A 54,517-nucleotide genomic window follows, 5' to 3' on the forward strand; every position below is an offset into this window, starting at 1 on the left:
CTTGCGATGGAATCGCCAGCCCGCGCCCGAATCTCCAGCCCCCGGTCTGGTCGCGGAACCACACTTGGTCGTCGCCAGTGCGGTCAGTGATGCGTGGCGTGTGATCGACCTCGCGCGCGTCCCGGTCGCTCAGCTTGACGGTGTCTGTTGAGCCGAACAGCCGGCCATCCGGGAACAGTCGAGCCGCGGCTCCCGGCGGGATTGCGCCATCGGTCGAGATGCGTGCGGAGATACCGGTCGATGCCGATCGAACGGTCCAGCAGGCGAGGTCCACCGCTTCGCTGGTGCCGTTGAAGAGCATCACGTACTGGCCGCCGGGGGACCGGTCCTCAGAAGCGACCTCGACCGCGATGATCCGGACCAGACCGTCGGGGCGAGGTGTGGCCTGACTGGCCGAGGGCTGCGGCGTTGTCGTCGAGGTGCTTGCCGTCGGCAAACTTGGTGCTGACGTGGCAGGCGTCGGCGTCGGGCCGCCTCGGTCGGCACCGTCGTCGCTGCACGCCGGCACCGCGAGCAACGCGCTCGCGGCGAGCAGGCATGCAGCCGTACGTCCCCGTGCAGTCATAGCCGTCCCCCGCCCGGGTGCTGTCGCACGGTTCGCGCGGCCCCCGCACCACGGGCATGAAACCGAAGGTAAGCCCGGGCGCGGGAACACAGCAAGAGCGAACGGCTGCCCTTCTGGGCACATTCGTCCCGCCCAACGCGCGGGCAGGACTTTGGTGCTTCGGGCAATTAAAGATGAAACGATCGCGGATGTGTACGGATGGCGGCGCGCACTCGGAGTGCTAGACGAGAAATCGATTGCCGGGAGAGATTGGTCTCTGAGGTCTTGTCATTGGTGCTGTGCGGGCGTTGTGTCGGAGCTGATCTCATTGCTCGGGGGCATTGATCTCAGGAGGGTCCATGCGCCGTACTCGCGGCATGGTCCTGGCTGCGGTCGCGTGCCTGGCCCTGACCGGGACCGGGCTCGCCGCGGCACAGCCGGGTGCAGACACGGAGGTCACCGTCGGCAGTCCGTCGACGCCCTTCTCGCAGAACAAGCAGAACGAGCCTGGTCTCGCGGTCGACGCCCACCAGCCGTCGCTGCTTGCCTCCGGCGCCAACGACAACATCGACCTGGAGGCCTGTGCTGCCGGTGACCCGGCGACCTGCCCGTTCACCCCGGGCGTAGGCGTTTCGGGTATCACGTTCTCGACGAACGGTGGCCAGAGCTGGGTCCAACCGACGTACACGGGCTGGAGTGCGCGTCATTGTCTTGGCCCGGCGGCGTGTGTGCCGAGGGTCGGGCCGATCGGGACGTTGCCGAACTACTTCGAGAACGGCATGGTGTCGAACGGTGACCCGGAGCTCGCGTTCGGTCCACGGCGTGGTGCGAACGGTGTCTTCTCTTGGGCGAACGGATCCCGGTTGTACTACGGCAACATCGCGACGCCGTTCCCCGGTAACCCGGGCTTCCCGGGTGCAGGTGCCATCGCAGTCTCCCATCTGGACGCCACTGGACCGGGCAACCGGCTCGCCGGAGCGCTTGCCGGTGACAACAGTGCCTGGTCGGCACCGGTGATCGTGTCGAAGCAGAACTCGGCGCTGTTCTCCGACAAGGAACAGCTGTGGGCGGACAACGCGGAGTCCAGCGACTTCTTCGGCAACGTGTACGCCTGCAACGTCGGCTTCCGCGGTGTGGGTTCGGGAGCACCCGAGCCGGTCCTATTCGCGGCGTCCAGTGACGGCGGACTGACGTGGCGGACCAAGCAGTTGTCGCCGGCAACGAACAACGCCCAGACGGGTGGCCGGCAAGGCTGTACGATCCGGACCGACAGCACCGGGACCGTGTATGTCGTCTGGGTCGGCACCGACATCAGGACCCGGCAGGGCGTGTTCTTCCAGGCCCGTTCCTTCAACGGTGGCGCGAACTTCGAGCGGCCGCGCGCGATCGCGATCGTGACGAACATCGGGCAGCTCGACCCGGTACAGGGCCGGTTCACCATCGACGGCGTGGCAGGAGCGCGGACGAGCACGTTCCCGAGCATGGACATCGCCAACGGCGCGCCGACCGGAACCGACGCGACCGACGAGATCGTGGTCACCTGGTCCGACGACTCGGCCGGCACGAACGACGAACGCGCGTACGTCATCCACTCGACGAACGGGGGCGACAGCTACACCGGCCGGACGGTGGCGAGTGAGGGTGGGGACCGGGCGAACCAGCCCGCGATCGCGATCTCGCCCGATGGAGCCGACGTGTACCTGACCTACAACGCGTTCCTGGATCTCTGGCGGACGACGACCGCGGATCCGCGGCGGATGCTCGGCGTGGTCCGGCACGCGAACTCCTCGACCGGCCCCTTCACGACGCTGCACCGCGGAGCCATCGGCGACGCCCGCGCGTCCAGTGCGAACGGCCTGACCAGTGAGTTCCTGGGCGACTACAACTACGCGGTGGCGACCGATGCCGCCGGTGTGGCCGTCTGGAACGACACCCGGGACGCCGCGGTCTGCCCGGCGATCAACGCCTACCGGCAGTCGCTCGTCGACGGTACGCCGATCGCCGCACCCGCGCCGGGCACGGCCTGTCCGCCAACCTTCGGCAACACCGACATCTGGGGAATCGCAGCAGCCGACCCAACGGCTGACTGACCAGCACTCGTCTCCGGAACGCCCGCACGGGCGTTCCGGAGACCGCGTCGCGCAGTGATTCCGGCGGAATTACGCAGCGTGATCCGTCAGCTTCCTTCGACCACTGGATAGATCTCGTCCGCGACGAGACCGTGCGCCTCCCGGTGAACTGTGATCGCCGACTCGGCGTCGGGTGCCTCAACGAGGCAGAACACCTTGCCGTCCTTCTCGTCCGCCCAGTAGCGCAGGTACTTTACGCCGTACTCGTCCTGCGTCTTCAGGTCGGCAAGGTGGGCGTCGGCGACGTCCTTGACCGTCGCGCCCTCGGGCAGACTCCGGTGCACGTCCATGAACAGTGCCATGGCACTTCTCCTCCCCAATCTCTGAGCCGGACTGGTCCAGCTCACGCTGTGTCATGATCAGTGTCATGGCCGACCAGGGTCCGTACCATGACCGTTCCGCCGCTCTCGCTGACCGAGAAGCCACGCTCTCGCACGCTCTGTCGAGGCTTCACCTCGAGGGCGCGGTCTTTCTTCGCGGCGAGTACACCGAGCCCTGGGCCTACGAGTCGCTTCCGCCCCAGGATGCGGTGGCGGTGCTGGCCCCGGATGCCCGCCGGGTGATCCTGTTCCATGTCGTGGCGACGGGCCGGGCGTGGATCGAGACTGTCGAGGGCGAACGGCACTGGGCCTCGGCGGGCGATGTCATCGTCCTGCCGTACGGCGACAGCCACCGCATGGGCGGCACCGAGCCGGCCGTATGCGTCGCCGTGTCCGCCCTGATCGACCCGCCACCGTGGGAGCGGATGCCGGTCATCCATCACGGCGCGGGCGGTGCGGAAACGCACCTGGTCTGCGGTTACCTCGCCTGCGACGATCCGCTGTTCGACCCACGGATGCGTGCACTGCCAAGCGTGTTCGTAGTCCGCCCGGATGGTGCGGCGCGGCTCTGGGTGCGCGCGAGCATCGACTACGCGGTGCAGCAGACCGCGCTGACTCGCCCGGATCACTTCGAGGCTCCGACGCGCATCCCGGAACTGCTGCTGGCAGAGGTACTGCGACTCCACCTCGCGGACTCGCCGGCCGGGGAAACCGGCTGGCTGCGGGCGTTGCGCGACCCGGTGCTGTCGCCGGCGCTCGCCGCCATGCACGCCTCACCAGAACGGAAGTGGACCCTCCTGGACCTCGCCCGGGCCGCGGGTGTCTCCATCTCGCTCCTCGACGAGCGGTTCCGCTCGGTCCTGGGCCTGGCGCCCATCCGCTACCTCACCGGCTGGCGCATGCACCTCGCGACCGATCTGCTGCGGTCGAGCGATCTTGGCGTCGCGGCAGTGGCACGGCGGGTCGGCTACGAGTCCGAGGAGGCGTTCAGCCGCGCGTTCAAGCGCGAGACAGGCGAGGCGCCGAGCATCTGGCGCACCGCGCGCTTCAGCCGCGCCCCCAGTTGATCGCAAGGAAGTCGGTGAGGGCTCGGGCCAGGTTTGCGGGGGCCTGCTCGGCGATGTGGTGGGTGGACTTGATGCCGTGCCCTTCGACCTTGCGGCACCAGGGGCGCCAGACTTCCACCGGATCTCCGTAGATCTGTTCCAGATCGTCGTCGGTCGACCACAGGACCAGGGTCGGGCACTCGATCCGGCGGCCGGCTGCGCGGTCTGCGGCGTCGTTGCCACGATCGATCCCGAGGCCGGCCCGATAGTCCTCGAGCATCCCGTGCACCGTGGCAGGATCGCGGATCGCCGCCAGGAAGTCGGCGTGGTTCTCCGGGCCGAGGACCTGCGGCGCGTTCGTGGTCCAGGCGCCGTACCAGGTCTCCGGATCGGCGCAGATCACCCGCTCGGCCGGCTTTTCCGCTTGTGCGAAGAACCACCAATGCCACCACGCGGCGGCGAACTCGGCTCCGCATCGCTCCAACGCCTCGATCACCGGTACGCCGTCCATCACCACCAGCGCGGACACATTCTCCGGATGATCCAGAGCAGTCCGATAGGCGACGTGGGATCCGCGATCGTGCCCGGCGACGGCGAACCGCCGATGCCCTAAGAGGTCCATCAGGCCGACGATGTCGCCGGCCAGCGCACGTTTCGAGTACGGCGTATGGTCCGGATCCGTGAGCGGCTTCGCTGACCCGCCGTACCCGCGCAGATCCGGGCACACGACGGTGAACCCCGCGTCCACCAACCGCGGGGCGACGTCGTACCAGGTGGTGTGCGTGCGTGGATGACCGTGCAGCAACACAACCGGCGGACCCGAACCACCGTGCCGCACGCGCACGCGCATGCCCGCGACGTCGACCTCTTCCAGCAGGAACCCTTCGAACATCTTCCCGCTGTACCCAGTGCGTATTCCCGGCGCGTGGATGGTTTGGTCAGCTGCCGGCCGTCTCTTCTTCCGTTAGGCGGCGGGCCAGCAGCTCCTTGCCCTGGTCGCCTGCCTTGCGGTTGCTCTGCTGGATCTTGCGGAACCACTTGGCCAGTTCGTCGTCACCGGCCGCTTTGGCGTCCGCGATGTAGGTGTCCATCTGCCAGGTCCAGTGCAATGATGCCTGCAGCACGGTCACCAGGTTGTAGTTCTTGTCCTTGACTGTTCGCTCGGGCTCCGGTGCCATCACGCCTCCTCCGTCGCTTCGACCGTTGCGTACCCCGGGTACCCTCTCGTCGGCCGGTTCATGTCGAGTCGCGTCCCACAGTGAAGCGTTGTTGGTAGAGCGCCTTGGCTTGGTTCAGGGCCCTCGTCGTGATGCGCGCCAAGGGCCGGACCTGTACCACCAGCGGTTCGTGGTCGGGGCCGTATCCGGCGATCTCGCCGGTGAGGAGCCAGGGGTAGCGACCTTCCTGCTCACCGAGTTCGGCGTACTTGCAGACTCGCCGGGCGATCCACTCCTCGGCTGGGCGCGGCCACCATGGTTCGGGCTCGACGGTGGTCGCGGAAAGGCCTGGAAGTTCGACACCGGCTTCATAGTCGCGGCTCGGTCCGCTGTCGGCGTCCGCCTGGGGCCCTTTGGAGTACCTCAGCAGTACGCCGGTGTGGTTCTGGACGAAGCGGACCAGTTGATGCAGGTCGTCCAGGGGCGGCGGTTCGGAGAGATCCGCATCGCCCGCGAACAGTCGACCGCCGGCACTGCTGTCACTCATGCGCGCCCAGTACCCAGACAGCACGCCTTGAGGGCTACTCCGCGAGCTCGACGAGTAGGCCGTAGTGGTCGCTCGGGGTTGCGTCGGGCTGGTCGAAGATTCGGGTGCAGGTGAGGATCGGCAGGGTCGGGCGTCCGTGGTCGCCGCAGCGGACCAGCACGTGGTCGATGCCGCGGAACGGCCATTCTCCGTCCACGAAATGCGGGTTCTCCGGGACGTAGGTCTCCAGCCGCTCGTCTCGATGCGTCGCCTCCCAGGCGTTTCGGTAGCAGACGCTCAGGTCGTCGATCACGTGCCGGCCTGTCCAGAAGCGGAGGCTGTCCGCTGATTCCTCCGCGTCCAGGTCGCCGGCCACGACGGCGTGACCGGGGAACGTGGCGACCAGTTCCTCGAGTTGCCGTGCGACGAGCGCAGTCTGCAGGCACCGCTCGCGCTCGTGGTCGACCTGGTAGTCCGGGAAGTGGTTCGCGACCCAGATCCGTCCGAACGGTGCGAGGATCTCCGTGACAAGCGCCGTACAGGCGAAGTCGCCGGTTCGCTCTGACACGTTGAGGTCGAGCTCCAGTACCTGTCCGATCGGCCATCGGCTCGCTGTGGTGATGCCTTGGCCGTCGTACTCGCGTTCGGAGGAATGCGCGAGGTGATAGCGCGGGCCGAGCATGGCCGTCACCTGGTCGACGTCGTCGGTGAGGATCGTTTCCTGCAGCGTCAGTACGTCGGCCTCCAGCAGTTGGAAGCCCTTCTGGAAAACGGGCAGGCGAGCATCCCAATCGCCACGCGTGCCCCAGACATTGAGTGTTGCCAGCCGCATGGAACTCTTGCCTATGCCTTGACTACGCGGAGGGTTTTCACGGTGGGGTCGGCCGCGTCGGGGATGGGCATGGTGGCTTCGGTGCCGGAGCGGAGGTAGTCGATGACGCCGGCGGAGATGCATTCGCCGGGCAGGATGGCCGGGATGCCCGGCGGATAGGGCGTGACCTGCTCGGCGGCGATCCGGCCGATTGACTCGTCGACCGGTACGACGTCGTGCGCGGCGAAGAACGCCTCGCGTGGCGACATCACCTGCTCCAGTTCGAGATCACGCGGCTCCGGCAGTACGACGCTCTGCGGCGACGGCAGCGAGGTCCGGGTCAGATCGGCGAGCGCCGACACCAGCCGATCGGCGCGCTCCTGGTCGTCGGCGAAGCTGAACTGCGCCAGGATCCGGCGGTGGTCCGACAGCCCGACATTGATCGCCGGCTCCTGGCGCAGCCAGTCGGCCGCCTGATAACCGGAGATCCCGGCGTCGAGGGTGTCGATCATGATCTGCAGCCGGTCCAGATCGTGTGACGCCTCCTTCGCCACCAGCCGGTCCTCGAACACCCGCAGACCCGGCAGGCTGTCGATCTCACGACGGGTCGCGTGCGCCAGCTTCAATGCCGAACCGAGCAGCTCGTGACCGTGCAGCACCATTTGCCGCCGCCACCCGTCCATGGCGGCGTACAGCAGCACGTTCGGGCTGGTCGTGGACAGCAGGTCGGCGCTTTCCTTGAGCCGGACCGGGTCGATCAGATCGCCCTGCAGGTGGAAGACGGAGCCTTGCTCGAAGCCGGCGCCCATCTTGTGGACCGACACCACGCAGACGTCCGCGCCGGCGTCCATCGCCCAGGTCGGCAGCTCGTCGTGGAACGGCAGATGCGCACCCCACGCCTCGTCCACGATCAGCGGCTTCCCATGCCGATGGCAGATCTCCGCGATTGTCTTCAGGTCACTGCAGGTCCCGTACGGCGACGGACTGGTGACCAAGGCACCGACGGCGTCCGGGTTGTTGCTGAAGGCATCTTCAAATGCTGCCGGGCTCGGCGGATGGGCCAGGTGCAGCTCCCGGTCCCACCTCGGCCGCACCCAGACCGGCTGGATCCCGGTCAGCACCAGACCGGCGATCACCGACTTGTGCGCGTCCCGGCCGACGAGCATGGTCTCGCCCGGTGCGGCGACCGCCATCATCGCGCTCTTCACCGACAACGAACTGCCGCAGGTCGAGAAGAACGCATGCTCGGCACCGACCGCGTCGGCCATCAGCTCCTGCGCCCGGGCGAGGACCTTCTTGCCGGACTGCCGGTCGTCGAGTCCACCAGTGGCGAGCACGTCCGACCGGAACACCTCCGCGCCGAGCACCCGCCGTACCGCATCGTCCACACCTCGGCCCTGTTTGTGGCCGGGCGGGGAGTAGTTCGCGTAATCGCGCTCGTGATACTCCGCCAACGCCTCCAGCACCGGGCTCTCGTTGTGGTCCATGCCGGGCAGGTACCCGAGGCAACGATCCTCAGTCACGCATCGGTGTTCGGCCTGGGGTACCGGACGAGAGCACAGCGTATCCCCGCGGACGTGCACGAAGCCGAGCATCGATTGGAGCACTGCCGATGTCGATCTGGGAGCGGTTCAAGCGCTGGCGCCTTGCCCACACGGTCAACGAAGCGGACGCGCCGGCGGACACCAGTACTGCGATGACGCGAGCCGAAGGCGGCGACCCACGAGGAGGTACGCCGACCACCACCGGCACCGGCACCAGCGGCGAATTCGTCGGACGGGTCGCAGGTGACGACCCCGACACCGGCCCGTCCGGCGCGGAGGCACGACGAAAACCCAACGAGAGCAACCCAGACGACACCCGCTGACCCTCGTCGCTTCCGGAGCCGACGGCGTCACTCCCGAGCTTGGCCGGCGCCGGGTTCGGGGTGCGGTCAGCTGGCGTAGCGTTGTCTGTGCTGGCGGTAGGAGTTGTGTTCCGCGGTGGTGCCGTCGGGGTTGGTGATGATGTGGTCGACGCCGTACCAGGAGGCCACGATTGCTCCTTGGCTGATTTGGCGTTCCCTCCCGCCGCCGGCGGCGAACGGTTCGGTGCTGTGGCGCCAGCGGGTCTTCCAGACGCCGTTCTCGCAGTAGGTCTCGACGTCGTCAATGGATGCCATGGTTGCTCCCTGTCGGGCGACGCGGACCTCTGGTCGACCCGTTGGTAGTCTGCGTCGGCGGTTGCCAGCGGACTGGTCCTACGCGGATCGCCGGCTCGACCCGAGGCGTCGTCGAGGTCCGCCGAGCCGCATGGACGCGCGGTGGAGGTGAGCTGGTGGCCGGCCTGGTTCGGGTGCGGTCGTAGGCGGCGCGGCGGATGGGGTCGCGGAGGGTGGCGTAGGCGGTGAGGATCTGCTGCAGGCGCTGGTCGGCGTCAGCGTCGGCGTCAGCGTCTGAGTCTGCTGGTGTGCGGGTGTCGGGATGGAGTTGGCGGACGAGGCCGCGGAAGGCGTGGTCGAGGTCGTCGTCCGAGGCGGCGACGGTCACCCCGAGGATCGCGTATGGATCGGTCATCGCGCTCATCTCCGTCGCGGAGTGGACCGGGGTGATGCGGCGGCCCGCTGCGGAGCTGTCGTCCTGGGAAGGACAGGCGGCGGGAATGGGACGTCACCGCCGAGTCGAGGGTGTGACGGGCGGGCGGCCGCATCACCGGGTCAGGATTCGTCGATTGTCGGAGCTGCTCACCTCCTCCCGGCAGGGAAGGTGGGTCAGTTGCCCTCAGCGCCGCGGAGGGCCGCGCTCGCGGCGCTGAGGGCTTCGCGTCGGCGCGAGACCGAGTCGGAGGCGGGGCCGGCCCGGCCACCTGGATGGTGGCCGAGGGGCCCATCCGCCTTCAGGTGGGCAGGGCTTGTCCAGGGGCGGCTCGTACGGCGATTCCCAGCAGGCGGCGATCAAGGCGTCGAACTCGGCGCGCAGCAGGTCGTCGTCGCCGAGGGCAAGGTCGAGGAAGGCCTCGGCCTCGTCGAGTACCTGCTGGCTGGTCATCGTCATCGATCTCACCCCATCGACAACAGGCCCTATCGGGAAGCGTTCGAGTCGGTCAGGCGTCGATCTGCTTGCGGTCGCTGTCCGCGGCCGAGATCGCGATCTTGCGCGGTTTGGCCTGCTCGGCGATCGGGATCCTGAGCGTCAGTACGCCGGTCTCGTAGCTGGCCTCGATGCGATCGGCGTCCAGGGTGTCGCCCAGGAAGAGTTGCCGGGAGAACACCCCGAGCGGACGCTCGGCGACCTGCATCTCCACGCCTTCACCGAGCTCGAGCGGTCTGCGTTCGGCCTTCACCGTGAGTACGTTGCGTTCCACGTCCAGCTCGATCGCGTCCGGCGAGATGCCGGGCAGGTCGAACGAAACGACGTACTGATCACCCTGCCGGTAGGCGTCCATCGGCATCGCGGTGGGTCGTGACCACGTGCCCGGCGACTGGCTTCCGAAGAACTGCTGGGTCAGCCGGTCGAATTCCCGGAATGGGTCGGTGCGCATCAACATCGTCCCTACACCTCCTCAGTCGTCAACTCATAGGTGGTGTCAATACGCACATCCCTTATAACATGTCAACGGAACGATGACAAGACTCAATGTCATCCAAGCGCTGACAAGATGGAAAGGGGAGACCCGGGCGGGTTCCGGCTGCGGTCAGCTCTTCTTTGCTGATGCCTTTCCGCCCTTGCGGCCGGCCTTCTTCTTCTGGGCCGTTGTGCCGCCCTGCTTGCTGTCGCCGCCCTTGCCGCTCTGTTTGCCGCCGCGCTCGCTCGACTTCGGCGCGTTGGCGATCTTGGCGGCGCGCTCCTTGGACATCCCTTTGTCCTTGAGGGCTTCGTACTGCTTCTCGTTCTTGACGTTTGCCGACTTACCGGGCATCGGTACCTCCTGGACCAATCGGCCGTTGCCCACACCATCGTGGTGGCGAGGACTCGATCAGTTCGGCCGGTACCCAGCCTCGGCCCAGACATCACCTCGGTGGTCAGTGCGGCAGGCGGCGGGTGTCGATCAGTCGCTGGGCGACGTCGCGCAGTTTCGTGTTGGTGTCCTGGGAATAGCGCTTCAGGATTGCGAACGCCTGGTCGCCGTTGACGTCGTACCGCTCCATCAGGATGCCCATCGCCTGCCCGACCAGCTTTCGGGCGTCCACAGCCCGGGCGAGCGTTTCCTGGTCCCGGGCCGTGGCGACCGCGACCGAGGCGTGCCGGGCCAGGATGTGCGCGACAGCCTCGTCGTCCTGGCTGAATGCGTCCGGTTCGACGCTGTACAACCCAAGTACGCCGACTGTGCCGGTTGCGGTTGTCAGCGGTACGTCGAGGACGCTGCGAACTCCGAGCGAACGCACCTTGGCGGCCCAGTCAGGCCAACGCGTCTCGGTCTCCGTGTCACGGACGAGGAGCGTGGTGTGCTCGCGCATCGACTGCACCAGTGGGCCGTTGCCGCCGGCCATCTGCCATTGATAGATCTCTACCACGACTGGATCGGTGGCGGCCGGCACCTCGGGCCGTCCGCCGCGGGTGGCCAGTGCCACGCCCGCATGCGAACAGTTGAGCGCCTGCAGCGCGAACTGTACGACCGCTTCCACGGTCTCCTCGACACCCCCGGATTCGTGCAGTTCCGCCGCCAACCGGGCAAATACGTCCGCCACTCCGTCCACGGACGAACCGAGCACAGGAAAGGCATAGCCGTCGACCGGCGCCTTCTGACCATCCTCCATGCCGCCCATTTTCCCCCGCGCGACCGCAAGACACACTGCCGACCCACCATGCCCGTCGAAGCGCGTCGGCGAAGTAATTGCTGGGGACAACTGAGTTCGCGCGTCAGTGGGAACACAACGTGACGATTGCTTCGCGCTGAGCGCCCATGCCCGCTGCCTGGCCGAGACCCGGCTTTCGAGCTTGGCTGCACTCGACCTGGTCGAGGCGTGCTCAGCGCGAAGCGCTTCGTCAGCGCAGTGAGCGGAATGCAGCTCGCACTTCAGCGGCGAAGAGGTCGGGCTCCTCCCAGGCGGCGAAGTGGCCGCCCTTGTCGACCTCGTTGAAGTAGCCGAGGCCCGGGTAGACCGTCTCGACCCAGCTGCGCGGGGCGGCCCAGATCTCGCCGGGGAACGTCGTGAAGCCGACGGGAACCGTGACCGGCGGGGGAGTATGGCCGGCCGCTCCGTGCAGGAACTGTCCGAACTCCCAGTACCACCGGGCGGCCGAGGCGCCGGTGCCCGTCAGCCAGTACAGCGCGATGTTGTCGACAACGCTCTCCCGGGTGAGATGGCCGACGGGCGCGCCGTCGACGAAAGCACGGGAGATCTTGTAGTAGCTGTCGGTGTCGTGGTCGAGCATCCAGGCCGCCAGCCCGATGGGTGAATCCAGCAGGGAGTAGCCGATCGTCTGCGGCCGGGTGGATTGCTCCAGGAAGTAGCCGAAGCCTTCGTTCGTGAACGTCTTCAGCGCGGCGTGCGCCGCGCGTTCCTGCTCGGATTCGGCGGGCAGGAGATCGACGATGCCCAACGCCGTCGCGAGCAGGTTGACGTGGATGCCGACCAGCCCGTCGGGACCTTGGCGGCCCATCGCGTCGGTGACCGCGGCACCGACATCGCCTCCCTGGGCCACGTAGCGCGGGTAGCCGAGGCGATCCATCAGCTTCGCCCAGGCTTGTGCGATTGGGCCGTTCTCCCAGCCGAGCTCGCTCGGCTCGCCGGAGAAGCCGTACCCGGGCAAGGACGGCAGTACCAGGTGGAACGCGTCCTCAGGGTTGCCGCCATGAGCGGTCGGGTCGGTGAGGGGGCCGATGGTGCCGAGCAGCTCGAGGACTGAGCCTGGCCAGCCGTGGGTCATGATCAGTGGCAACGCGTTCTCATGCCGCGACCTGACGTGGATGAAGTGGATCTCTACTCCGTCGATCTCGGTCTTGAACTGCGGCAGCGCGTTCAGTCTCGCCTCACACTTGCGCCAGTCGTATTCGCTCGTCCAGTAGCGGGCGAGTTCCTGCAGCGTCGCCAGCTGCACGCCCTGCGAACGGTCTTTGACGAGCTCCTTGGTCGGCCAGCGCGTCGCCGCGACACGCCGGCGCATGTCGTCGATCTGCTCCTGCGGAATCTCGATCTGAAACGACTGAATGTCGGTCGTGGTGTCGAGGGTGGTGCTCATGACGCCTCCTGGGCTGATGCGGTTGGTGACGCCACCGAGCCTGCTCTGGTCCTCGGTACGGCGCGCCCGTGGAAAGCACTGGTCTGCTCCCGGGTCTGCACGGTGCGCCAGGGGCAGGGCCAGGGTGCCTCCCTGGTTCGCCGCGAGGGTGCCAACGGCGATCGTGCTCTTACCGTCGATCGAGAGTGGGACACGATGAACGCCACGAGTACAACTCCTGCAGTGCTGGATGCATCGACCGCTGACGACAAGCCGAGGGGTTCGGCCTTGCCGATCGCGTTGTTCTCGATCCCGCTGGGCCTTGCCGGGCTGGGCGGTGCGTGGCAGGCCGCGGCCCAGTTGCTGGGCGCGTCCGCGGCGCCTGCCGATCTGGCGTACGCGGCCTCCGCCGTCGTTTGGGCGACGTTCACCGGCATCTATGTGGTGCGCGCGATCCGCCACGATTCGGGCAGGTTCAAGGTGGACCTGCGCCATCCGTTGTTCGGCCCGCTCACTGCTTACATCCCGGTGATCGCGATCCTGCTGGTGGCGCACTACGCGGCCGGCCTCGGCGAGGCCGCACGGTGGCTGACCTACGTCGCTGTTTCCGCGCTGGCGATCAATGCCGCCGCGCTGGTGGCGCACTGGCTGCGCGCACCGTCGGACGAGGAGGCCGTGCATCCGGGCTACTTCCTCCCGGTGGTCGCGGGTCCGTTCATCGCCGGCATCGGACTGGCCGCCGTGGGCGACCGTACGGCGGCGATCGGGGTTTTCGGCATCGGCCTGTACTTCTGGATGCTTCTGGGAGCCGTCATCACCAGTCGCCTGTTCTTCCGCACGCCGATGCCGCAGCCCTTCACGCCGGTCCTGTCGATCCTCCTCTCGCCACCCGGAACAGCCAGCCTGGCGTGGTTCGCGATCAGGTACGGCGAGATCGACCAGCTGCAAGCCGCTGTCGGCGGAATCACCCTGTTCACCCTGCTGATCCAGCTCTTCTTCGTCTCCGATTACCTGCGCCTGCCGTTCACCTCCCAGCACTGGGTCTTCACCTTCCCGCTCGCGGTGCTGGGCAACATCGGGGTCCGCTGGTCCGCCGGCCTCGGCTTCGACGGCTGGGAAATTGTCGCCTGGGTGATCCTGACGATCTCGACGGCCGCGATCCTGGCCATCCTCGGCGGCACCGTTCGCGACTTCATTCGGGCCCTTGCCGGCCGGCGGACCAGCGCAGGTAGCCACGAGCGCCACTGACGGCCGTCGCAGCCGAGTCGCGGGGGTTTACCCGGTGGCCTTCAGATACGGGGCCAGGAAGGTGTCCAGGACCTCGAGCATCTGTGCGGGCGCTTGCTCGGCGACCCAGTGGCCGGCGCCGGCGATGACCGCGGTCTGCACATCGCTCGCCGCGGGCTTGATTCCCCCGGCAGCTGCGGGACCCCAGCTGTTTTCCCCACCGATTCCGAGAACCGGAATCGTCAGCTTTGTCATCTGCCGCTCCCCGTTCTGCGCCAGGATGGCGTCCCAGGCTCGGTAGAGACCGAAGCTGGCTCGCAGGGCGTCTCGGTCTCGGTTGTACAGACTGACGTAGTACTCGATGGCGTACTCCGGCAGCGTCGTCCCACCGCCCTGAATGGCGAACTCGTAGCGGTAGTAGGCGTTGGCGTTGCTTCTGACCATGTCGACGATCAGCTCGTCGTTGACCCGGTTGAACGGGATGTGCCAGAGCCTGTTGTTGAGGAACTCGGGGAGGAACAGGGGTGGCGGGTCGTGTTCGGGGTCCACCACTCCGGGTGGTCCGGGGATCTCGGCGACGACCAGGCGGTCGACGCGGGCGCGGTGGTCGGCGGCCAGCGCGTAGCTGATGATGTAGCCGGTGTCGTGGCCGACGGCGGCGAACCGGTGGTGGCCGAGTTCGGTCATGAGAGCGGCCAGGTCGTCGGCGAGGGTGGCCGCGTCGTACCCGTCCCGGGGCTTCTCGGTCAGGCCGATACCGCGGTGGAGACCGAGCCGATACCGTCCACCACCCGCTTCGGCGCTGCGGAGGCGGTGGATGTCGCCAGCCCGCCGAGCAACGACGCGCCGGTGGCCGCCGCAGTGACGACGAATCCTCGTCGGGAGAACGGGCGCCGGGGCGACAGATCGGTGTGCGGATCTGTTGGAGAGGTGCTCATGGAGGGACTCCTTCGAGAAGGGACAGCTTGTCTGTCGTGCTCATCGAGACTCGTCGTCGCTGCCGTTTCGGCGCGCCCGTGAGCCGCCCTGGTCCTCTCACTGGTTGACCACAGCACCCGTGGCGGGACCAGGGTCTGTGCCGGGCGCGAGCTGTCCCTCGAACGATCCACGATGGACAAGCCAGCACAGCCGGAAACTCAAGGGAGCTGACGATGCGCGTCTTCGTCGCAGGAGGAACAGGCGTTGTCGGCCGGCCGCTCGTCGAGGCGCTGGTCGACCACGGCCACCAGGTCACAGTCAGCACCCGTCGGCGGGAGAGCTTTCCTGTCGTGGCGGGCCTCGGGGCGCGGCCGGTCGTGATGAACGGGCTCGACGAGGCAGAGGTAGGCCAAGCGATCATCGAGGCCCGACCGCAGGTGATCATCAACCAGATGACTGCGCTCTCGGTGCCGTCTCGCGACTATGGCACCTGGCTGGTTTTGACCAACCGGCTCCGGCGCGAGGGCACGAAGACGCTGATGAAGGCGGCCCGTGAGGCCGGCACCCTGCGGGTCGTCGCGCAGAGCGCCAGCTTCATGACCCGGCCCGGCTCGGGGCTGACGGACGAGTCGGCGCCGCCGTACCTGGACGGTCCGGGGCCGATCGGAACTCACGTCGAAGCGAATATCGTGGCCGAGAATCTGGTGCTGAACACACCTGGCATCGAAGGCGTCGTCCTGCGGTACGGATTCCAGTACGGCGAGGGCACCGCGATCGGACCTGGTGGCGACATCGTCACGGCGATCAAGGCGGGCGAGTTGCCGATCGTCGGCGACGGCGCCGGACACTACCCGTTCGTTCAGGTCCGTGACGCGGCGATGGTCACGCTGGAGGCCGTCGACCGCGGCCGCCCTGGGGTCTACAACATCGTGGACGACGAGCCCGCTCCGCAGGCCGAGTGGCTGCCGTACTTGGCCCAGCTCCTGGATGCGCCGCCGCCGCGACGTATCTCGGAGGAGGAGGCCGAGCAGCAGATCGGCGTACAGGCCGTGTACTACGGCAATCACCTCCCGCCGGCCGGCAACGCGAAGGCAAAGGCCGAGCTGGGGTTTGCTCCGGAGTACCCGTCCTGGCGGGACGGCTTCCGGAAGCTTTTCGGCTGAGCTACCGATCAGCGTGTTTGGCCGGTTCCGGCAGGGACTGGCGTAGGTCTCTGCGGGTTTGGACGCCGAGCTTGGTGTAGACCTTGCGCAGGTGCCACTCCACCGTCCGGGCGCTGAGGAAGAGCGCGTCTCCGATCTCGGAGTTGGTGAGACCTTCCACCGCGAGCCGGGCGATGTGAGCCTCCTGCGTGGTGAGATTCCCGGTTGATTCGACCGTTCGCCGGCGAACAGTCTCGCCCGTCGCGGCGAGTTCCTGGCGTGCACGCTCGGCGAATCCGCCAAGACCCATGGCGCTGAACGTCTCGAACGCGAGGCGCAACTGAGTGCGTGCGTCCCCGCGACGGTTCTCACGGCGCAGCCATTCGCCGTACCGGAGCTGAGCCCGGGCGCGCTCGACCTGAAGCGTCGTACGCGCGAGCCTGTCGGCTTCTTCTCGATAGCAGTCTTCCGCGGCGCGGCCCGAGTGCAGCAGAGCTCTCCGGCCGGCCTCGACTCCCAATGCCGCGTCGGTGCCGCTGGCTTGGGTGAACGACGAGAGCTGTTCGAACGCCAGGGTTGCCGCCGCGGTGTTCTCGCTACGTACGCCGGCTTCGACGGCTTCGGCGAGGGCCCACTTCGGAGGACCGAGTTCGAGTGGTGACGCGGCGGCCAACCTGGCAGCGGTCAACGCTTCCGCTGGTCGGCCGAGGCCATTCAACATGACAGCCTGGAACCAGCCGATCATGTTCAGGCCCACCCCTTCGCCGCGCGCGGTGACGTCGTCGAGCAGCTTGTGGAAGCGCGGTTCCGCCCGTGCTGCGTCGCCGCGGATGGCGCTGAGGCAGACCTCGCCGTACGGCATCATCGTGTTCTGCCCTCCGGTCACCTCGGCGACCCAGGCGCATTCGGCGACCAAGGCCTCCGCCTCGGCCAGGTCGCCGCTGTAAAGGTCGTAGATGACGCGGCTGGTGATCGCGACCGGCAGTACGCTCAACGCGCCGATCTCGCGAATCGCGGACAGGTGCCGGCGGGTCAGGATGTCCCAGTTGTCGTCGTCGAACAGATCTGTCGCCGCGCAGGCCGCGAGCCAGGCGAAGCGCACGGACTCGTCCAGACTGAGTTCGTCGGATCCGAACGCGCGTACGGTGCCGAGCAGGCCGGGCGCCGCAGCCGCGTAGCCATCGGTGTAGAGCACCCCGATCTGTTGCAGCAGTACATCGGACTTGCCGGCCGCTGCCGGAAGTTTGATCTCGCGCATGGCTTCGGCGACCTGACGCATCCCGATGCCGAACCCCGACGCGAGCCGGCCGGCGAACATGGCCGCGGCGAAGGCGTCGAGATAGGTCTCTCGTGCGAGCTTCGGATCGAGCGGCTCGAGTCGGGCGGCGGCAGCGAGGAGCAGCGGGAGCCCTTTGTTTCCGCCTTCGGAGTAGTGAGAGATCTGCGCCTGCAACAGGTCAACCCGTGCGCTCTGTGTCTCGTCGAGCGGCCCGGCCTGTGCCTCGGCGAGCAAGGACAGAGCATCGTCGAAAACACCCGCCGTCGCCTTTGCCTGCGCGGCTGCCAGCGATCGCCGAGCTCGGTGATCGGGCTCAGGTGTGAGCGTCGCAGCAGCTTCGAGGAATGCTGCAGCTGCCGTGAGCCCACCGCGGCCGAGCGCACGGTCCGCGGACTGCTCGAGTGCGGTCGCGACTGACTCGTCGGGGCCGGTGGCTGCGCGGGAGCGATGCCAGGCCTGCCGGTCCGGGTCCCCGACGGGATCGGTGACCTCGGCCAGCGCCTGGTGGACTGTACGCCGTTGCTCCGGAAGAGCTGCTCGGTAAACGGCCGACCGTACGAGCGGGTGCCTGAACTCGACGCGGTGACGCAGTTCGAGCGTGCCCGTCGATTCGGCCGCCGCGATCGCCTCTTCGCCGATCCCGAGTTGTTGTCCAGCACGACGTACCAGGTCGACATCTCCCACCGGGTCGGCGGCCGAGAGGACCAGTAGTTGCCGGGCCTGGTCCGGCAGAGACTCCAGCTTCCGGAGAAACCCCTCCTCCAGGCGGCCGGCCAGACTGGTGCCAGGGCTGTTGTCCTGCCGGTCGCCGGAAACCAACTCGCGCGGGAGCTCGAGCAGCGCGAGCGGGTTGCCGTGGGTCTCCGCCACCAGGCGGTCGCGGACCTCGCCGTCGAGCCGGACGGCCAGCACGGAATCCAGCAGCTCGGCGGAATCGCGGTTGTTCAGTCCGCGCACCGCCATCTGCGGCAATGCGGTCAGCGTTGGCTGGTCATCCGTCGTACGAACAGCGAAAACCATCGCAATGGGCTCCGCGTGCAGCCGGCGGGCGACGAACTCCAGCGTTTGCGCGGATGCCTGGTCGAGCCACTGGGCGTCGTCGATGACGCAGAGCAGCGGCTGCTCCTCGGCCGCTGAGCTCAGCAGGTTGAGCACGCCCAGTCCGACGACGAACCGGTCCGGCGGGGCGCCTGACGCCAAGCCGAACGTGGTGTCGAGGGCCGTCCGCTGCGGAAGCGGCAACCGATCCAGCCGGTCAAGAAAGGGAACACACAGTTGGTGCAGGCTCGCGAAGGCGAGCTCCATCTCCGACTCGACACCGGCTGCCCGGCTCACGCCGTACCCGTCGGCGTTGTCCAGCAGGTACTGCAAGAGGGCCGTCTTGCCGATTCCGGCGTCGCCGCACAGAACGAGGGCCTGGCTTTGTTCGTTGCGGGCGGCATTGAGCAGCGAGATCAGCGATTCGCACTCGGACCGGCGTCCGCGGAGGCCCGGCCACCCTGAGCTGACAGTCATGACCACCCCATCGTCCTGGTCCGAGTAGCAGATTTCGGCTTCGGCATGGGGCGACGTCGGCGCCGGCGCAGGACTCACTTTGGCACTGACTCCGGCTGCGGGCAACGATTCTCAGCTGGCGGTCCGGTTGTTCTCCTTCGGTGGATCCCCGAACTCACCCACTGCTCCTCCGAGGTCGAGTTCGGCGCCCGTCGGCGTCTGCAGTCCGCGTTCGAGCAAGTAGCGCACCCGTGCGGCATTCACCGGGCGCCACGCTGTCTGGAGGAACGCGGTCATTCCGGGTCCGAACTCCTCGTCGGCGGGCAGCGACGCGAGGTCCAGCAGTGCTTTGGCGCCGGCGATCGCGGTTTTGTCGAAGCCGGCGATGCGGCGTGCGAATCGATCGACGAAGTCGTTGAGTTCGCCGTCGGGCACGACCCGGTTGACGTAGCCGTACCGCTCAGCGAGTGCGGCCGGGAAGTCGTCGGCACCGAGGATGATCTCGGCGGCGCGCGACCGGCCGACCAATCGAGCCAGGCGGGACATCGCCCCGCCGCCCGGCACTGCTCCCATGCCGATCTCCACTTGTCCGAGTACGGCGTTGGCACCCGCGAACCGGATGTCGGTCGCCAGCAAGAACTCGCTGCCGGCGCCACGGGCCCGGCCCCGGACGGCCGCGATGGTGACCGCCGGGACCTTGCTCAACCGGACCAAGTTGTCCACGTACGGGTGCAGGCCGGTCGGGCCCGGCCTCATCGCAGCCATCCGGCCCCGGTCGGCGGTGGTGTCCCAGTGCGCCATGAAGAAGTCCCGGTTCAGGCTGTCGAAGACCACCACGTTGAGTGCGGGAGCCTCCTCGATCCGGGCGACAAGGTCGCCGAGTTGCTCGATCGTGTCGGGGTCGATCAGGTTCACCGGCCCGTTGCCGAACGATGCTTTCCAATAGGCGTCCGAGATCTCGGTGACGTGGAACTGCTGAGCGTTCATCGAAAGTCTCCGATCGCCAGACACCCGCCTGGGGCTGACGACTCGACCATCACTCACCGTGCAGGTGAGCGCGCCAGTACCATGCACTGGCCGATGCACTGGTGCTTCGGCGAGGTTTAGCCTGAAAGCCGTGTCCGGGACAACCAAGCGTCCGCGGCCGCATTTGCGGGGTCGGCGCGACGAATGCGAGGTACTGGATCGCCTGGTCGCGTCCGCGCGTTTGGGTGGTCACGGTGTTCTCGTCCTGCGCGGTGCGCCCGGCATCGGCAAGAGCGCCCTGCTGGAGTACGTCGCGGCAGCGGCAGCGGACTGTCGTCTCTTGCGCGTTGGCGGCGTCGAATCGCAGATGGAACTCGCATTCGCCGGCCTGCACGAACTGTGCGAGCCATTGCTGAATCTGCTCGATCGACTTCCAGGGCCGCAGGCGGACGCTCTGGCAACAGCGTTCGGCTTGCACGAGGGCACTCCACCGGACCAGTTTCTGGTCGGCCTCGCCACATCGACATTGCTGTCCGAAAGTGCTGGGGGCGGCCCGGTGATCTGCCTGGTCGATGATGCACAGTGGCTGGATCAAGCCTCCGTACGGACGCTCGCGTTCGTGGCTCGCCGACTGACGGCGCACTCCGTCGTTGTGGTCATCGCGGTCAGAGCAGGCGAGAGCGCCAAGCCGTGGGCAGGTCTCCCTGGCCTGTCACTGCATGGTCTGGCTGCTCCCGACGCTCGGGAGATGCTGGAATCGGCCGTGAGTGGTCACCTCGACGCGCGTGTGCGAGAGCGCATCCTGGCCGAGGCGCATGGGAATCCGCTGGCCTTGCTGGAGCTGCCGCGATGGTTCACCGCGGCCGAGCTCAGCTTCGGTCCGGGGCCTGGCAGCACGGCCGGGACAAGGTCCCTGACCGGCCGGATGGAGGAGGGGTTTCGCCGTCAGCTCGAGTTGCTTCCGCACGAGTCGCGCCTTCTGCTGCTCATCGCGGCCGCAGAACCGCTTGGCGATGTCCGCCTGCTGTGGCGTGCCGCCCAGCGGCTCGGCATCGGCGTCGCTGCCGCGCGCGCGGCCGAGCATGCAGGCCTCATCGAACTACGCCAGAGCGCTCGGTTCCGTCATCCACTGGTGCGTTCGGTTGCGTACCACTCAGCCACCGTGGTGGAGCGTCAGGCAGCACACAGGGCCCTGGCCGAGGGCACAGACCCGCAGGTGGATCCTGATCGGCAGGCTTGGCACTTCGCAGCCGCCGCTACAGGTCCGGACGAGGCCGTTGCGGCGCAGCTCGAACGCTCTGCCGATCGTGCTCTGGCACAAGGCGGACTGGCCGCAGCCGCCGCGTTCCTCGAGCGGGCCGCCGTACTGACGCCCGACGCCGCGGACCGCGTCCAGCGTCGGCTCAACGCCGCGCAGGCCATGATGCATGCCGGTGCGCTCGAGGAGGCTCTGCAACTGCTGACAGTGACCGAGCACGGACCGCTCGACGACCTCCAGCGCGCTCGCCTCGACGTACTGCGTGCTCAGATCGGGCTGGCTGCCAATCGGGCCCGAGAGGTTCTCCCGTTGCTGGTGGGTGCCGCTCGCCGGTTGGAGCCGCTCGACGTCCAGTTGGCCTTGGAGAGTTACGTTGACGCGTTCACAGCGGCCTGGTTCGCCGGACACCTGGCCACCGAGCCGGGCGCGATGGCCGTTGCCCTGATGGTGCGCGACGTACCGAGACCGTCGCCGCCGCGACGTGGGGATGACCTGCTGCGTGCACTGGGAGTGCTCTTCGGCGACGGCTACCAGACTGCGGCTCCGATGCTCCGAACCGCGATCCAGGCGTTTGACAGCGACGATATCCCCGTGCAGGAGGCGGTCCGGTTTCTCTGGCTGGCCACGGTCGTCGCGATCGACCTGAGGGACGGCAGGGCGTGGGACCAGCTGGCCAGCCGGCACCTGCGGATCGCTCGGGACTCGGGTGCGGTGAGCGCACTGCCCCTTGCGCTCAATTCGCGTGTCTTCGTGGACTTGTTTTCCGGCGATCTGCCCGCTGCGGCGGCCCTGGTCCACGAGGCCGAGGCCGCGACAGAGCTCGCACAGATCAGGATGACGCCGTACGGCGCTATCGGCCTGGCCGCCTTCGCGGGCCGTGACGATCACACGACGCGTTTTCTCGCCTCGGCACGGCGGGACGCTGCAGCGCGTGGTGAAGGGCTCAGCGTGTCGTTGACCTATTGGGCGAGCGCCTTGCTGAGCAACAGTCATGGCCGGTACCCGGCAGCTCTGGAATCGGCACGCGTGGCCGCCGCTCACCCCGAGGAGATGGTGGTCAGGTCCTGGAGTCTTGTCGAGCTCGTGGAAGCAGCAGCCCGTACCGGTGACTCTGTCACTGCCGCGGATGCCGCCGAGCAGCTGGCCGAGACAGCGCGGGCGAGCGGCACGGACTGGGCCGCGGGTGTCGCGGCGCGTTCGCAGGCGCAACTCGAGGGTCCTCGCACCGAGGAGCTTTACCGCGAAGCAGTTGACCGCCTCGAGCGTACGAACCTGCGCGTCGAGTCGGCTCGGGCCAGGTTGCTGTACGGCGAGTGGCTCCGGCGTGCCGGTCGACGGCTGGAAGCACGTGCACACCTCCGACCTGCGTACGACGCGTTGGCAGCGATGGGGATGGAGGCGTTCGCCGCCCGGGCGCGCCGCGAGCTCAGCGCCACCGGCGAGACCGTCCGCAGACAGACGGTGGAGAAGCAGAAGCAGCTCACGGCGCAGGAACTCCACATCGCCCGCCTCGCGGCGAGCGGCCTTACCAATGCCGAGATCGCCTCCGAACTGTTCATCAGCCCACGCACCGTCGAGTGGCACATCCGCAAGGTCTTCACAAAGCTACGCCTCACCGCCCGCCGCCAGCTCCCCGAAGCCCTGCGGGGGATCAGCCCGGAGCCCTGACAACCCTTCAGAGCGGGGTGGCGCCCCGAAGTGTGTGCTTCGGGGCGCGCGGGTTTCCCCTCAGTTCTTCTTGAGTAGGCCGAGGGCGGCGATGGTTAGCCAGAGGGGTCCGGTCATGCCGGCCATGTACTGGAGTGGGCTGACGCCTAGCAGGGTGGTCAGACCACCGAGCACCAGGCTGGTCCACGCCAGCCACGGCGGGACCGCGTGGAACTTCCGGCCAGCGAGGCCGAGTGCGATCGCGGCGATTCCGGCGCCGACCCACAGCCAGGGCACGGTGCCGATCCAGTGCCCGAAGAACACGGCGGTTTCCGGGACGAGCTGGTCGGGTTTCTGGACGCCGAAGACGAATTCCGTCGTCAGCGCCGATCCCATCAGCAGAGCGACCGACACGAGCATCAAGCCCGAGGCGGCGACCGGCGGGAGCAGGCTTCCCTGCGGTGTCGCGTCCACAAGCCGGCGGCGCAGCCCGGCGGCGAACACGAGCAGCAGTACGGCGGAGACCATCGCGGCCGTGTGCATCACAAGGATCGGCACGGTCTGGTCCGCGAGCTTCTCGGTGATGGCGGCGGCGTTGCCGGCGAGCTTCGGGTCGTACACGGCGCCGGCCAGGCTCGAGCCGACGATGGTGGCGATTCCCGCCACGCCTGCGCCGACGCCGGCGTAGACCCATCCCTTCCCCTGCGAGGGATGGGCCGCATCGGCGTGCCGGGCGCCACTGGTCGTGGCGATTGTGCTGGTCATGCTGTTCCCCCCTGATTCGGATGATGCGTGTAGTGCGGTTTGGTGAGCGGCCAGTCCGATGCGATCCAGCGCGGTACGAGCTCGTCGAGAGCCGCCTCGATCGGCCCGCCCACCAGCCAGTCGACGACCCACCAGGAGATCTCGGCGTCCGTCCCGTCGTGGATCGGCGGGTCGATGTAGACGCAGCCGAGAAGCTCGGTCTCACCGTTGTCGAAGAGGGCGTAGTTGAACGACTCGTGCCGCTCCATCTCGTCCTCGTGGTGGGCCAGGTCCTCGCGGTCCTGGTCGGCCGTCATGGTCGCGGGAGGCCACCCCCAGGCCTCCCCGTACAACGACCACAGCCGCTCCTGCGACCCCATGACGGCCTGCATGTCCAGGTCGACGTCGGTAGCTCGGATCGGACGCAGGTGGTGTCCTGTGCTCAATTGGACCCGGAGCGGGTGGCTCCACCCCTCCGGGAGCCAGGTAGTTGTCGTCATGGCTCCAATGCTCGGCGCCGTGCGCGCCACAGACCACGGGCACAACTCGCACACTGCTCGCACAGTTGACAGCGCACTTATTGTTTCCCCATGTCGGGGGACGCGGCGAAGGCGCACTTCGGTGTCCTGCTGCGCACTCTGCGTGAACGTGCCGGGCTCACCCAGCAGGAGCTGGCCGAGCGCGCGGACCTGAGCCCGCACGCGATCAGCTCACTGGAGCGAGGCAGCCGGGGCAGGCCTTACCCGCACACCGTCCGTTCGCTCGCCGACGCCCTCGGCATCCCCGACAGCGAGCGTGCGGCGCTCATAGCCGCCGTTCCGCGGCGCCGAGCGGCCGGCAAACCCGTGACCAGGCCCGCCGGTCTGGCCATCCCACCGACCCCGTTGTACGGACGCGACGACGACGTCGCTTCGGTCGTCGACCTCGTGCGCTCCGGGGCCCGGCTGGTCACACTTACGGGCCCCGGCGGGGTCGGCAAGACCCGGCTGACAGCGGCTGTGGCCGACGTACTCGCCGACGAGTACCGGGACGGCGTCGTTCAGGTCTCGCTTGCTCCGCTCGCCGACGCCTCCGCGCTCATGGCCACGATCGGGCGTGCACTGGGGCTCGCCGGCATCGACGGCTCCGGCGCCTTCGACTTGGTCGCTGCACAGCTGCGGGCCTCCTGCCTGCTGCTGGTGCTCGACAACTTCGAGCACCTCCTCAGCGCCGCCGCTCAGGTCGGGCAGCTCACCGCACTCTGTCCGGACCTCACCGTGCTGGCCTCGAGCCGTTCGCCCTTGCGGGTGAGGGTCGAACGCGAGTACGTCGTCGAACCTCTGGAGCTGCCGGCGAGTAACTGCGCGACCCTCGACGAGCTGCGCGCCAACCCGGCTGGTGCCCTTGCGCTGGATCGCGCGGAGTCCGCCGGAGTTCGACCGGCGGCGCCCGACGTACCGGCGTACGCGGAGCTCTGCCACCGGCTCGCCGGCCTGCCTTTGGCCATCGAACTCGCGATCGCTCAATTGCGGCTGCTTTCTCCGGCCGCACTGCTCGATCGGCTGGAGACAGCCACCGCGAGGTCGGGAGCGCGCGACCTGCCTGAGCGGCAACGCACGATGCGGGCCACCCTGGACTGGAGTTACGGCCTGCTCGATCCGGATCAGCAGCGGCTCTTCACACTGCTCGGGGCGTTCCGCGGCGGCGCCACTCTGGAGGCCGTCGAAGCTGTGGCCGAGGCGGGTGATGGAATCGCTGCCGGCGAGGTCCTTGGCGTCCTCCACGAACTCGCCGAGCACTCGCTCATCCGGGTCCGCAGCGATCGGGTGCAATTGCTGGAGCCCGTCGCGCAGTACGCCCGCAGCCTCCTCGTCGGCGATCGTGCGGCCCGCATCGCTCGCGCGCACGCACGCGTCTACCTGGATCTGGCCGAGCAGGCGGCCGCCGGCTACGAGCGCGCGGACCAGGTCGAATGGCTCGAGCGGATCGAGGAGGAGGAAGCGAACCTTCTCGTCGCCGTCGAACGCTCACTCGATGCGGGCGACGCTCCGACCGCTGCCCGCATCACGTGGTTCATGTGGCTCTACTGGTGGATGCGCGGCCAGTTCACCATCGGCCGGCGCCTCGCCGAGCAGTGCCTTGCCCCCGACCTCCCGCCTTGGGAGCAGGCCCGGGTCAACCTCGCCGCCGCGACCATGACGTACGCCGCCGGCGACCAAGCCGCCGCCGCGTCGTACTGGGCCGAAGCAGACCGCATCGCTGCCGGACAGGACGATCCCGAGGTCCGCAGCAAGGCCCGGGCCGGCACAGGGCTGGCAGCGCTGGCCTCCGGTGATCTCGACGCCGCCGAGAACCGCTTCCGCGCTGCGCTGAACTTCGCCGCCGACGACCGCAGTTCGACCTGGATGGCCTCTCTCGTCCACGTCTGGCTCGGCACCGTGCACCTGCTCCGCGGCGATCCGGCTGCCGCCGTACCAGAGCTCGAAAGCGGTCTCGATCTCGCTCGAGTGCGCGGCGACCGCTTGGCGACGTACGTTGCCCTCTACAACCTCTCGCAGGTTGCCCTTGCGCTCGGCGATTACACGCTTGCCCGGCAGCGGGTCGAGGACGGCATCGCCCTGTCCCAGGAAACGCGCGACCTGGCGAATCTTGCCTACTTCATCGAGACGCTTGCGGTGATCGAGTCGCAGGAAGGGAATCACCTCCGCGTCGCGACCCTGCTCGGCGCCGCGACAGGCCTGCGCGAGACGGTCGGCGCCGATATCTATGCGTTCTTCCTCCCCGACCCGAGTCTGCGCGGAGCGGCTGAGGCAGCGGCACGTGCCGCCCTCGGCGATGCCGCGTACGACGAAGCCGTGGCCACCGGCCGCTCCCTCGACGCATCGGCAGCAGCAACGCTCGCCTAGGGTCAGCCGTGGATTGCGGCGACCTTGATGGCGGTGAGCTGGACGTTGTTCGCGGTGAGTTTGTAGCCGGAGCACCAGAGAGTGGCGCTGCCGGGCGAGCTGAGGGTCAGCAGGTCCTGCACGCTCAGACTCAGGTATTGCGCTGTGCCGTAGGCCTGGCCGACGCGGATCGTCGTGCGGTCGCCGGTGCTGAGTCCGCAGGTGCCGTCCTGGTCATCTCCTGAGTCGCCGTTGCGGAGGGCGGCCTTGCCGAACAGCGCGTAGACCCCGGCCGGGAGCTGGATCGTCACGATTGGCTGCTGCTCAGTCGTCTTGAGATAAGCGGCTCCGCGGCCGATGTACGCGTCGGAAGGACCAGGTGGGCCCGCCGGCCCCACTGCACCAGGCGCGCCGTCCTGTCCGTCGAGGCCGTCCTGGCCGTCTTGGCCTGCGGGACCGGGAACACCTTGTGCGCCCTGGGCTCCCTGCGGCCCTTGGGGTCCTTGTGGTCCTTGTGGTCCGGTCTGGTTCCAGTGGATGGCAGTCTCGCCCCACAGGCAGGACGTGCCTGGCTGGACGACACGAAGACTCCCGGTCAGCTTGTTGTAGCAGCCGTAGATCATGCTGTCGGCCGAATCGGCGGCGTACGCGACCGTTGCTGCAAGCAACGGCACGGTTGCCGCGACGGCGATGACGCGACTCTTCTTCATGGCCCCACCCCTGGCTGTCGTTGTTGGTCCGATCCAGTGTTCGGCGGATTGTTCAGACAGCCTTAAAGCGCGCGAATTGGCGAACAAAATCCAGGTCCGGGCCGTCAAAGACTTTCGCGAGGACCACCAGTTCAACGCTAGGAGTGCAGCTATGAATCGCAACATGAAGCGGGCCGGTCTCGTCGTGGGTGTCTCGGTCGCTGCCGTGGTGGCCGGAGCGATTGTCGCCGCCCAGCAGACGCCTGAGCCGGCGTCGGCCACCGTGGCCGGCACCCCCAAGCCGAGCGTACGAACGCCGCAGGACGCTCTGTCCGAGGAGAACGTCATCCGCGAACGGCTCTACTTCGACGTGACCGGACATCCGTTCGACCGAATCGCCGTGAACCCGGCGCAATCCCTAGGCCCATGCACGGGTACGACGAAATTCACCGACGTACTGCCGCGCCAGGGCGTGACGAGGATCGGCTCGAAGCTCGACGGGGGCGGTGGTTTGCACGTCGTCGAACAGGTCGCCCAGACGCAGTCCACCCGCGAGGCGAGAGCCACGGCAGACGAGATCGTGTCGCTGGTCGACGAATGTGCGGCAATCTCCGGGGGCGACTTCGGGTACGGCGACCCGGTCACCGTGCAGTCGAGCTCGAGTCGAAAGGTCGTCTATTTCCCGGCGTACGACTCCGACGCGGCCGCCGGTGGATACATCGTCTTCTCCGTGGGCACCCGCGTCGGCGTCGTCGACGTCGCCGACGGTGTGAGCCCGGCCCAGGTCACCCACCTGGCGAAGGAGGCCACGAGCGTGGCCGCCATGTAGCAAGGCGTGCCAGGGAAATTCCGGTGCATCGATGGACTGCGAGCCCTAGATTCGTTGGGGTGACCGACGACGTGCGCTCTGACCTTTCGCAGCTCGGTGCGCCGATCGGGCCGATGATCCGCGTGCACGGTGGGTTCGCGAACCGGATGTACCGGCTCGACACCGATCAGGGGTCGTTCGCGGTGAAGGAGTTGAACCTCGTCGACCGCCGCTGGACCGACCACGTCGAGGACGTGTTCAGGTTCGAGCGGGCGGCGTTCGCTGCCGGCGTTCCGATGCCAGAGCCGATCTCGGCCAGCCAGCACACGCTCGTCCACCGGTGGGTCGAGGGAGAGAAGGTGCCTGAAGCACCGGTGCCGGCGGCGTACGCGTTCGAGATCGGTGAGATCCTCGCGCGCCTCCACGCACTCGACGTCGAGTGGACTCACGTGTCGAGCGAGGACCCGGTGGCGCGGGACTGGCCCGAGCTCGCCGAGCGGGCGGCGGCGACCGGGCAGCCGTGGGCCGACGAGCTCGCCTCCCATGTCGAGACGTTCCTCGCGATTGCCCAGTTCGTCGACACCTGCGAGCGGCCAGGCCCCGTCGTACTGACCCACCGGGACATCCAGCCGTGGAACCTGCTCGCTCGAGACGGTCGGCCGGTGGTGCTCGACTGGGAGCTCTCGGGGATGCTCGACCTGGCCGGTGAGCTCGGCTCGACGGCGCTGAGCCTCGCGAAGGGACCTGGCTTCGACGACATCGAGCCGGCCATTTTCCGCTCAGTCCTCGACGGCTATGTCGCAGGGGGCGGTGCGCTGCCGCCGTCGGGGCCGAGCTGGTTTGTGTTCATGATCGGCGGCTGGCTGGGGTTCACGAGGTGGAACGCCCTCCGCTGCCTCGCCGGTGTGGAGGCGAGCACCGGCCCGGAGCTCGCGGTGTCGCACGAGTCCGTACGCAACGGCGTACGCGGCCTCCCCGACCTGTTCGGCCGACTCCCAGAGCTCGAGACGCTCCTCGTGTGACCCAACTCATCGATCACCCTTGACCCGGTTTGGTTGGCGGCGGAGGCTGGCGGGTGGAACTGGAGTCTGCGAAGGGGATGACGTGATGGCCAAGGTGCTGATTGTCACTGGCGATGCTGCGGAAGACCTCGAGGTGTTCTACCCGTACCAGCGGCTGCTCGAGGAGGGGTACGAGGTGGATGTGGCCGCCCCGGCGGTGAAGAAGTTGCAGTTCGTGGTGCATGACTTTGTCGATGGGTTCGACACCTACACCGAGAAACCCGGGCACACCTGGCAAGCCGATGTCGCGTTCGCCGATGTGGACCCGTCTGAGTACGTCGCTCTGGTGATCCCCGGTGGTCGTGCGCCGGAGTACATCCGCAACGACGAGGACTGCCAGCGGATCGTGCAGCACTTCTACGGCGAGTCGAAGCCCGTCGCCCAGCTCTGTCACGGGCCACTCGTCGCGGCCGCGGCCGGCGTCCTGAACGGCCGCAAGACCTCCGCCTACCCAGCCCTGGCACTCGACATCCGGGCCGGCGGCGCGGAGTGGGTCGACGGCGACGCGGTCGTCGACGGCAACGTGGTCTCCGGCCGCGCCTGGCCCGACCACCCAACCTGGATGCGCGCCTTCATGACAATCCTGAAAGAACACGCCCCGGCGTAGATCGATCTCCGCAGGACCTGTACGGCTCGGTCGGAGCCGGCGCGGCCGTCGATCATTTCGTGGTTGCGGCGCTACCCGGAATCCGGCCGAGCGGTGTGCGTGTGGACTATGGAGGCTTTTGGTGTCGACAGTGGAGGGTCTTCGCGAAATGGCGCAAGAAACCCTCCACTGTCCGCCGTGGGGCCTGGCGACGGCACGGTGAAGCCACTAGGGCGCGTCCTGCTCAGTACGGCGCCGGCCAGCCCGCTGAAGGCCATCCCGGCCGTACGACGGGCGGCGATGTACCGGTCGGGACAGCGTTGACACCTTTGCTGACAGACAACTATGTTCGCCCGCGCCTGTGACGCCCCGATGAGCGAGGTGCTGAGATGCCGGCTGCGGCGGTCTACGGTTATCCGTGGGACTTCAACGGCGACCCGGCGGCCCCCGACCTGGTGGCGTCGCTTGGTGCGGAGTCCGTCGTACTGGCCGCTTCCTATCACTCGGTGAGAGCCGCGACACCGCGGCATCCGCAGCACAGAGTGGTGGAGGCTTCGGCGGGGTTGTATGTGCCGGTACGACGTAACGCCTGGACAGCACTGGTACCTGATGGGGCCGAACCGTGGGCAGGTGAGGATTCCTTCAACCGCGCGGCACAGTCGCTGCGGACAGTCGGATTGGACGTTCAGGCGTGGATCGTGCTGACCCACAACTCGGCCGTCGGGCGGCGGAACCCCAGCAGGTGCGTGCGTAACGCCTTCGGGGACGTCTACCACTACGCTCTCTGCCCAGCCCACGACGAGGTCGTCGAGTACGGACGTACGTTGGTGGCAGAGATCGTTCGCCAGACCGGCGTGACAAATGTGGTTCTGGAAGCTTGCGGACCCTTGGGGATCGCGCACAACGGCCTGCACGAGAAGACCGCGGGTGCGGACTGGTCGCCCGTCGACCAGGCTCTGCTGTCGATCTGCTTCTGCGACGCCTGCGTCCTGGCGATGTCCTCGGCCGGCTTGGACGTCGAGGACTTGTCGATGCGCGTTCGCTCCGCGGTCGGTGCGGGCGCTCGCACTGTGGAAGAGACAGTCGAGGAAGACGTCCTGCAGTTGCGCCGACGTCACTCCGCGAGGCTGCGAGCCGCGGTGGTGGACGAGGCACGTGCCAACGGCGTACGCGACATTGCATTACACGCTGTCGCAGACCCCTGGGCCACCGGAGCGGAAGCGGCCCTGGACTCGGTTGCCGAAGGCATCGATTGCTGCATCGCCCCCGCCTGGGAAGAGGCCAGTGTGGGAGGCGTGCAGGCCCTCGCCCGCTTGGGCGCTGGGAGAATCGGCGCCTACGTGACAGCGCTGCCACCATTCCCAGCCGACGCCGAACGCCTGGCAGCGCACTGCCAGGCGTTGGTCGACGCTGGTGCCACTGATCTCCACATCTATCACGCGGGTCTGGCGTCAAACGCCCGGCTCGACATCGTTCGCGACGCGCTGGCGTCCATCTGAGGTCGAGCCGGGCGTCGAGCTCAGGAGCCGCTCTTGGTGGAGATTGTGGTGGGTGTCCCGACTGTGACGGTGGTGGGCTCGGTCAGACCTCATACATCTGGAACGACGTGTTCTTCGCGTTCTTCGTCATCGGCGGCCGGATGGACACCCTGCCGCTCAACCTGTTCCAGGTGGCCAGCGCGAGCGTGTACCTGAACAACTGGAACCTCATCTTCGCCTACGTGGTCCTGATGAGCATCCCGCTGCTCGTCGTCTTCGCGATCGCCCAACGCCGCATCATCGCCGGCATCACCGGAGGCGCCGTCAAGTAAGGTGACAACGTGGCCAAGTATCGTGCGCTCGCCCCGGGACAACGCTCGCAGGTCTGGGTCGGAGGGCCCGGCATCGCCGAACCCGAGCTGCTGTTCGAGACCACCGACGTACTGATCGAAGCGCCGAACTGGTCGCTCGACGGATCGAAGTTGTTTGTCAATGGCAACGGTGGTCTGTGGCGGCTCGACGTCGAATCGCCCGGTCTGGCTCGCGTCGAGTACGACGACCTTCCGGGGCTCAACAACGACCACGTGCTCGATCCGGATGGCGAGCACATTTACATGTCGGCGATGGACGGTCACATCTACCACGGGCACCTGGACGGCGGCGCAGTACGACGAGTCTCGCCTGACGACGGCAAGTGGCACTTCCTGCACGGTGTCTCGCCGGACGGCAAGCGGCTGGCGTACGTCGAGATCGAGGACTTCGGCGGACCTGGGAAGCTCGTCGTGATCGAGCCGCACGGGTCGCCGACCGTCCTGGATACGGGGAACGGCCACATTGATGGACCGGAGTGGTCGCCTGACGGCGACTGGATCTACTTCAACACCGCGGGCTCCACCGAGGAGCCGGGTCACGCCCAGCTCGCCCGGATTCCCGACGCGGGCGGACCTGTGCAGCAGCTCGTCGCCAGTAACACCGTCGACTGGTTCCCGCACCTCTCGCCGGACTCCCGCTATGCCGCCTATCTCGCCTTTCCTCTGGGCACACTCGGCCACCCGGCCGACCTCGATGTCGAGGTGCGCGTCGTAGCGACGGAGGACTGGTCGGTCGTCCTCCAGCGCTACGAGCTGTTCGGTGGTCAGGGAACCATCAACGTCAACAGTTGGTCGCCGGACAGCACCCGTTTCGCCTTCGTTGCCTATCCCATCAGAGCCGCCTCAGCATGAGGTTTCGCCAGCGACAGGCGGCGTCCGGGGCCCAGCGGTCGGTGCCGAGGACGGGGTCGTTGTCATGGACCTCGAGCGCGATGTGGCCCGCCGTACCGAGGAAGGCGGCGACGGCGTCGGCGTCGTAGTTCGGTGCTGTGAGGGTCGCCAGATCGACCTCCGCGATCTTCACGTCGTTGATCCAGGTGGTGACGTGCGGGCGCTCGCCGACACAGCGGATGCGGAGGGAGTTCCAGTCCAGCCAACGCCATACAGCGAGGAACTCGTCGACCGTTGCCGCGTAATCGAGGAGCTCGGCTTTTGCTGGCGTGAAGGGTTCGGCAGACGTCGCCGGATCGTCCTCGCGGAGGCCGATCGCGTTGCCGGCGGAGTCGAGTTGGGCGGTGAGGGCGAACGGTACGGCGTGGAAGCTGCCGAGGCCGTTGCCGAAGAATCCGCCGATGGATCCCGAATGGCGGTGGTCGACGAGGACCTGGAGTCCGTGCCAGGAGTCGGGCCGGCGGCGGAGCATGATGCCGGTGTCGGCCGGCCAGTCGGGGTTCAGTTCGAGGGTGAGTTCGAAGTCGCCGTACTTCTCGTCGGTGATGAGGTAGCCGCCGTACCCGCTGCCGAGCGGTTGTTGCCGCCCCACGATGGCGCCGTCCTCGACCGACCAGGCAGCGGGGTGTAGCGCGGCTTGTTCGGCGTAGTCCGCCGGGAAGTCCGTCACGACGTCGAGGACGTCCGGGCCGCCGGGCCAGATCGTTCCGTAGCTGCGGGGAATGACGGACCAGCCGGTGAGGTCCTTGCCGTTGAACAGTGGCTCGAAGTCCAAGAGAGCTCCTCTAGAAGGCGCCGAGGTGGTCGGTGACCCACCGGGCGGAGAGTTCGGTCGATGCGAGGTTGGTGTCGGCTTCCGGTACGTCGACCTCGACGACGAGCCAGCCGGTGAAGTCGCCCGGCAGGGTCCTGACGGCGGCGAGGAGATCTACGTCGCCGCGGCCGGGTTCGGTCCAGACGGTGAACTTGGTGACGGTCGCCTCGAAGTAGTTCGCGTCCGCATCCCTGGCGGCCTGGGCCTGGCCGAGATGGACGTCTTTCAGATGTACGGCGGCGATCCGGTCGGCGTACTCGGTCATGATGGCCGAAGGGTTGGTGCCGGCCCAGGCGAGGTGTCCGGTGTCCGGCCCAAACGACAGGACCGATGCGGGCACGGCGTCGAGCACGGCGCAGATCTCGGACTCGACCTCGATGCTGCTGCCCACGTGTGGATGTAGTGCCGGCGTGACGCCTTCGGAGGTGATGGCCTGTGCCGCCGCGCCGATGCCGTCGATGATGCGCTGGAGTGGCACGTCGCCGTACCCGATGGAGGGGTGGGCGATGCGTTCGGCGGTCAGGGTGGCGGCGAGGAAGACTTCGGTGTTGCCGAGCTCGGCCTGGATCGCAGCGTGCTTCTTGGCTGACTCGACCAGGTCGGGGGTGTTGATGTCGACGTCGGCGGAGAAGTAGCCGGGGGCTGGCTCGAGGCCGAATTCGTCGAGCAGCGCACGGTAGCCGACGGCGTCGAGGCCGGGTGGTGGATCGGCGTGGATGCCCTTGAACGGGGTGGTCGCGATCTCTGCGAACGCGGTCCTCAGGATGGGCACGGACAGATTGAAGCCCTCGGGGGTGAGGACCCAGGGCAGGGGATTCAGGCCAACGCGCATGAGCGAGCTCCTTTCCGTTCAGCGGCCGGCGAGTGAGCCGCCGATACCGCCGATGCTGAAGTATTTGTTCAGTACGGCGAAGATGATTGCTGGCGGCAACAGCATGACGACCGAGACCGCCATCACCGATCCCCAGTCGGTCGCGTTCTGCTGGAAGAACGTCTGCAGTCCGATCGGGAGGGTGAAGATGACGCTGGAACGCAGGAACACCAGCGCGACCAGGTAGTCGTTCCAGGCGAGCAGGAACGCGAAGATCGCGGTCGACAGGATGCCGGGCAGCGAATTGCGCAGCACGATCTTGGCGAACGAGCCGAACACCGAGCAGCCGTCGACCCAGGCCGCTTCCTCGAGCGCATGCGGGATCGAGTCGAAGTACGCCGCCATCATCCAGGTCGCCACCGACATCGTGCTGCCGACGTACACAATGACCAATCCGATCAGGTTGTCGGCGAGCCCGATCCGCGCGAACAGCACGAACAGCGGGATGATCGCGGTGATCACCGGCAGGGACTGGATGACGAACAGCAGCAGCGAGAACCCGGCCACCGCCTTGCTGCGGCCGCGAGACAAGACATACCCGGCCGGCGCGGCGACGACGACCGAGACCACCACGGTGGCGAGCGTGACGCCGAGGCTGTTGCCGAGCCACACGATCACGTCGGTGCTGGTGAAGATGTAGCGGAAGTTCTCCAGCGTGAGAACGCCGCTCGCGCTGCTCGAGGCACTTGGCCGGATTGCCAACAACAGGGTTGCGAACACAGGCACGAGCACGATCAGGGTGATGACCAGCAGAGCGGCGAAGCGCCACCATTGGCCGCGTGTTCCCGGCTCCCTCGATGCGATGGTTGTCATGCGATGTCCACCTTTCGGATCTGGCGGTACAGCGCGGTCGAGACGATCACCAGCACGAGCGTCATCAGGAACGCGATCGCCACACCAGGACCGGTCTGCTGGTCCTGGAAGACCGTGCGGTACGCGAGTACGACCAAGGACGAGGTGGCGTCGACCGGTCCACCGGCCGTCAGCAGGTAGATGGTCGGGAAGTCGTTGACGCAGAAGATCGTCATCAGGATCCAGCTGATGTACGTCGACCGTGAGATCAACGGCAGCGTGATGTGGACGAACTGTTGCCACCTCGAAGCGCCATCGATCCCCGCGGCCTCGTACACCGTGGTGTCGACAGCAGCCAACGCGGCGGACGTCATCAGCATCATGAACGGGAAGCTGACCCAGACCTTGAAGACGCAGACCGTGATCGCGGCGAGCGTGGGGTTGGCGAGGAAGTGGACCTCGCCGAACCCGAGTTTCGCCGTCAGGGTGGGCAGCGGGCTGGTCGGTGTACTGACGAGCCAGTTCCACGCCGTGGAGGACACCACGATCGGCACCACCCAGGGAAGCATCAGCAAGACCTTGAACACGCCCCGGCATGGGATCTTCGTCCGCAGCAGCAGGGCCAGACCCATCCCGGTCAGCCAGCTGCCGAACACGCCGACGATGGTGAAGATCAGGGTGAAGCGAGCGGCCGTCCAGAAGCGGGGGCTGGTCAGGACATCGAGGTAGTTGCTGAAGCCGACGAAGTCGCCGGTCACGATGAGAGTTCCGTTGTGGATCGACTGCGAGGCCGCGACCACCAGCGGGTAGGCGTTGATCAGCACCACGAGAACGAGGCAGGGCGCGACGAGCAGGATCAGCGTGATCGTGCGCCGGCTGACTCCTTTACCTGCGGGCGGCGTGGACGCTGATGCTGTTGTCGCCGTGGTGGACGGGGCAGTCAGCGTGGGCGTCATCGCTTGACAATCGATTCGAGGCCCCGCTGCAGGGTGGTGAGGGCAGTCTTCGGGTCGGTCTTGCCCTGCAACATGGCTTGCGCGAACTGAGCGAGGGGCTGGCCGCCGTCAACGGCCGCGAGCGCGGCGAAGGACTGAGTCTTCTTGGCCGCGTAGGTCTTGCAGACGGGCATCCACTTCTCGACGATCGCGACCTGGTTGGGGTCCTTGGCGTAGTAGTCCGCGCTCGCGATCGACTTCAGTACCGGTACGGCCACGCCGACCGGGTTCTGCCAATAGGTGTGGATCTGGCTCAGGTAGTACTTCAGGAACGCTTCCGACGCCTCTTGCGAGGGCGTATTGGTGTACATCATCAGATTGTTGACAAAGAACAACCCGGCGACTGTGCCGCTCGGGCTCGTGAGTGGATCCATGACGTGCAGGTCCTTGCCGACCGCGCCGGTCCGCGCCGCGAGCCCCGGGGTGTGGATCCCGATGCCGGCCTTCCTGCCCTTCCATTGGGAGTCGAGGTTGTCGATCGTGTAGGACACCGCGCCCGAGTCGATGATGCCCTCGTTCGCGAGCTCGCGGACGAACGTCATCGCCTGGATGTTGGCGTCCGTGACGCAGTCCGGCTTGCCGTCCGGGTCGAACAGACCGCCACCGTTGTTGATCATCATCGCGACCATCGTGTGCGCGCCGAGATTGTTGTCGGCGCCCGAGCCGGTGGCGAAGCCGGACGCCCCTATCTTCTTCAGCGCCTTTCCGGCGGCGAGCAGTTCGTCCCAAGTGGTCGGGACCTTGGCGCCGGCCTGGTCGAGCAGCGCTTTGTTGTACCAGAACGGCCGTACGTCGGTCTGCCACGGTACGGCGACATAGCCCTTGTCGGTCTTCATCGTATCGATGACGCCGGGCAGGAAGTCGTCGTATGTGCCGTCCTTCTTCAGGGTTTCGATGAAGCTGTCGGCGTACGCGATCTGGCCCTGGTCGGCGAACTGGAACGCCTGGAAGCCGGCGCCCGAGCTGACCGCCGGACCGGTCTTGGAGGCGATCGCGGACGAGAAGGTCTGGTAGAAGCCGTTCCACTGGATGATCTGGTACGTCGCCTTGGCCGAGCCCTCCGCCGGGGTGTAGCCGGTGATGATCTTCTTGCCCAGCTCGTTGTAGGCAGGCGTTCCCCACGGCATGTCCCAGAACTTGAGGGTGCCGCCTCCGGCCTTGCTTGCTCCGCTGTTGCCGGACACGTTGCAGGCGGCCAGCGCGGGTGCCGCGATCGCCGCACCGGCAAGGCCCAGAAAACTCCGACGGGTCGTTGCTTTGTTCATCGGACTGCGTTCCTCTCACGAAGGTGGTCCCCGAGAGCGGCGGTCGTCGTCACGACGTCCGCCTGAAGGCGGCGCAGCTCGGCCGATCCGTCGGCCGATCCGGTCGCTTGGAGCTCGCGCAGGCGGCGAAGACTGCTGCGATGCCCGTTCTCGTACTGCGTGGGTGCCAGTACCGCGCCGTCCGGCCCGACGGTGATCAGCCGGGCGGGCAGAGCCGTGTCGCCGGACGGAATCGTCAACTCGACACTGCCGTCGGAGGTCAGCAACCGAAGGGATGCCGAGGCGGGTAGGGCGGTCGTGCACACGATGCTGAAGTCGACCGCAACCGACAGGTTCGTCAGTCCTTCGGCGTGCAGAGCGCGGTCGGAAAGATGCCGTACCTGCACCTTCATCACCGGGCCGAGTACTGCGCGGATCAGGGCCAGCTGGTCCAGCAGGGCGGTGGCGAAGTCGGATCCGGGTGGGGTGATCACCCTGCATTCGACTCTGGCGCCGTTCGTCGCGGCAGCGCGGAAGGCCTGCGCCGCCAGGCCATTCACCGGGTTGGAAGCCCACGGGGAGTCGACGACGACGATTGTGTCCGCGGTGAGCAGATCGAAGTCCACCGGCGTGGGATGCACCAGAACTATGCCGGTCGCGCCCGATCGGATCGCGCGCTCCAGCTCCGCGGGCCAGCTGGGATCACCATCGACGAAGACGACGTCGGCGGGATCCGGGAATGACATCGGCAAGGTCGCGAGCGTCGTACGTACGTTGCTCATGCGGCGACCTCTGCCTTGCGGAGGGCTTCGGCGGCGGCATCGGCGACTGTGAGGGCGAACCGCACGTCGTCGACCAGGTCGCGCGTACTGGGAGGTGCCAGTTCGCCGCGGAGGATGGCGGCGAGTTCGCGCCATTCAGCCTCGTAGCCGTTGACGGTGGCCGGGCCGAACACCCGCGCCGAGTCCGAGGTGGTGAGCGTGCTGACCGCGGATCCGGCATGGACGTACGACGGTGTGAACTCCACGTGCAGAACCTGGTCGTCGCTGAACGCCTCGAGCACCCAGTCGGGCTGCCACGTCTGCGACACCATCGCGTGCAGCTCGATACTTTTGCCGCCGGCAACAAAAAGGATCCGGTACCCGAACGGCGCGAGGAACTTCGCGTCGATCACCTGCAGATCATCGTACCGGGGGAGCAACCTCCGGATCAGCGGGAGGTCGTGGATCGCCAGCCCCATCACACCGCCATGGATCATCGCGGCCAGCACTTCCACATCGGACCAGTCAGGCGCGGGGAACGGCGACCGCGAAAGAACTTCCGTGGCGACGTCCTCGAACCGTGCGTTCGGCGGAAGCACGACCGACAACCGAATGGTGTGACTACTGGCCGGGAGATCGCCCCAGTGCGCGACTGCGGCCCGCCACCCCGGATCGAACGTGTGCATCGCGCCCACCATGATCGGTACGCCGGTCTCCGCGGAGACCGCGGTGATCGCGTCGGCTTGGGCGGCTGACATCGCGAGCGGCTTCTCGCACAACACGGCCTTCTTGCCGGCGCGACAGGCGGCGATCAGCTGTTCGGCATGGAAGCTGTTCGGACTGCAGATCGCGACGACGTCGACCGCGGGATCGTCGAGCAGTGCCTCGGTCGACGTCGAGTGCGCCGCTCCGACCCGGCCCGCGACAGCCTCGGCTACGGCGGGATCGACGTCAGTGATGTGGCGTATCGCGAACGCGTCGCCGAGCCGCGCCAGCGTCGGCAGGTGGATGGACTGGGTCACCGGTCCTGCACCCAGGAACCCGATTCCGAAAGTGGACTGCATCCATGGCTCCTCACCAGAGTGAAACCTGATCAGTCGTTCAGATTTCGCAAACGTAAACGGCTGATAAGGTTTCGTCAATATCTCGTGCAGGAGTTCGGGGAGGACTTGTGGCCGACGAGGCGACAGCGCAGATCCGGGGCCCTTATCGCAAAGGTGTCGAGCGCCGGGAGCAGATCATCCGGAGCGCCTCGGACGTGTTCGGGGAGCTCGGGTACATCGGTGGGTCGCTGCGGACCATCGGCGACCGGGTCGGCGCTTCGCCGGCGACGCTGATCCAGTACTTCGGCAGCAAGGAGGGCCTGCTGGCGGCAGTCCTGGAGGACTGGACGAAGCAGCAGAGCCGGTCGTCGCTTGCCGATGACCCGCCGGGGCTCGCGTACTTCCGTGCTTTGATCACGGTGACCGAGTTCCACGTCGAACACCGCGGACTGCTCGAACTGTTCATCACGATGGCCGCCGAGGCGACCAATCCCGGCCATCCGGCCCGGCAGTTCATCCAGCGCCGCTACGACACCGTCCTGGCGAAATGCATCGGAAAGCTGCGCGAAGCTGTCGACCGTGGCGAGGTCGCGCCAATCACCGATGAGCAGATCGCAGCCGAGGTTCGCATCCTGATCGCCGTACTCGACGGCGTCGAGCTGCAATGGTTACTCGGCGCGGACATCGACCTCCCCGCCGTGGTCAGCAGGCACCTCGAGCAGTCAATCGCCAACTGGAAGACCGGCCGGACCCTTTCCTAGAGGTTCGTCTGGGCTTCGAGGTCGTCGGGGTAACGGCCGCCCTGGATCTCGATCCGGGAGGACGCTTCGGTGAGCTGATTCAGCTCCTCGGTCGTCAGCGTGATGTCTGCGGCCGCGAGGTTTTCCTCCAGCCGGTGCAGCTTCGTCGTACCGGGGATGGGGACGATCCACGGCTTCCGGGCGAGCAGCCATGCGAGAGCGATCTGTGCGGGTGTCGCTCCCTTGGCGGTGGCGAAGGACTGGATCTGATCGACCATCGCGGCGTTGTGCTGCAAGGCGTCCGCACCGAAACGCGGGATGCGCGCGCGGAGATCGTTGTCCTGGTCGAAGGTGCTCGAGGCGCTGACGGTTCCGGTGAGGAAGCCCTTGCCGAGCGGGCTGAACGGGACGAAGCCGATGCCGAGTTCCTCGCAGGTGGCCAGGACCTCCTGCTCGGGCCGTCGCCACCACAGCGAATACTCGCTCTGGACAGCTGTCACCGGCTGTACGGCGTGGGCGCGGCGGATCGTGCCCGCCGCTGCCTCGGACATCCCGTAGTGCTTGACCTTGCCGGCCTCGATCAGCTCTTTCACCGCCCCGGCGAACTCTTCGATCGGCGCCTCGGGGTTGACGCGATGCTGGTAGTACATGTCGATCGCGTCAACTCCGAGCCGTTGCAGCGAGCCCTCGACGACACGTGCGACTTCCTCCGGGCGGAGCATCCGGCCGGTGGGTTTCCGCTCCGCCGGGTCGATGTCCGCGGCGAACTTCGTCGCGATGACGACGTGGTCGAGGTACGGCGCGAGCGCCTCCCCGACGAGTTCCTCGTTGGCATGCGGCCCGTAGATCTCGGCAGTGTCGAAGAAGGTGACACCACGCTCAACGGCCGCGTGCAGCAGCGAGATCATCTCCTTCCGGTCCGGCCGGCCGCCGTATCCACCGGTCATCGTCATGCAGCCAAGCCCGATAGCCGAGACAACCAGGCCGCCCGTTCCGAGAGTGCGTTTCTGCATTGTGGTTCTCCAGATCCTTATGAGCCTGTTTTGGCTACCACGAGGAGGCCGGCGAGGGAGATGGCGGCGCCGGTGATCATCAGGGTAGCCATGGGGATGGCGGTGTGTTCGCCGCCGAGGCCGGCGATGGGGGCGATGGTGCCGGCGGCGACCCATTGGACGAAGCCTTGGACGGCAGAGCCGGTGCCGGGGTGGTCGGGTACGGCGGCCGAGGCGAGGGCGCCGCCGTTGGGGATCATCAGGCCCTGGGCTGTCATCAGCACGAAGAAGCAGGCCATGGCCAGGATCAGCGGGGTGTCGAACCACACGGCGCCGACCAGCATCGCGACGCCGGACGCGAGAGCGGCAAGCTGGCCGAGCAGGATGAGCTTGCGGGTGGAGACCCGTCCGGCGAGCCGGGCGGCGAGGAGTGCGGCGACGGTCATGCCGGCGGCGTTCGCGGCGAAGTCGATCGAATACGCGACGGGCGACAGCCCGTTCATCGACTGCAGCACGAAGGCCGACGTAGCGACGTACGCGAAGAGGGCGCCCATCGCGGCTCCGGCGACCACGACGTAGCCGACGTACTCGCGGTTGCCGAGCACGACTCGGCCCGCGGTGACGAAGTTGCGCAGACCACCGCCGTGACGACGCTCGGGTGGCAGTGATTCCGGTACGGCGATCAGCACGGCCAGCGTCATGGCGACGCCGAGAGCCGCGACGGCCCAGAACGAGACGCGCCAGTGGGACAGCTGCAGGATCGCGGCGCCGAGGAGTGGACCGACGATCGGGGCGATTCCGCCGACGGCGGCGATGACGTTCAGCACGCGGACGAGCTGGCTGCCGCGGGCGAGGTCGACGATCACCGCCCGGCCGATCACCATCGCCCAGCCGCCGGCGAAGCCCTGCACGAAGCGGGCCGCGGTCATCACGCCGATGGTGGGCGTGAGCGCGCACACGATGGACGCGGCAGTCATCGCGAGGATCGCGGCGAGCAGCGGAACGCGCCGACCGCGTTGGTCCGAGACCGGTCCGCCGACCAGTTGGCCCAGCGCCATGCCGACGAAGAACGTCGTCAGGGTGAGCTGGACCTGCGTGGCGGTGGTGGTCAGGTCGGCGGCAACCCGCGGGAAGGCCGGCACGTACATATCGGTCGCCAGCGGCGCGATCGCGGTCAGGAAGATCACGGTCGCGACCAGCCCGGCGGTGAGCCGGGCCTGGCGGCGCGAGCGGGTTGCCGGTGGGACGTCCACCTGGGTGGCGAGGTTGGTCACGGCCGGAGCAGGACCTTGATCGCTTGACGGGTGTCCATCGCCTGGTAGCCGGCGGCGGCTTCGTCGAGGGGGAGCTCGAGGTCGAAGACGCGGCCGGGGCGGATGGTTCGGGTCCAGATTCGGTCCATGAGGTCGGGTAGGAAGCGTCGTACGGGGGCGGGGCCGCCGTGGAGGTGGACGTGGGAGAAGAACAGTTCGTCGCCGTTCAGGGCCACGTCGTGGGTGACACCGACGTACCCGACATGACCGCCGGGGCGGGTGGAGCGGATGGCCTGCATCATCGATTCCTGGGTGCCGACGGCCTCGATCACCGAGTGCGCGCCCAGGCCGTTGGTGAGTTCCTTGATCCGTTCGACGCCGGCGTCGCCGCGTTCGGTGACGATGTCGGTGGCGCCGAACTCGAGGGCCAGCTGCTGGCGGGATTCGTGCCGGCTCATGGCGATGATGCGCTCAGCGCCGAGTTGCTGGGCGGCCATTACGCCGAGGAGTCCGACGGCGCCGTCGCCGACGACCGCGACCGTCTTGCCGGGACCGACCTCGGCGGCGACGGCGGCGAACCAGCCGGTGCCGAGGACGTCGGAGGCGGCCAGGAAGTCCGGCACCAGGTCGTCGTCGGGGACCTCGGGGGTGGCGACCAGGGTGCCGTCGGCCAGCGGCACCCGCATCCGCTGCGACTGCGCGGCGCCGGAGGTGCCGAGGATCTCGCGGTGGACGCAGGAGGTCTGGTAGCCGGCCTGGCAGATCTCGCAGGTGTTGTCGGAGGCGAAGAAGGAGCCGACGACGAACTGGCCGGGCTTGATCGACGTGACCTCGGAGCCGACCTCTTCGACGATTCCGGCGTACTCGTGACCCATCGGCATCGGCTCCTCGACCTTGTCGGCGCCGCGGTACGGCCACAGGTCGGAGCCGCAGATGCAGGTCGCCGACAGCCGGATGACCGCGTCGGTGGGCTTCAGGATGGCCGGCTCGGGCCGGTCCTCGACCCGGACATCGCCGGGCGCGTGCATGACGACACCACGCATCGGTGGAACATCTCCTCGTATCGCTGGGTGATTGCCTGTCCAGTCAACGCCGCGCGGGATGGCTGAGGGAGTCTCTGTCGTGACGTGTACTGACAGTGCATCCCAACCGGGCGAGGGACGTCGTACCGTCGTTGCTATGGACAACCGCGCCGAGGTCCGCGAGTTCCTGATCTCGCGGCGAGCGAAGGTCACCCCGCAGGAGGCGGGGCTGCCGGTCGTCGGCGCTCGCCGGGTGCCGGGGCTGCGCAGGGGTGAGGTCGCTGCGCTGGCAGGTGTCAGTGTCGAGTACTACTCCAAGCTGGAACGTGGAGCGCTCGGTGGCGTTTCCGCCTCCGTGCTGGACGCGATCGCCCGCGCGTTGCAGCTCGACGACGCCGAACGGACCCACCTGTTCCATCTGGCCCATGCAGCCGACGGCACGAGTGCGGGGATGCGTCCGCGCCGCCGGGCCGGCAAGCGCTGGACGCCGCGGCCGAGCCTGCAATGGGTGCTCGAGAAGTTCACCGCCCCGGCGATCGTCCGCAACGGGCGCATGGATCTATTGGCCTGCAACCATCTCGGCCGGGCCATGCACTCCTCCCTCTACGACATCTCCGCGCAGCCGAACTTCGCCCGCTTCACCTTCCTCGACCTGGAAGCGGCCCGCGACTTCTACCCGGACTGGGACGGTGCGGCCGACATCTGCGTCGCGATCCTGCGCACCGAGGCCGGCCGTGACCCGCATGACAAGGAACTGCACGACCTGGTCGGCGAACTGTCCACGCGCAGCGACGAGTTCCGCCGCCGCTGGAGCAGCCACAACGTCCGTACTCACGGCGCCGGCACCAAGCGCTTCCACCACCGCGAAGTGGGTGACCTCGAACTCGCCTACGAAAGCATGTACATGATCTCCGACCCCGGTCTCACCCTCACCTTGTACGCCGCCGAGCCGAGCTCACCGACCGCCCACGCCCTCGATCTCCTCGCCTCCTGGACAACCGCAGCCACCCAACCAGAGACATAGCCGGGTCAGGACGGTGGGGGAGCAGTCGTCCGGCGGGTGACCAGGGTGGGAGAGAGCCTGACCTGGGCCGATGGCCGCTCCCGGTCGCGGATCCGATCGAGCAGCAGGCGGGCTGTTTCGGCGCCGATGTGGTGGCCGGCCTGGTCGACGCTGGTGAGTGAGACCGGCCCGAGCGCGGCGACCGTGGTGTTGTCGTAGCCGGCGACGGAGAGGTCGCCTGGGACCGAGACCCCGGCCTCGGCGACGGCTTCGAGCACGCCCAAGGCGACGACGTCGGCGCCGGCGAAGATGGCGGTGGGGCGTTGCGACCGCGCGAGCAGTTGCTGTGCGCCGGCGTACCCACCTTCTTGGGTGTAGGTGGTGGAGACGATGTCGATCTCGTCGCCGAGCCCGTGGGCCTGCATCGCCCGCTTGTAGCCTTCGGCTCGGATCGCGTTGGGCATCTCCGCAAGGCGATCGGGGTCGGTCTCGGCGTGCTCGATGTGGGCGATCCGGCGGTGGCCAAGGCTGACGAGATGGCCCACGACGAGTGCGGCGCCGGTGAGGTCGTCGTCGGACACCGTGTCGTAGGCATCCGAATGCCCGTGCCGGCCGACGACCACGGTGGGCACGGATCTGGCGATGTGTTCCAGCCGGGAGCGGGACGAGATCGGCGCGACCAGGACCATGGCGTCCATGCCGCGGTCGATCATCGCCTCGGTGACACGTGCCTCCGCCTGCGCGTCGTTGCAGCCGCCAGGTCCCAGCAGGACTTGGTACGGCGTATCCCGCAGCGCCTCGGTGAGTCCGTCCAGGATCTCGGGGAAGAACGGGTTGCGGATGTCGGGGAGCATCACGCCGATGGTGTAGGTCTGCCCGCGCATGCCTCTCGCCGAGGCATTGGGCCGGTAGCCCAGCTCTTCGATCGCCTGCTGCACCTTGGCCCGCATCGCCGGACTGGCGCCGTACGCGTTGCGCAGGACCTTGGAGACGGCAGTGGTGGACACCTGTGCGTGCTGAGCGACGTCGACGATGGTGACCCGCCGTGGCGGCGTGGGCTTCTCCACGTGACCCCTCCCGCTCGTACATCACATCTGAGAAACGTTATCCAGAGCTTACACGGCTGAAATATTGACCTCTCAGAAGTCCACCCCTAGAGTCTGGACAACTTTTTGGGCAACGTTACCCACAATCGATGAAACGTTTCATGGGAGTTGGGGTTCGGCTGTGACCACTGCCTCGAGTGACAGGCTTTCGAAGACCACAGCGGGTGTGCACGTCGGCTTCCGGCGTCGGCTCGACAACACACCGCCCTGGTGGTTCGCCTTGCCTGCGATGGTGTTGTTCGCCTTCGTCGTACTGGTTCCGAGTGCTCGAGGTGTGTACTACGCGTTCACCGACTGGGACGGGCTCGACCCGAACTACTCGCTGATCGGCCTGGACAACTTCACGGTGGTGTTCCACGACCCTGACGCCGTACAAGCGATCTGGCACACGCTGCTGATCGCGGCGGCGATCACGATCATCCAGAACGGAATCGGCCTGCTGCTGGCCCTCGGGGTCAACAGCGCGATCAAGTCCCGCAACATGCTGAGGGTCTTCCTCTTCGCACCTGCCGTGGTCACTCCGATCGTGACGGCGTACCTGTGGCGCAACCTGCTCGGGCCGGACGGTGCGGTCAACAGTCTGCTGGGCGCCGTCGGCCTGACGAGGTGGCAGCAGGACTGGCTGGGCAATCCGGATCTCGCGCTGTGGTCGATCGTGGGCGTGATCGTGTGGCAGTTCGCCGGGTACTCGATGGTGATCTTCCTGGCCGGCCTGCAGTCCGTGCCCCGGGAGGTCTACGAGGCCGCGGATATCGACGGTGCCGGGCCGGTACGGCGGTTCTGGTCGGTCGTCCGGCCCCTGCTCGCGCCGGCGTTCACCATCAACCTGATGCTGTCGATCATCGGCGGCATCAAGCTGTTCGACCAGGTGTACGCGCTCACCGGTGGCGGACCAGGGCATGCCACCGACACGTTGTCGACCTTGATCTACAAGGACGCGTTCACGCTCGGCGAGTTCGGGTACAGCGTCGCACTCGCGGTCGTGCTCACGATCATCGTGGCCATCGCTTCCACCGGACAGTACGTCGTCCTGGCGCGGAACGAGAGGGCTGCCTCATGAACCGCTACCGCCGCCGTACTTTCGGGCTCGAACTGGTGATGATCGGCGCTGCCTTCGTGGTCGGCTTCCCGCTGTATGTCCTGGTGAATCTGGCGGTCAGACCCACCTCCGACACGTCCTCGCCGCTGCGGCCGACCGCCTCGCCGACGATGGAGAACTTCACCGAGGCCTGGCAGCGTGGCGCGCTCGGCGGTGCGCTGTTCAACAGCGTGGTGGTGACCGTCTTCAGTGTGATCGTCGTACTGGCGATCTCGTCGTTCGCCGCCTATCCGCTCGCCCGTGCGACCGCGCGGTGGTCACGGGGAATGTTCCTGCTGATCATGCTGGGCCTGGCGTTGCCGTTCCAGCTGGCGGCGCTGCCGCTGTACCAGACCATGCGCGACCTCGGCCTGCTCGGCACCCCCTGGGCGCTGGTTCTGTTCTACTCCGGCCTCCAGGTGCCGTTCACGACCTTCCTCTACATCGGCTTCCTGCGCGCGCTGCCCCGGGACTTCGAGGATGCCGCTCTCATCGACGGCTGCACGCCCGTACAAGGTTTCCGGTACGTCGTCTTTCCGATGCTGAAGCCGATCACGGTGACTGCCCTGGTCCTGAACGCGGTCGCGGTCTGGAACGACTTCTTCACGCCGCTGCTCTACCTCAGCGGCAGCGGGCAGCAGACCATGCCGGTCGCGATCTCCGGCTTCGTCGGTCAGTACGTCACCAACTGGAACCTCATCTTCGCCGCCCTCGTGATCAGCATCGTCCCGATCCTCCTCGTGTACTTCGCGCTCCAGCGCAGCATCATCAACGGCTTCGCCGGCGGACTCAAGGCATGACTCCATCAACCACTCCATCCGGGAGAAAATCATGAGAACACCCAGACTGGCTGCCCTGATCGCCGCGACGACCGCCGTGGGCTTGCTGGCCGCCTGCAGCGGTGGCACCAACGCCGGCAGCTCCGGTGGCTCGGGCGACTCCGGCGAATCCAAGGTCCTGACCCTCGCCTCGGTCGACCAAGGCTCCATCGAGGACGTCGTCAAGGCGTTCGAGAAGGCCAACCCGGGCGTCGACGTACGGTTCACCACGGCCGGCGCCGACCAGTACACCCAGCAGATCCGGACCCAGCTCGCCTCGGGGTCCGCGCCGGATGTGATGACGGCGTGGCCGGGCAACGGGAACGCGGCGACCACCTTCGTCCTCGCCAAGTCCGGCTACCTGATGGATCTCTCCGACCGGCCGTGGGCCGCCAAACTGCCGCCGCTGATGAAGAGCCTGTCGCAGTACGAAGGCAAGACCTACACCGGACTCTTCGGGCAGAACGGCATCGGTGCCATCTACAACGACGGCGCGATGAGCAAGGCCGGACTCACACCGCCGGGAACGTGGAGCGAACTGCTGAACTTCTGCAAGGCCGGCGCGGCCAAGGGAACGCCGGCGTTTGCCCTGGGCAACCAGGACAACTGGGTGACCCAGATCGTCCTTTACGCGCTGGTAGCGACGAATGTCTACGGTCCGGACAAGGACTTCGACAAGAAGATGCAGGCGGGCCAGGCAACGTTCGCCGGATCGAACTGGAAAGTTGCCCTGGGCAAGTACCTGCAGATGGAGAAGACCGGTTGCTTCCAGAAGAACCCGCTCGGCACCAGCTACGAGGCCAGCCAGACGCTCGCCGCCACCGGCAAGACGCTCGGCATCGTCCAGGGCAACTGGGTGGTCGCGTTGCTCAAGGGCAAGAACCCGGCCGGCAAGTTCACGCTCAAGGCGCTTCCTGGTAGTGACAACCCGGCCGAGTTCATCATGCCTGCCGCGGCCGGTGCCGGGTACGCCGTGAACGCCAAGGCGAAGAACAAAGATCTTCCGCTGAAGTTCGTCGACTATTGATGTCGCCCGAGGGGATGAATCTGTTCGTCACGAAGCAGGGCGGTCTCCCGTCGATTCCCGACACCGGGTTCAGCGCCGACCCGTCGCTGGCCGAACTGACGAAGTACATCAACGACGACCGGACCGTGCCGTTCATGGACCAGCTCTGGCCCAACCCCAAGGTGCAGCAAACGATGCTGAGCGGCATCCAGCAACTGTTCAGCGGCCGATCCACTCCGGATAAGGTGCTTGAGGCAATGGACACCGACTACAAGGCAGGTACGTGACCATCACAGAACTGGCGGGCCGCGTTGCGCTCGGGGTTGCCGGCATGTCCTTCGAGCCGCGTGACCGTGCTGCCGATCTCGCGACGATCCGAGCCGGCATCGACGCGGGTACGGCGATCCTCGACACGGCGCGTGCGTACACCCGGATCGATGTGCCGTCGTACGGCGAAGAGCTGGCAGCGGAGGCGGCTCGCGGTACGAGCGCGATCGTCGGAACGAAAGGTGGTCATTCGCGCATCGGCCCGACCACCTGGGATGCGGACATCAGCGAACGCCGGATCCGGTCCGACGTCGAGACCAGTCTGCGGGTGTTCGGACGCCTCGACCTCTACTACCTGCATCGGGTCGATCTCGCCGAGCAGCCGGTGGAGGAGGGCGTCGGGACTCTCGCGGCCCTTCGCGAGGAGGGGAAGCTGGCCCGGATCGGTCTGTCCAACGTCAGCGTCGTCGAGCTCGAGCGGGCGGCGGCAGTCGCCCGCATCGACGCCGTACAGAATCACCACACCGCCATGGGTCGCGAGTCTGCCGACGTACTCGAGTGGTGCGAAGCCAATGGCGTGGCGTTCTTCGCCTACTCACCGCTGCGATCGTCGGCTCCGGCCCCGCACCTTGCGGACGCGGCAAAGGCACGCGGCGTTTCGGTACAACGCCTGCAACTGCGCGCGTTGCTGGCGTCATCGCCCGTATTGTCAGTGGTTTCGGGCGCGACCCGACCCGAGACAGTCCTCGACTCCCTGGCCGCGGAGTCCGAACCCTGGGACGAAGCCCTCGCGGCCGCCTACACCGCAGACCAACCCACGTAGTCGGCGCGTAGGGAGTCTCTGGCGGTGGGTGTACTGGTAGGGCCTCCCTCGGCTGGGGTGAGGGTGTTTATCGTGGCGGGATCATGGCGCTCATTCTTGTTACCGGTGCTTCGGCCGGCCTTGGGCTCGCGAATGTAGCGGCTCTTACCGACGCCGGGCACGACGTCGCTCTGCATGCACGAAACCGCGATCGCGTTGTGGACCAGAGTGTGCGCGAGGTCTTGTACGGCGATCTCGCGCAGCTGGATGAGACGGTGAATCTCGCGCGGCAGGCGAATGAGCTCGGCCGGTTCGATGCCGTCATTCATAACGCCGGGGTGCTCAACGGTCCCGACGTGTTCGCGGTGAACGTTGTCGCGCCGTACGTGCTCACCGCATTGATGACGCCGCCGGCGCGTGCGATCTTCCTCAGCAGTTCGATGCACAGATCAGGGTCGACCGACCTCCGCGCTCGCTCTCGGTCCTATTCGGACAGCAAGTTGTATGTCACAGCGCTGGCGATGACGCTCGCCGTACGACGGCCGGCCTCGATGGCGCACGCGGTCGACCCTGGGTGGGTGCCGACGCGGATGGGCGGGTCCGCGGCGCCCGACAGCCTTGAAGAAGGCCACCAAACTCAGGAATGGCTCGCCACCGCCGACGAATCCGAGATCAGCCCTCGGTCGGGCGCCTACTGGTATCACCGCAAGCCGCGCCAACCCCACCCCGCCGCTCACGATCCGCGGTTCCAGCAAGGTCTGCTGCGCCTGCTCGAAGAACACACTGGCATCGGCTTCCCGGCATAACCCACGTGTCAGGCTGGGCGGTGTTCGCGCCCCGCGACCACCACCAAACAACCCTGGGCGGAATGAAGCCGGTCTCTCGCGTGTTGACATGTCAACCTGTGTCAATCAGATGGGAGTGGCGGTCATGAGTGACCTGTTGTTCGGTCTCGACACCTTCGGTGACATCCCGGAGGACGACGAGGGCCGGCCGGTCTCGGATGCGGCGGCGATCCGGCAGGTCGTCGAGGAGGCGGTCCTCGCCGACGAGCTCGGGGTCGATGCCATTGCGCTCGGTGAGCATCACCGGCCGGAGTACGCGATCTCGACCCCGGAGACGGTGCTGGCCGGGATCGCCGCGCGTACGTCGCGGATCCGGCTCGGGTCCGGCGTGACCGTGCTGAGTTCGGACGACCCGGTCCGGGTGTTCCAGCGTTTCGCGACCGTCGACGCGCTCTCGAACGGGCGGGCCGAGGTGATCCTCGGGCGCGGCTCGTTCACCGAGTCGTTCCCGCTGTTCGGGTACGACCTGGCCGATTACGACGCTTTGTTCGAGGAGAAGCTGCAGCTTTTCGTTCAGCTGCTCGACGAGAAGCCGGTCACCTGGAGCGGCACCACCCGGGCCGCGCTCGACAACGCCGATGTCTATCCCAAGACCGAGTCCGGCCGCCTGACGACCTGGGTCGGGGTCGGTGGAACGCCGCAGTCAGTCGTGCGTACGGCGTACTACGGTCTGCCGCTGATGCTGGCGATCATCGGTGGATCGCCAGACCGATTCTCGTCGTACGTCGATCTCTACCGGCGTGCGGCGGAGCAGTTCGGGACGATCGCGCATCCGGTCGGGATGCACTCGCCGGGCTTCATCGCCGACACCGATGAGGAGGCGAAGGAGCTGTTCTATCCGCGCTACAAGGTCGTCCGCGACCGGATCGGGGCGTTGCGCGGCTGGCCGCCGGTACGTCGGGAGGAGTTCGACGCCGAGGTCGCGCAGGGTTCGATGTACGTCGGTTCGCCGGAGACGGTGGCCCGCCGGATCGCTGGTGCGGTGCAGCAGCTCGGGGTCGGGCGCTTCGACCTGATCTACACGGCCGGCTCGCTGCCGATCAGTGCCCGGCTGAGGGCGGTCGAGCTGTACGGCTCGAAGGTGATCCCGATGGTTCGCGACCTGTTGGCGGAGTGAGCATGACGACAACGATTGGCATTCTCGGTGCGGGCAAGGTTGGCACGGTGCACGCCCGTCTCGCGGTGGCGGCCGGGTATCGGGTGCTGATCGCCGGCTCGGGTGAGGTGTCGAAGATCGCGTTGATCGTCGAGATCGTCACGCCCGGAGCCGTCGCGACGACAGCGGCCGAGGCCGCCGCGCAGGCCGACGTCGTCATCCTCGCGCTCCCGCTCGGCAAGTACCGCACCATCCCGGCCGAGGCGTTGCGCGGCAAGCTCGTGATCGACGCGATGAACTACTGGTGGGAGGTCGACGGCATCCGCGACGACCTCCCCGACCCGCGGACGACGTCCAGCGAAATCGTGCAGGCCTTCTTGCCAGACTCACACGTGGTCAAGGCCTTCAACCACATGGGCTACCACGACCTCGAGGACGGCGCTCGTCCGCAAGGCGCCCTGGACCGCAAGGCCATCGCGATCGCCGGCGAAGACACCGCGGCGGTCGCCGAGATCGTCGACGCGCTCGGCTTCGACCCGGTGATAGCCGGGCCATTACCCGAGGGCGCCCGCTTCGGACCCGGCACCGAACTCTTCGGCGCCAACGTCAACGCCACCGAGGTCCGCGCCATGCTCGACCGCTTCCGAGCCCCCGACAAGGACGCCGCAGCGTAGATAGTCCTTCAGCGCCAGTGGGTGAGGGCTTGCTCCAGCGGCGGCGGACGGTCATTGCGAGTGGGCGTCATGGTTATGGGGTGCTCCTGCGGACGAAGTCGGTGGCTGGGCGACGTGAGGTGGTGGCCGGTGGGTGGGCCTGGCCGAAGCGGATCACCATGTCGGCGTAGCCGGACTTCCCGGTGATGTGCTGGACGGCGCGACGGAGGTCGTCGTACTCGAGTGGCTGGTTCAGGAACGAGGCTGCGACGCCCTCGCGGGTTGCGGTCAGCAGCACGCGTTCCAGCGCGAGGCCCGCCATCACCTGGTCCGCGGGCTCGTCGTTGTCCGTCGACAGTACGGCGATCGCCGGGTGCTCCTCGAAGGTGGCCCGAGCCCGGGATCGATCGGCGGGCCGTGTCCCCATATCGCGGAATGCCGTGCGGTACGTTGCGGCACGAGGTCCGAGCGCGGCCGACGGGATGCCTTCGGTCGGGCGGTCGCCACCGACCCAGCGTGCGCGTTCGGCGGTGCGGTGCCAGTCACCGATTTCGCGGAGGTCGCTGTCCAGGAACATGTCGAGGATGGAGCTGACCTGGTCCTCGGACAGCCAGGTGAGCGTGGCGCCCTCGGCGTACGCGGCGAGGACCAGTTCGATGCGCGTCTCCTGGGCCAACCCGGCGCTGTGGACCGGTTCGCGACTGGTGTGCCGGCGCGGGATCTCGGCGTACAGGTCTCGCAATTGCTGATCCGGTACGCCGGAGTCGACCACGATCCGGGCGAGTAGATCCGGCTCCTCGGGAACCGGGGCAAGCCCGAGCCAGGACTGGTACCCCAGTTCGGCCGCGGCGCAGCGCAGATTGAACGTGGCCGTGCCGGCGGCGATCCGCAGCGCCCGCCCGGTCGGGTCTTCTGCGGGCAGGGCCCGTGATCCGTCCAGGTAGACGTCGACTACGCGACCGTCGACCTCGAATCGCCACGGCTGGGTGTTGTGCATACTCGGCGCCGCGACGGCGGCGGTGAGCAGTACGTCGAGCTGTTCCGTCGACAGCTGGTCTTCCGGCATCGGACCCTCCTGGTCGGCAGGTCGCACTAGTTTCCTCAGGCAACCCGTGGGATGTGTGTCAGGACGTCGGGCGCTGGGCCCAGGGCTGGAGGCGGCGGCCGGTGAGGGACTCGGTGCCGAGGCGGATCAGTCGTTGATTGCGCAGCGGAGCCCAGGTGTGCAGCGGCAGTGTTCGTTTGAGGGCTGCGGCCTCGTCCGGCGACACCACGGACAGGTGGCCCACCGCGGTGACGGTCCAGCCGAGGTGACGGTCGAGATCGATGTCGTCGGCTTCGAACGCGACGACATCGCCTCGCTCGGCCGCGCGGAACTTCTCGCCCTCGTCCGAGATGAACACGACGGTGTCGCCGTCGACACAGAAGTTGACCAGCCGCACCGCCGGCATGCCGCCCAGCGTGAACACCAGCCGGCCCACCGGCGCCGATCCGAGCAGCCCCAGGCACTCCCACTCGTCGAGGATCTCCAGCCCCGACTGGTCGAAGCGTGCCGTCGCGCCCATCACAATCCATCCTCCAGCCGGTCGTCGATTCGTCACGCAGGTATTACGAAGCCTGCGTCTCTCATCACACCTGCTCCGGCCCATCGGACATCAGTGCCGTACGTCACCCACCGGACGGGACCTTTGGACGTTGGCCAGTGGATACCTTGCGTGATCGACACGGCTGGGGGATGACGGCGACGGGCCTGGATCAGAGGCGAAGGACCGAACGGCTGGGACTTTCGACCCTGACCGGGTGGGAGAGCGCGGCGGCAGTCTGGAGGCACAGGGGAGCTTGACGGCTCGCCGGGGCACGGAGCACACACCGAGACAGAGGGCGGTCACGATCCACCGTCAGCAGACGGTCTCCGAATCCCGGCGAGCCGCAGGCCATGTGCGAGCTCAGCTGGTGAGCGATTGGATGTCGGCCCGGAGGGAGCTGCGACCGGGCTAGATCGTGTTGTCCGTGCAGGGCTGAACCACCGGTAGCACGCGGTTGACGAGCTCGTCGCGGAAGCGGTCGGGCTGGGTGAAGGCTGCGAAGTGGCTGGCGTCGTCGATCAGGGCGAGCTCCTTGTGGGGCGCGTCGAGGTGCTCGAAGTACTCCTGCGCGAGGTCGGTCAGCGTTAGTACGTCGCCGGCGCCCTGGAACACGAAGACGGGGACCTCGAAGCGGGGCGGCAGATCGTAGGCGTTGAAGGACATGTACTCGCGGAACATGGCCTTCTGCGTGGCCAGGAAGCCTGCGAGTAGATGCCACGCCTCGCGCTTGCTGTAGACGCCGCCCTTGAGCGCCAGCGGGAACAGCAGCTTGGTGACGGCGTTGGGTGTGACCGGGTCGGTGGCCATCGTCCACTTCATCTTGAGCTGCCACGCCTTGAGGTCCCAGGAGGCCGGATCGCCGCCGATCTTCTCCAGGTCGCGGACGGCCTTGGTGTTCCCGGCCGCGGTCACGCGCTCGAGGCAGCGGGCGTAGCCGAGCGCCTCGTTGCGGTGCATGTCCGCGTAGAGGTCGGTGGTGACGAGCGCGGAGTAGAGGTCGGGACGGCGCTGGGCCAGCGGCAGGCCGATGATCGTGCCCATCGAGCCGGCCATCAGGACGATCTTGTCCTTGTCGAGGTGGCTGCGCAGGAACTCGGTGACCTCGATCGCGTCCTCGAGGTGCCGCTCGAAGGGAGCTGTCTGCTTGGTCCCGCGGGCGCGGGTCTTGCCACAGCCGCGCCGGTCCCACTGGACGACCGTGAAGTGCTGCTCCCAGGACCGGATCAGCGGGGTGAACACGGCGTACGGCGAGCCGGGGCCGCCATGCAGGACCAGAAGTACGGGGTTGCCGGCGCTCTCGCCGCGGATCTGGATCCACTGCTCGACGCCGCCGATGGACAGGTAGTGCTGCTCGTTGATCGTCATGTCGCTGACCATACACACGTCTTAGACATCTGTACAAGACGACTGTCTGAGAATTCTGTATGATGCCGGGTATGGGAAACCGTGAGGCCCTGATCCAGGGCGCCAAGCAGTGTCTGTTCGAGAAGGGCTTCACGCGTACGACGGCGCGCGACATCGCCACCGCGGCGGGAGTGAGCCTGGCCGCGATCGGGTACCACTTCGGCTCCACGGAGGCGCTGCTCAGCCAGGCGCTGTTCGCGGCCGTGGAGGAGTGGGGCGGGCGGCTGAGT

60 protein-coding genes (2 of these 60 cut by a window edge) are annotated in these 54,517 nt (G+C 67.4%); 25 read left to right on the forward strand and 35 right to left on the reverse strand.

Annotation, left to right across the window (positions count from 1 at the left end):
• Positions 1-565, reverse strand: partial view of a lamin tail domain-containing protein gene (locus tag EV646_RS32285; RefSeq protein ID WP_132155387.1) — the 5' portion only. 41 nt of this gene lie to the left of the window's left edge; 565 of the gene's 606 nt are visible here — the first part of the coding sequence; the start codon lies at positions 563-565; its stop codon lies beyond the left edge, outside the window.
• Positions 566-903: 338 nt separating this feature from the next.
• Here EV646_RS32285 and EV646_RS32290 point away from each other — a divergent pair, with 338 nt between their 5' ends.
• A complete protein-coding gene (locus EV646_RS32290; protein ID WP_132155388.1) occupies positions 904-2,634 on the forward strand; it encodes a hypothetical protein in 1,731 nt (576 codons plus the stop codon).
• An 86-nt stretch (positions 2,635-2,720) separates the two neighbouring features.
• Here the strand turns inward: EV646_RS32290 and EV646_RS32295 are convergent, their stop codons facing one another.
• Positions 2,721-2,975 (reverse strand): DUF4242 domain-containing protein, encoded by a 255-nt coding sequence (locus tag EV646_RS32295; protein ID WP_132155390.1) that lies wholly within the window; start codon positions 2,973-2,975, stop codon positions 2,721-2,723.
• A gap of 65 nt (positions 2,976-3,040) precedes the next feature.
• Between EV646_RS32295 and EV646_RS32300 the strand changes: the two genes are divergently transcribed.
• Complete coding sequence (locus EV646_RS32300) at positions 3,041-4,060, forward strand: AraC family transcriptional regulator (RefSeq protein WP_132155391.1); 1,020 nt, start codon at positions 3,041-3,043, stop codon at positions 4,058-4,060.
• On the opposite strand, the gene EV646_RS32305 is transcribed toward EV646_RS32300, so the two are convergent.
• Genes EV646_RS32305 through EV646_RS32325 form a run of 5 tightly spaced genes read right to left on the reverse strand, consistent with a single transcriptional unit; the run spans position 4,041 to position 8,056 of the window.
• Positions 4,041-4,931 carry an alpha/beta fold hydrolase gene (locus EV646_RS32305; RefSeq protein ID WP_132155392.1) on the reverse strand — a complete coding sequence of 297 codons (891 nt, stop codon included), beginning with the start codon at positions 4,929-4,931 and terminating at the stop codon, positions 4,041-4,043. The two genes, EV646_RS32300 and EV646_RS32305, sit on opposite strands and share 20 nt — an antisense overlap.
• 46 nt (positions 4,932-4,977) lie before the next feature.
• A complete protein-coding gene (locus EV646_RS32310; RefSeq protein WP_132155393.1) occupies positions 4,978-5,217 on the reverse strand; it encodes a hypothetical protein in 240 nt (79 codons plus the stop codon).
• A gap of 58 nt (positions 5,218-5,275) precedes the next feature.
• On the reverse strand, positions 5,276-5,743 hold the full coding sequence (locus EV646_RS32315; RefSeq protein ID WP_132155394.1) for a DUF6098 family protein: 468 nt from the start codon (positions 5,741-5,743) through the stop codon (positions 5,276-5,278).
• A gap of 34 nt (positions 5,744-5,777) precedes the next feature.
• A complete protein-coding gene (locus tag EV646_RS32320; RefSeq protein WP_132155395.1) occupies positions 5,778-6,554 on the reverse strand; it encodes an endonuclease/exonuclease/phosphatase family protein in 777 nt (258 codons plus the stop codon).
• A gap of 11 nt (positions 6,555-6,565) precedes the next feature.
• Positions 6,566-8,056, reverse strand: a complete 1,491-nt coding sequence (locus EV646_RS32325) for an aminotransferase class I/II-fold pyridoxal phosphate-dependent enzyme (RefSeq protein WP_206752053.1) — start codon at positions 8,054-8,056, stop codon at positions 6,566-6,568.
• Between the two features lie 89 nt (positions 8,057-8,145).
• Between EV646_RS32325 and EV646_RS32330 the strand changes: the two genes are divergently transcribed.
• Positions 8,146-8,400: a hypothetical protein gene (locus tag EV646_RS32330; protein WP_132155396.1), complete on the forward strand. Its 255-nt coding sequence runs from the start codon at positions 8,146-8,148 to the stop codon at positions 8,398-8,400.
• A gap of 66 nt (positions 8,401-8,466) precedes the next feature.
• Here EV646_RS32330 and EV646_RS32335 read toward each other — a convergent pair whose 3' ends face one another.
• From EV646_RS32335 to EV646_RS32365, 7 genes are all read right to left on the reverse strand, one after another.
• The gene (locus EV646_RS32335; protein ID WP_132155397.1) at positions 8,467-8,694 is read right to left on the reverse strand and encodes a hypothetical protein; all 228 of its coding nucleotides are present in this window, start codon (positions 8,692-8,694) and stop codon (positions 8,467-8,469) included.
• Positions 8,681-9,088, reverse strand: a complete 408-nt coding sequence (locus EV646_RS32340) for a J domain-containing protein (protein WP_132155398.1) — start codon at positions 9,086-9,088, stop codon at positions 8,681-8,683. The genes EV646_RS32335 and EV646_RS32340 overlap by 14 nt, the downstream gene beginning before the upstream one ends.
• Before the next feature lie 204 nt (positions 9,089-9,292).
• Positions 9,293-9,565, reverse strand: a complete 273-nt coding sequence (locus EV646_RS32345; protein WP_132155399.1) for a hypothetical protein — start codon at positions 9,563-9,565, stop codon at positions 9,293-9,295.
• Positions 9,566-9,614: 49 nt separating this feature from the next.
• On the reverse strand, positions 9,615-10,052 hold the full coding sequence (locus EV646_RS32350) for an Hsp20/alpha crystallin family protein (protein ID WP_338419303.1): 438 nt from the start codon (positions 10,050-10,052) through the stop codon (positions 9,615-9,617).
• A gap of 153 nt (positions 10,053-10,205) precedes the next feature.
• Positions 10,206-10,430: a DUF7218 family protein gene (locus EV646_RS32355; RefSeq protein ID WP_132155401.1), complete on the reverse strand. Its 225-nt coding sequence runs from the start codon at positions 10,428-10,430 to the stop codon at positions 10,206-10,208.
• 103 nt (positions 10,431-10,533) lie between these two features.
• Complete coding sequence (locus EV646_RS32360) at positions 10,534-11,268, reverse strand: ANTAR domain-containing protein (RefSeq protein ID WP_132155403.1); 735 nt, start codon at positions 11,266-11,268, stop codon at positions 10,534-10,536.
• A gap of 229 nt (positions 11,269-11,497) precedes the next feature.
• Entirely contained in the window at positions 11,498-12,694 is a 1,197-nt protein-coding gene (locus EV646_RS32365) for an epoxide hydrolase family protein (protein WP_132155405.1), read from the reverse strand.
• A 195-nt stretch (positions 12,695-12,889) separates the two neighbouring features.
• On the opposite strand from EV646_RS32365, the gene EV646_RS32370 reads away from it, so the two are divergent.
• Complete coding sequence (locus EV646_RS32370; RefSeq protein ID WP_132155407.1) at positions 12,890-13,921, forward strand: SLAC1 family transporter; 1,032 nt, start codon at positions 12,890-12,892, stop codon at positions 13,919-13,921.
• 27 nt (positions 13,922-13,948) lie between these two features.
• Here EV646_RS32370 and EV646_RS32375 read toward each other — a convergent pair whose 3' ends face one another.
• Together EV646_RS32375 and EV646_RS40405 are read right to left on the reverse strand one after the other, a co-directional pair.
• Positions 13,949-14,719 carry an alpha/beta fold hydrolase gene (locus tag EV646_RS32375; protein ID WP_338419304.1) on the reverse strand — a complete coding sequence of 257 codons (771 nt, stop codon included), beginning with the start codon at positions 14,717-14,719 and terminating at the stop codon, positions 13,949-13,951.
• Positions 14,647-14,838, reverse strand: coding sequence for a twin-arginine translocation signal domain-containing protein (locus tag EV646_RS40405; RefSeq protein WP_241996466.1), 192 nt, complete (start codon positions 14,836-14,838; stop codon positions 14,647-14,649). Before EV646_RS40405 ends, EV646_RS32375 begins: the two co-directional genes overlap by 73 nt.
• Positions 14,839-15,051: 213 nt before the next feature.
• Here EV646_RS40405 and EV646_RS32380 point away from each other — a divergent pair, with 213 nt between their 5' ends.
• Positions 15,052-15,981 carry an NAD-dependent epimerase/dehydratase family protein gene (locus EV646_RS32380; RefSeq protein ID WP_132155411.1) on the forward strand — a complete coding sequence of 310 codons (930 nt, stop codon included), beginning with the start codon at positions 15,052-15,054 and terminating at the stop codon, positions 15,979-15,981.
• Between the two features lies 1 nt (position 15,982).
• On the opposite strand, the gene EV646_RS32385 is transcribed toward EV646_RS32380, so the two are convergent.
• Positions 15,983-18,754: an ATP-binding protein gene (locus tag EV646_RS32385; RefSeq protein WP_132155413.1), complete on the reverse strand. Its 2,772-nt coding sequence runs from the start codon at positions 18,752-18,754 to the stop codon at positions 15,983-15,985.
• A 111-nt stretch (positions 18,755-18,865) separates the two neighbouring features.
• Positions 18,866-19,720, reverse strand: coding sequence for an enoyl-CoA hydratase/isomerase family protein (locus tag EV646_RS32390; RefSeq protein ID WP_132155415.1), 855 nt, complete (start codon positions 19,718-19,720; stop codon positions 18,866-18,868).
• A 130-nt stretch (positions 19,721-19,850) separates the two neighbouring features.
• Between EV646_RS32390 and EV646_RS32395 the strand changes: the two genes are divergently transcribed.
• Positions 19,851-22,625 (forward strand): helix-turn-helix transcriptional regulator, encoded by a 2,775-nt coding sequence (locus EV646_RS32395; RefSeq protein WP_199237324.1) that lies wholly within the window; start codon positions 19,851-19,853, stop codon positions 22,623-22,625.
• A 60-nt stretch (positions 22,626-22,685) separates the two neighbouring features.
• Here EV646_RS32395 and EV646_RS32400 read toward each other — a convergent pair whose 3' ends face one another.
• A complete protein-coding gene (locus tag EV646_RS32400) occupies positions 22,686-23,369 on the reverse strand; it encodes a hypothetical protein (RefSeq protein ID WP_199237325.1) in 684 nt (227 codons plus the stop codon).
• Entirely contained in the window at positions 23,366-23,848 is a 483-nt protein-coding gene (locus tag EV646_RS32405) for a GNAT family N-acetyltransferase (RefSeq protein WP_132155417.1), read from the reverse strand. The genes EV646_RS32400 and EV646_RS32405 overlap by 4 nt, the downstream gene beginning before the upstream one ends.
• A 90-nt stretch (positions 23,849-23,938) precedes the next feature.
• Between EV646_RS32405 and EV646_RS32410 the strand changes: the two genes are divergently transcribed.
• Positions 23,939-26,233: an ATP-binding protein gene (locus EV646_RS32410; RefSeq protein ID WP_132155419.1), complete on the forward strand. Its 2,295-nt coding sequence runs from the start codon at positions 23,939-23,941 to the stop codon at positions 26,231-26,233.
• Between the two features lie 2 nt (positions 26,234-26,235).
• Here EV646_RS32410 and EV646_RS39080 read toward each other — a convergent pair whose 3' ends face one another.
• A complete protein-coding gene (locus tag EV646_RS39080) occupies positions 26,236-26,922 on the reverse strand; it encodes a collagen-like protein (RefSeq protein ID WP_199237326.1) in 687 nt (228 codons plus the stop codon).
• A 151-nt stretch (positions 26,923-27,073) separates the two neighbouring features.
• Here EV646_RS39080 and EV646_RS32420 point away from each other — a divergent pair, with 151 nt between their 5' ends.
• From EV646_RS32420 to EV646_RS32445, 7 genes are all read left to right on the forward strand, one after another.
• A complete protein-coding gene (locus EV646_RS32420) occupies positions 27,074-27,730 on the forward strand; it encodes a hypothetical protein (protein ID WP_199237327.1) in 657 nt (218 codons plus the stop codon).
• A gap of 59 nt (positions 27,731-27,789) precedes the next feature.
• Positions 27,790-28,731: a phosphotransferase family protein gene (locus tag EV646_RS32425; protein ID WP_241996467.1), complete on the forward strand. Its 942-nt coding sequence runs from the start codon at positions 27,790-27,792 to the stop codon at positions 28,729-28,731.
• 85 nt (positions 28,732-28,816) lie between these two features.
• A complete protein-coding gene (locus EV646_RS32430) occupies positions 28,817-29,377 on the forward strand; it encodes a DJ-1/PfpI family protein (RefSeq protein WP_132155421.1) in 561 nt (186 codons plus the stop codon).
• A gap of 177 nt (positions 29,378-29,554) precedes the next feature.
• On the forward strand, positions 29,555-29,680 hold the full coding sequence (locus EV646_RS40765; RefSeq protein WP_277875149.1) for a hypothetical protein: 126 nt from the start codon (positions 29,555-29,557) through the stop codon (positions 29,678-29,680).
• Between the two features lie 65 nt (positions 29,681-29,745).
• On the forward strand, positions 29,746-30,855 hold the full coding sequence (locus tag EV646_RS32435; protein WP_132155423.1) for a ferritin family protein: 1,110 nt from the start codon (positions 29,746-29,748) through the stop codon (positions 30,853-30,855).
• A 107-nt stretch (positions 30,856-30,962) separates the two neighbouring features.
• Complete coding sequence (locus EV646_RS32440) at positions 30,963-31,166, forward strand: ABC transporter permease family protein (protein ID WP_199237328.1); 204 nt, start codon at positions 30,963-30,965, stop codon at positions 31,164-31,166.
• 9 nt (positions 31,167-31,175) lie between these two features.
• Positions 31,176-32,057, forward strand: coding sequence for a TolB family protein (locus tag EV646_RS32445; protein ID WP_132155425.1), 882 nt, complete (start codon positions 31,176-31,178; stop codon positions 32,055-32,057).
• Here the strand turns inward: EV646_RS32445 and EV646_RS32450 are convergent.
• From EV646_RS32450 to EV646_RS32480, 7 genes are read right to left on the reverse strand one after another with little or no spacing between them, the layout of a single operon-like run.
• Positions 32,038-32,871 carry a 3-keto-disaccharide hydrolase gene (locus tag EV646_RS32450; RefSeq protein WP_132155427.1) on the reverse strand — a complete coding sequence of 278 codons (834 nt, stop codon included), beginning with the start codon at positions 32,869-32,871 and terminating at the stop codon, positions 32,038-32,040. The two genes, EV646_RS32445 and EV646_RS32450, sit on opposite strands and share 20 nt — an antisense overlap.
• 10 nt (positions 32,872-32,881) lie before the next feature.
• The gene (locus EV646_RS32455) at positions 32,882-33,742 is read right to left on the reverse strand and encodes a sugar phosphate isomerase/epimerase family protein (RefSeq protein WP_132155429.1); all 861 of its coding nucleotides are present in this window, start codon (positions 33,740-33,742) and stop codon (positions 32,882-32,884) included.
• A gap of 18 nt (positions 33,743-33,760) precedes the next feature.
• Positions 33,761-34,594 carry a carbohydrate ABC transporter permease gene (locus EV646_RS32460; protein ID WP_132155431.1) on the reverse strand — a complete coding sequence of 278 codons (834 nt, stop codon included), beginning with the start codon at positions 34,592-34,594 and terminating at the stop codon, positions 33,761-33,763.
• Positions 34,591-35,529 (reverse strand): carbohydrate ABC transporter permease, encoded by a 939-nt coding sequence (locus EV646_RS32465; protein ID WP_132155433.1) that lies wholly within the window; start codon positions 35,527-35,529, stop codon positions 34,591-34,593. Before EV646_RS32465 ends, EV646_RS32460 begins: the two co-directional genes overlap by 4 nt.
• On the reverse strand, positions 35,526-36,833 hold the full coding sequence (locus EV646_RS32470; RefSeq protein WP_132155435.1) for an ABC transporter substrate-binding protein: 1,308 nt from the start codon (positions 36,831-36,833) through the stop codon (positions 35,526-35,528). Before EV646_RS32470 ends, EV646_RS32465 begins: the two co-directional genes overlap by 4 nt.
• Entirely contained in the window at positions 36,830-37,594 is a 765-nt protein-coding gene (locus EV646_RS32475; RefSeq protein ID WP_132155437.1) for a hypothetical protein, read from the reverse strand. Before EV646_RS32475 ends, EV646_RS32470 begins: the two co-directional genes overlap by 4 nt.
• The gene (locus EV646_RS32480) at positions 37,591-38,637 is read right to left on the reverse strand and encodes a Gfo/Idh/MocA family protein (RefSeq protein WP_132155439.1); all 1,047 of its coding nucleotides are present in this window, start codon (positions 38,635-38,637) and stop codon (positions 37,591-37,593) included. Before EV646_RS32480 ends, EV646_RS32475 begins: the two co-directional genes overlap by 4 nt.
• 107 nt (positions 38,638-38,744) lie before the next feature.
• On the opposite strand from EV646_RS32480, the gene EV646_RS32485 reads away from it, so the two are divergent.
• Positions 38,745-39,377 (forward strand): TetR/AcrR family transcriptional regulator, encoded by a 633-nt coding sequence (locus tag EV646_RS32485; RefSeq protein WP_132155441.1) that lies wholly within the window; start codon positions 38,745-38,747, stop codon positions 39,375-39,377.
• Here the strand turns inward: EV646_RS32485 and EV646_RS32490 are convergent.
• From EV646_RS32490 to EV646_RS32500, 3 genes are read right to left on the reverse strand one after another with little or no spacing between them, the layout of a single operon-like run.
• A complete protein-coding gene (locus EV646_RS32490; protein WP_132155443.1) occupies positions 39,374-40,369 on the reverse strand; it encodes an aldo/keto reductase in 996 nt (331 codons plus the stop codon). The genes EV646_RS32485 and EV646_RS32490 overlap by 4 nt on opposite strands.
• A gap of 17 nt (positions 40,370-40,386) precedes the next feature.
• Positions 40,387-41,622: a multidrug effflux MFS transporter gene (locus tag EV646_RS32495; RefSeq protein WP_132155445.1), complete on the reverse strand. Its 1,236-nt coding sequence runs from the start codon at positions 41,620-41,622 to the stop codon at positions 40,387-40,389.
• A complete protein-coding gene (locus EV646_RS32500; RefSeq protein WP_132155447.1) occupies positions 41,619-42,644 on the reverse strand; it encodes a zinc-dependent alcohol dehydrogenase family protein in 1,026 nt (341 codons plus the stop codon). The genes EV646_RS32495 and EV646_RS32500 overlap by 4 nt, the downstream gene beginning before the upstream one ends.
• A 136-nt stretch (positions 42,645-42,780) precedes the next feature.
• Between EV646_RS32500 and EV646_RS32505 the strand changes: the two genes are divergently transcribed.
• The gene (locus EV646_RS32505; protein WP_132155449.1) at positions 42,781-43,647 is read left to right on the forward strand and encodes a helix-turn-helix transcriptional regulator; all 867 of its coding nucleotides are present in this window, start codon (positions 42,781-42,783) and stop codon (positions 43,645-43,647) included.
• Positions 43,648-43,652: 5 nt separating this feature from the next.
• On the opposite strand, the gene EV646_RS32510 is transcribed toward EV646_RS32505, so the two are convergent.
• On the reverse strand, positions 43,653-44,693 hold the full coding sequence (locus EV646_RS32510) for a LacI family DNA-binding transcriptional regulator (RefSeq protein ID WP_132155451.1): 1,041 nt from the start codon (positions 44,691-44,693) through the stop codon (positions 43,653-43,655).
• Positions 44,694-44,853: 160 nt separating this feature from the next.
• On the opposite strand from EV646_RS32510, the gene EV646_RS32515 reads away from it, so the two are divergent.
• From EV646_RS32515 to EV646_RS32545, 8 genes are all read left to right on the forward strand, one after another.
• Positions 44,854-45,792 carry a carbohydrate ABC transporter permease gene (locus EV646_RS32515; protein ID WP_199237329.1) on the forward strand — a complete coding sequence of 313 codons (939 nt, stop codon included), beginning with the start codon at positions 44,854-44,856 and terminating at the stop codon, positions 45,790-45,792.
• Positions 45,789-46,610 (forward strand): carbohydrate ABC transporter permease, encoded by an 822-nt coding sequence (locus EV646_RS32520; protein WP_132155452.1) that lies wholly within the window; start codon positions 45,789-45,791, stop codon positions 46,608-46,610. The genes EV646_RS32515 and EV646_RS32520 overlap by 4 nt, the downstream gene beginning before the upstream one ends.
• A 31-nt stretch (positions 46,611-46,641) precedes the next feature.
• The gene (locus tag EV646_RS32525; RefSeq protein WP_199237330.1) at positions 46,642-47,655 is read left to right on the forward strand and encodes an ABC transporter substrate-binding protein; all 1,014 of its coding nucleotides are present in this window, start codon (positions 46,642-46,644) and stop codon (positions 47,653-47,655) included.
• 14 nt (positions 47,656-47,669) lie between these two features.
• Entirely contained in the window at positions 47,670-47,921 is a 252-nt protein-coding gene (locus tag EV646_RS39610; protein ID WP_199237331.1) for a hypothetical protein, read from the forward strand.
• A complete protein-coding gene (locus EV646_RS32530; protein ID WP_132155454.1) occupies positions 47,918-48,724 on the forward strand; it encodes an aldo/keto reductase in 807 nt (268 codons plus the stop codon). Before EV646_RS39610 ends, EV646_RS32530 begins: the two co-directional genes overlap by 4 nt.
• Positions 48,725-48,807: 83 nt before the next feature.
• A complete protein-coding gene (locus EV646_RS32535) occupies positions 48,808-49,509 on the forward strand; it encodes an SDR family NAD(P)-dependent oxidoreductase (protein ID WP_132155456.1) in 702 nt (233 codons plus the stop codon).
• 124 nt (positions 49,510-49,633) lie between these two features.
• Positions 49,634-50,665 (forward strand): LLM class flavin-dependent oxidoreductase, encoded by a 1,032-nt coding sequence (locus tag EV646_RS32540; protein WP_132155458.1) that lies wholly within the window; start codon positions 49,634-49,636, stop codon positions 50,663-50,665.
• Between the two features lie 2 nt (positions 50,666-50,667).
• Positions 50,668-51,318: an NADPH-dependent F420 reductase gene (locus EV646_RS32545; protein WP_132155460.1), complete on the forward strand. Its 651-nt coding sequence runs from the start codon at positions 50,668-50,670 to the stop codon at positions 51,316-51,318.
• A gap of 73 nt (positions 51,319-51,391) precedes the next feature.
• Here the strand turns inward: EV646_RS32545 and EV646_RS32550 are convergent, their stop codons facing one another.
• From EV646_RS32550 to EV646_RS32560, 3 genes are all read right to left on the reverse strand, one after another.
• Entirely contained in the window at positions 51,392-52,363 is a 972-nt protein-coding gene (locus EV646_RS32550) for an Acg family FMN-binding oxidoreductase (RefSeq protein ID WP_132155462.1), read from the reverse strand.
• Between the two features lie 58 nt (positions 52,364-52,421).
• Positions 52,422-52,862, reverse strand: coding sequence for a pyridoxamine 5'-phosphate oxidase family protein (locus EV646_RS32555; protein WP_158291079.1), 441 nt, complete (start codon positions 52,860-52,862; stop codon positions 52,422-52,424).
• Positions 52,863-53,291: 429 nt separating this feature from the next.
• Complete coding sequence (locus tag EV646_RS32560; protein ID WP_132155466.1) at positions 53,292-54,248, reverse strand: alpha/beta fold hydrolase; 957 nt, start codon at positions 54,246-54,248, stop codon at positions 53,292-53,294.
• A gap of 71 nt (positions 54,249-54,319) precedes the next feature.
• On the opposite strand from EV646_RS32560, the gene EV646_RS32565 reads away from it, so the two are divergent.
• Positions 54,320-54,517 carry the start of a TetR/AcrR family transcriptional regulator gene (locus tag EV646_RS32565; RefSeq protein WP_132155468.1) on the forward strand. The gene runs 390 nt beyond the window's last position, so only the first 198 of its 588 coding nucleotides appear in the window; it begins with the start codon at positions 54,320-54,322; the stop codon falls past the right edge of the window.

Origin of the sequence: Kribbella antiqua, assembly GCF_004345665.1 — a bacterium.
In the GTDB taxonomy this organism is placed as follows: Bacteria; Actinomycetota; Actinomycetes; order Propionibacteriales; family Kribbellaceae; genus Kribbella; species Kribbella antiqua.

What these genes read in the sequence shown, in the direction of transcription:
- EV646_RS32505 (WP_132155449.1), top strand. Translation starts at nt 42,781, where the DNA reads ATGGACAACCGCGCCGAGGTCCGCGAGTTCCTGATCTCGCGGCGAGCG.
- EV646_RS32335 (WP_132155397.1), bottom strand. Translation starts at nt 8,694, where the DNA reads ATGGCATCCATTGACGACGTCGAGACCTACTGCGAGAACGGCGTCTGG.
- EV646_RS32320 (WP_132155395.1), bottom strand. Translation starts at nt 6,554, where the DNA reads ATGCGGCTGGCAACACTCAATGTCTGGGGCACGCGTGGCGATTGGGAT.
- EV646_RS32535 (WP_132155456.1), top strand. Translation starts at nt 48,808, where the DNA reads ATGGCGCTCATTCTTGTTACCGGTGCTTCGGCCGGCCTTGGGCTCGCG.
- EV646_RS32460 (WP_132155431.1), bottom strand. Translation starts at nt 34,594, where the DNA reads ATGACAACCATCGCATCGAGGGAGCCGGGAACACGCGGCCAATGGTGG.
- EV646_RS40405 (WP_241996466.1), bottom strand. Translation starts at nt 14,838, where the DNA reads ATGAGCACCTCTCCAACAGATCCGCACACCGATCTGTCGCCCCGGCGC.
- EV646_RS32345 (WP_132155399.1), bottom strand. Translation starts at nt 9,565, where the DNA reads ATGACGATGACCAGCCAGCAGGTACTCGACGAGGCCGAGGCCTTCCTC.
- EV646_RS32290 (WP_132155388.1), top strand. Translation starts at nt 904, where the DNA reads ATGCGCCGTACTCGCGGCATGGTCCTGGCTGCGGTCGCGTGCCTGGCC.
- EV646_RS32455 (WP_132155429.1), bottom strand. Translation starts at nt 33,742, where the DNA reads ATGCGCGTTGGCCTGAATCCCCTGCCCTGGGTCCTCACCCCCGAGGGC.
- EV646_RS32540 (WP_132155458.1), top strand. Translation starts at nt 49,634, where the DNA reads ATGAGTGACCTGTTGTTCGGTCTCGACACCTTCGGTGACATCCCGGAG.
- EV646_RS32475 (WP_132155437.1), bottom strand. Translation starts at nt 37,594, where the DNA reads ATGAGCAACGTACGTACGACGCTCGCGACCTTGCCGATGTCATTCCCG.
- EV646_RS32420 (WP_199237327.1), top strand. Translation starts at nt 27,074, where the DNA reads ATGAATCGCAACATGAAGCGGGCCGGTCTCGTCGTGGGTGTCTCGGTC.
- EV646_RS32360 (WP_132155403.1), bottom strand. Translation starts at nt 11,268, where the DNA reads ATGGAGGATGGTCAGAAGGCGCCGGTCGACGGCTATGCCTTTCCTGTG.
- EV646_RS32545 (WP_132155460.1), top strand. Translation starts at nt 50,668, where the DNA reads ATGACGACAACGATTGGCATTCTCGGTGCGGGCAAGGTTGGCACGGTG.
- EV646_RS32315 (WP_132155394.1), bottom strand. Translation starts at nt 5,743, where the DNA reads ATGAGTGACAGCAGTGCCGGCGGTCGACTGTTCGCGGGCGATGCGGAT.
- EV646_RS32480 (WP_132155439.1), bottom strand. Translation starts at nt 38,637, where the DNA reads ATGCAGTCCACTTTCGGAATCGGGTTCCTGGGTGCAGGACCGGTGACC.
- EV646_RS32365 (WP_132155405.1), bottom strand. Translation starts at nt 12,694, where the DNA reads ATGAGCACCACCCTCGACACCACGACCGACATTCAGTCGTTTCAGATC.
- EV646_RS32500 (WP_132155447.1), bottom strand. Translation starts at nt 42,644, where the DNA reads ATGCGTGGTGTCGTCATGCACGCGCCCGGCGATGTCCGGGTCGAGGAC.
- EV646_RS32340 (WP_132155398.1), bottom strand. Translation starts at nt 9,088, where the DNA reads ATGACCGATCCATACGCGATCCTCGGGGTGACCGTCGCCGCCTCGGAC.
- EV646_RS32435 (WP_132155423.1), top strand. Translation starts at nt 29,746, where the DNA reads ATGCCGGCTGCGGCGGTCTACGGTTATCCGTGGGACTTCAACGGCGAC.
- EV646_RS39610 (WP_199237331.1), top strand. Translation starts at nt 47,670, where the DNA reads ATGAATCTGTTCGTCACGAAGCAGGGCGGTCTCCCGTCGATTCCCGAC.
- EV646_RS32330 (WP_132155396.1), top strand. Translation starts at nt 8,146, where the DNA reads ATGTCGATCTGGGAGCGGTTCAAGCGCTGGCGCCTTGCCCACACGGTC.
- EV646_RS32305 (WP_132155392.1), bottom strand. Translation starts at nt 4,931, where the DNA reads ATGTTCGAAGGGTTCCTGCTGGAAGAGGTCGACGTCGCGGGCATGCGC.
- EV646_RS32560 (WP_132155466.1), bottom strand. Translation starts at nt 54,248, where the DNA reads ATGACGATCAACGAGCAGCACTACCTGTCCATCGGCGGCGTCGAGCAG.
- EV646_RS32520 (WP_132155452.1), top strand. Translation starts at nt 45,789, where the DNA reads ATGAACCGCTACCGCCGCCGTACTTTCGGGCTCGAACTGGTGATGATC.
- EV646_RS32470 (WP_132155435.1), bottom strand. Translation starts at nt 36,833, where the DNA reads ATGAACAAAGCAACGACCCGTCGGAGTTTTCTGGGCCTTGCCGGTGCG.
- EV646_RS32405 (WP_132155417.1), bottom strand. Translation starts at nt 23,848, where the DNA reads ATGACGACAACTACCTGGCTCCCGGAGGGGTGGAGCCACCCGCTCCGG.
- EV646_RS32410 (WP_132155419.1), top strand. Translation starts at nt 23,939, where the DNA reads ATGTCGGGGGACGCGGCGAAGGCGCACTTCGGTGTCCTGCTGCGCACT.
- EV646_RS32370 (WP_132155407.1), top strand. Translation starts at nt 12,890, where the DNA reads ATGAACGCCACGAGTACAACTCCTGCAGTGCTGGATGCATCGACCGCT.
- EV646_RS32465 (WP_132155433.1), bottom strand. Translation starts at nt 35,529, where the DNA reads ATGACGCCCACGCTGACTGCCCCGTCCACCACGGCGACAACAGCATCA.
- EV646_RS32295 (WP_132155390.1), bottom strand. Translation starts at nt 2,975, where the DNA reads ATGGCACTGTTCATGGACGTGCACCGGAGTCTGCCCGAGGGCGCGACG.
- EV646_RS32310 (WP_132155393.1), bottom strand. Translation starts at nt 5,217, where the DNA reads ATGGCACCGGAGCCCGAGCGAACAGTCAAGGACAAGAACTACAACCTG.
- EV646_RS32350 (WP_338419303.1), bottom strand. Translation starts at nt 10,052, where the DNA reads ATGCGCACCGACCCATTCCGGGAATTCGACCGGCTGACCCAGCAGTTC.
- EV646_RS32555 (WP_158291079.1), bottom strand. Translation starts at nt 52,862, where the DNA reads ATGGGCGCGACGGCACGCTTCGACCAGTCGGGGCTGGAGATCCTCGAC.
- EV646_RS39080 (WP_199237326.1), bottom strand. Translation starts at nt 26,922, where the DNA reads ATGAAGAAGAGTCGCGTCATCGCCGTCGCGGCAACCGTGCCGTTGCTT.
- EV646_RS32490 (WP_132155443.1), bottom strand. Translation starts at nt 40,369, where the DNA reads ATGCAGAAACGCACTCTCGGAACGGGCGGCCTGGTTGTCTCGGCTATC.
- EV646_RS32390 (WP_132155415.1), bottom strand. Translation starts at nt 19,720, where the DNA reads ATGAACGCTCAGCAGTTCCACGTCACCGAGATCTCGGACGCCTATTGG.
- EV646_RS32550 (WP_132155462.1), bottom strand. Translation starts at nt 52,363, where the DNA reads ATGCCGGAAGACCAGCTGTCGACGGAACAGCTCGACGTACTGCTCACC.
- EV646_RS32430 (WP_132155421.1), top strand. Translation starts at nt 28,817, where the DNA reads ATGGCCAAGGTGCTGATTGTCACTGGCGATGCTGCGGAAGACCTCGAG.
- EV646_RS32400 (WP_199237325.1), bottom strand. Translation starts at nt 23,369, where the DNA reads ATGACCAGCACAATCGCCACGACCAGTGGCGCCCGGCACGCCGATGCG.
- EV646_RS32525 (WP_199237330.1), top strand. Translation starts at nt 46,642, where the DNA reads ATGAGAACACCCAGACTGGCTGCCCTGATCGCCGCGACGACCGCCGTG.
- EV646_RS32380 (WP_132155411.1), top strand. Translation starts at nt 15,052, where the DNA reads ATGCGCGTCTTCGTCGCAGGAGGAACAGGCGTTGTCGGCCGGCCGCTC.
- EV646_RS32355 (WP_132155401.1), bottom strand. Translation starts at nt 10,430, where the DNA reads ATGCCCGGTAAGTCGGCAAACGTCAAGAACGAGAAGCAGTACGAAGCC.
- EV646_RS32300 (WP_132155391.1), top strand. Translation starts at nt 3,041, where the DNA reads ATGGCCGACCAGGGTCCGTACCATGACCGTTCCGCCGCTCTCGCTGAC.
- EV646_RS32385 (WP_132155413.1), bottom strand. Translation starts at nt 18,754, where the DNA reads ATGACTGTCAGCTCAGGGTGGCCGGGCCTCCGCGGACGCCGGTCCGAG.